Origin of the sequence: Sphingomonas sanxanigenens DSM 19645 = NX02 (assembly GCF_000512205.2) — a bacterium.
Taxonomy (GTDB): Bacteria; Pseudomonadota; Alphaproteobacteria; order Sphingomonadales; family Sphingomonadaceae; genus Sphingomonas_D; species Sphingomonas_D sanxanigenens.
Window position 1 is genome coordinate 55,720 of sequence record NZ_CP006644.1, and the last position, 56,247, is coordinate 111,966.

Here is a 56,247-nt window from a genome sequence, read left to right on the forward strand (position 1 = left end):
GGCACCCACGGGATGCTGCAGCTGACTGCGGCAAGCGTCGCCGCGCCCCAGGGGGCGGGGCGCGACGTCTCGATCGACGGCGATTATGCGGTCGCGGGCGATCGCCTGCGTTTCACGGGCCACGCGGGCGCCGCATCGGCGCGGCTCGCGGATGCCACGATCGCGCAACTGCGCGGGATCGGCGGCAGTGCGGCGGGAACCCCGGCCGGTCCGCTGGCGAGCGCGCTCGGCACGGCGCTGGCGAATGCCGCGCGCGATGCGCGGTTCGATGCGCAGCTGGCCTTGGATTCGCGAACGGGCGGCGGCACGCTCACCGTCTCCCGGATGACGCTCGACAGCGCCAGCGGCGCGCGGCTGGCCTTGGGCGAGGGCGAGGGCGAGGGCGAGGGCGAGGGCGTGCTGCTGCGCTGGCCGCAGGCCGATGCGCGCATCGACGGCACGCTCAGCATTGCCGGCGGCGGGCTGCCCGAGGGCGTGATCCGGCTGACGCAGCGGATGCCCGGCGGACCGCTGACCGGGGAGGCGCGGTTCGCGCCCTATGCCGCGGGCGGCGCGCGGCTGACATTGGCGCCGGTGCGCTTCGCGGCATTGCCCGACGGCGCCCGCTTCGACACGCGGGTGACGCTGGACGGGCCGCTGGCGGACGGGCGCGTCGAGGGGCTGAGCCTGCCCGTCAGCGGGCTGGTCGATACGCGCGGCAATTTCGTGGTCAACCGCTCCTGCGCGCCGCTCGACTGGCGCTCGGTCAGCGCGGCGGGGCTGGTGCTGCGCCCGGCGCGGCTCGGGCTGTGCCCGGTGGAAGGCGGCGCGCTGCTGGTGATGACCGGCGGCCGGTTGCGCGGCGGTGCCGCGATCGTCGCGCCGCGGCTCGCGGGGCGGCTGGGCAGCAGCCCGGTGACATTGGCGGCGAGCGGCGCGCGGGTGAAGCTGGGGGATGGCACGCTGGGGCTGTCCGACCTTGCGGTGCGCCTTGGCGAACCCGACAGCGAGACGCGGCTCGACATCGGCCGGCTCGACGGCCGAATCGATGGCGGCGCGCTCGCCGGCACGTTCGCAGCGCTTTCCGGCAAGATCGGCGCGGTGCCGCTGCTGGTCTCCGAGGGGGAGGGCAAATGGCGGCTGCGCAACGGCATATTGGGGCTGGGTGCTGCGCTCCGCGTCGACGACGAAGCCACCCCCCCGCGATTCCAGCCGCTACGCTCGCCCGATTTCGTGTTGGTGTTGGCCAATGGCGAAATCGCGGCGGGGGGCACCTTGGTCGAACCCAAGAACGGCTCGACGGTGACGAAGGTGACGATCGATCACCGCCTGTCGACCGGAACCGGCCATGCCGCGCTCGACGTGCCCGGCATCACCTTCGACAAGGCGTTGCAGCCCGAGGAATTGACCCACCTGACCTTGGGCGTCGTAGCCAATGTCCGCGGCACGGTGCGCGGGCAGGGCGAGATCGACTGGTCGCCGAAGGGCGTGACGAGCAATGGCGTCTTCCGCACCGACGATACCGCGCTCGCCGCGGCGTTCGGCCCCGTTAGCGGTCTTACTGGCGAGGTCCGCTTCACCGATCTCCTGGCGCTGGAAACCGCACCGGGGCAGGTGATGCGGATCGGCGAGGCCAATCCCGGCGTCGCCGTGAACGATGGCGAGATCCGCTACCAGTTGCTCGCCGGCCAGCGGGTGAAGGTGGAGAGCGGGCGTTGGCCGTTCGCCGGCGGCGAACTGATCCTCGATCCCGACGTGATCGACATGACCGCGGCCGAGCGGCGGCTGACCTTCCGCGTCGCCGGTCTCGACGCGGGACAATTCATCAACAAGTTCGAGTTCGACAATCTCAACGCCACCGGCAAGTTCGATGGCGTGCTGCCGATGGTGTTCGATCAGCACGGCGGCCGGATCGACGGCGGCTATCTGAAGGTGCGCGAGGAGGGCGGCACGCTTTCCTATATCGGCGACATCAGCAACATGGATCTGAACTTCTTCGCCAACATCGCTTTCGATGCGCTGAAGTCGATCCGCTACAAGAGGCTGACGATCGGCCTCAACGGCGCGATCGACGGGGAGCTTGTTAGCGATATCCGCTTCGACGGTGTCAACCAGCAGGGTATCGAGAAGGGGAAGGGCGGGCTTTTCGAGCAGATCCTCGGCCGCCAGTTCATCTTCAACATCAAGATCACCGCGCCCTTCCGCGGGCTGATGACCACGGCCAAGTCTTTCTACGATCCCTCCATCCTGGTGCGTGACGCGCTGCCGCCGGGCGCGGTGCCCGCAGACGATGCCGTTCCTGCCGTTCCCGCCGTTCCTGCCGATGCGCCGGCTGCCACGCCCGGGGCTGGCCCCGTTCAGCCAAAGGAAAGCGATCCTGTGCCATGAAGCGTTCGATATTGACGAGCAGGCGATGCGGTGCGACCCGTCCGGTGATGGCATGGAGCGATCTGGCGGCACGGGCCGCAACTCTCGGTGGCTTGGCGTTCGCGGTACCGGGATGCATCCAGGTCACCGCGCCCGACAAGCCGATCGAGATCAACCTGAATATCAGCGTCAAGCAGGAGGTCCTCGTGAAACTCCAGCAGGACGCAGAGAAATTGATCGAGGATAATCCGGAGCTGTTCCCGCAATGACCAACAGGATGATCATCACCGCCGTGGCAGGCATCGCGTTGGCGATGGCTGCGGGAATCGGCGGCATCGCCTATGCGCAGTCCGGCGCCGTCGCGGCGGCGATCTCCGCCGGCACGGTCGGCGAGCAGGCCGATGGCTATCTGGGCGTCCGCGGCTCGGTGAGCGCCGACGTGCGCGCCGAGGTCGAATCGATCAACATCAAGCGGCGCGATGCCTATACCGATCTCGCCGCCAAGCGCGGCGTCAGCGTCGCGGCGGCGGCGGCGGCGACAGGCTGCCGAACCCTTGCCACCCGCGTTGGCCCGGGCCAGGCCTATCGCCTGCTCGACGGCAGCTGGCAGGTGCGCCAGGGCAGCGCGCCGGTGCAGCTGCCGGCCAACTGCCCCGGCTGAGGGTGTCGGGCCGGCCTCGCTCCGGCCCGAAGCGCAAGGGTTGGCCCCCGCATGGTTGACTCGGGCTGGCTCGCTACCTAAACGGGCCGCGCCTTGGCGGGTTCACTCGTCGTTCATGTCTCGGGAAGCTCCAGGCCGCCTCGGCGCCGGGAGAGGAGAATATGGCGAAAGACGAACCCGGGCAGGACCCCCGCGACGGCGGCGATGCACGGCTTGAGGCGCTGGACAAGCGGCTCAGGCAGGCGAAGCACGACGAAGCGGTCAGGACGGGCGAAACGCAGAAGGGGCAGGACGAGAATTATCGTCTCGGCAACCGCGTTCTCGCCGAACTGATCGGGGGGATTGCCGGCGGCGCGCTGATCGGTTGGGTCATTGACCGTTTCGCCGGCACGTCGCCATGGGGTCTGCTGGTGGTGATGGCTCTCGGGATCATCGTCTCCTTCAGGAACATCATCAGGATTTCGAACCAGCGCTCGAAGTGATTTCGGGCGCTTTGGTCGCAGGGATTGGGGTAGCCAAGTGGCCGAACAGGGCAAAGTAGACCCGATGCACCAGTTCACGATCGAGCCGTTGTTCGGCACCGATCACTGGAACGTCGCGGGTCACAACATCGCCTTCACCAACTCGGCACTGTGGATGGTGATCACCGTCGTGGTGCTGTGGGTGTTCATGCTGGGCGGCATGAAGCGCGCGCTGGTTCCCGGCCGCTGGCAGATGGCGGTCGAGAGCATGACCGGCTTCATCGATTCGATGCTGTCGGCGAATGTCGGGCCGAGGGGGCGCAAATATGTGCCCTACATCTTCTCGCTGTTCATGTTCATCCTGTTCGCCAACCTGCTCGGCCTGCTGCCGCTGGGCCTGGTCGGCATTCATCCGTTCACGATCACGAGCCATTTCACGCTTACCGGCGTGCTTGCGATCATGAGTTTCTCGATCGTTCTGATCGTCGGCTTCTGGCGCCACGGCCTGCATTTCTTCTCGCTGTTCGTGCCGCACGGCACGCCGGTGTGGCTGTTGTGGCTGATCCCGATCATCGAGCTGATCTCGTTCCTCGTCCGTCCGTTCAGCCTTGGCCTCCGGCTCTTCGTCGCGATGATGGCCGGCCACGTTCTGCTCGAGGTGCTTTCCAGCTTCGTCATCGACAGCGCCAATGCCGGCCTGATGTTCGGCATTCCGATCGGCGGCGCCAGCTTCATCCTGATGGTCGCGATCTGCGCCCTCGAGATCCTGGTCGCTGGCATCCAAGCCTATGTCTTCGCGCTGCTCACGTCGCTCTACCTGAACGACGCCGAGAACCTGCACTGAGCCGTTTTCGATCTTTTCTTGTCAACCGAATTTACCAAGGGAGTTTTACATGATGGACGCAGAAGCCGCCAAGCTGATCGGTGCTGGTCTCGCTGCGATCGGCGCCGGCATGGCCGCCATCGGTGTGGGTAACGTGTTCGGGTCGTTCCTCGAGAGCGCGCTGCGCAATCCGGAAGCCGCCGACGGCCAGCAGGGCCGCCTCTTCATCGGTTTCGCCGCCGCCGAGCTTCTCGGTCTGCTGGCGTTCGTCGTCGCGATGATCCTGATCTTCGTCGCCTAACGACGTCTTTTACCCCGCCGCCCGGTCCTGATGGTTCGGGCGGCAGGACAGGAATCAAGGCACGATGCCCCAGATAGCCCAGCTCGCCGCCACCTATTCGTCGCAGATCTTCTGGGTGCTGCTGACGTTCGGCTTCGTCTTCTTCGTCATCGGTCTCGGCATGGTGCCCAAGATCCAGGCGACGGTTGACCAGCGCGACCGCCAGATCGCCGGAGACCTCGCCGCGGCCGACGCCGCGCGCAAGGCGGCGGACGAGCGGGACGAGGCGTATCGCGCCAAGGCCGAAGCCAATCGTGCCGAGGCGTTGAAGCTCACCCAGGCCGCCAAGGCCGATGCGGCGGCTGCGTCCGAGGCGAGGGTCGCCGAGGGTGACGCCCGGAACGAGGCGACCATCGCCGCGGCCGAGGCGCGTATCCGTGCCGCGACCGATGCGGCGCTTCTCGAGATCGAGGCGGTCGCGGCCGAAGCCGCGCAGGACATCGTCGCCCGCCTTTCCGGCGTGCCGGTGAGCGCCGACGAAGCGACCCAGGCAGTGAAGGCAGCGATGAATCATGGCTGAGACGCTCTCCCCCGGATCGGCGGAAGTGGCCGCGAATCTGTCGCACGCCGACACCGCCGAAGGGCTGCACAGCGGCACCGAGGCGCATGGCGGTGCCCATGCCGAACCCTCCGCGCTGGGGCTGAGCCCGAGCGCCTGGGTGGCGCTGTCGATGACGGTGTTCATCCTCATCCTGCTGTGGAAGCGGGTGCCGGCGCTGTTCGCACGCGGCCTCGACGGCAGGATCGCGGCGATCCGCAGCCAGCTCGACGAAGCCAAGGCGCTGCGTGCGGAGGCCGAGGCGCTGCGTGCCGAATATGATGCCAAGCTGAAGGCGGCCGAGGCCGAGGCCGCATCGATGCGCGCCCACGCCGAAGCCGAAGCCAGGCAGATCCTCGTCGACGCCGAGGCGGCGGCGCAGGATTTGACCCAGCGCCGCGCGAAGATGGCCGAAGACAAGATCGCTGCCGCCGAGCGCGCTGCGATCTCCGACGTCCGCGCCAAGGCGGCGAGTGCTGCGGCGGCTGCCGCGGCGGCGCTGATCGCAGCCAAGCATGACGCGGGCGCGGATCGCGCGCTGGTCGACCAGACAATCGCCGGGATCGGAACGCGGCTGAACTGAGGTTCGGTTCACGGTTAGAAAAAGGGCGCCGTTCCGATGGGAACGGCGCCCTTTTTCATGTGGGTGCTGTTTGGGCCTTGAAGGGGACGGGCTGAGCGGAAGCTCAGCCCATCAGCTTCGGGAAAAACCCTTCGTGCGCCGCGCGCAGGTCGGCCAGGGTCGCCGCGCCGCCGGCAACGACCACCGCGTCGCCGCCGGTCGTGCCGATGCGCGTCACCGCGATGCCCGTTGCGGCCACTGCGTCCGGATCCTTGGTCGTGACCACATAGCGCGCCTGGTCCTCGCCGAACGCCGCCGCGGCGCTATCCAGCCCGGTCAGTTGCGCGCCGATGCCGCTTGCCAGCGCCATCTCCGCCACCGCGACCAGTGCGCCGCCGTCCGAGACGTCGTGGACGGCGCTCAGCGTGCCATCGAGGATGAGGTCGCGCACGATGGTGCCATTGGCCTTCTCGGCCGCGAGGTCGACCGGCGGCGGCGGGCCGTCTTCACGGCCGTGGATCTCGCGCAGCCAGATCGACTGGCCGAGATGGCCGGTGTCGCCGCCGACGAGCAGGATCGCCTCGCCTTCGCCCTTGAACGCGATGGTGGCCGACTTCGACCAGTCCGCGAGCAGGCCGATGCCGCCGATCGCCGGCGTCGGCAGGATCGCCGAGCCGGTGCCGTCGTCGTTCTTGGTTTCGTTGTAGAGCGAGACGTTGCCGCTCACGATGGGAAAGTCGAGCGCTGCGCAGGCTTCCGCCATGCCCTCGATGCAGCCGACGAACTGGCCCATGATCTCGGGCCGCTGCGGGTTGCCGAAATTCATGCAGTCGGTGGTGGCGAGCGGCGTCGCGCCGACCGCGGTGATGTTGCGCCAGCATTCGGCGATCGCCTGCTTGCCGCCCTCGAACGGGTCCGCATAGCAATAGCGCGGCGTGCAATCGGTGCTGATCGCGAGGCCCTTGTCGGTGCCGTGGACGCGCACCACCGCGGCGTCGCCGCCGGGGCGCTGGACGGTGTCCGCGCCGACCATGTGGTCGTACTGCTCCCAGATCCAGCGGCGCGAGGCGATGTCGGGCGCGCCCATCAGCCGGACGAGGTCGGCGGCGATGCCGCTCGAGGCCGGCACGTCGGCCAGCGCCGCCGGCGCCGGCGTCTTCACATGCGGACGGTCATAGCAGGGGGCGTCGTCGGCGAGGGGGGCGAGCGGGATATCGCACACCGTCTCGCCGCCATGCACCAGCACCATGCGGCCGGTGTCGGTGACTTCGCCGATCACCGCGAAATCCAGTTCCCACTTGCGGAAGATCGCCTCCGCCTCGGGCTCGCGGCCGGGCTTGAGCACCATCAGCATGCGTTCCTGCGATTCGGAGAGCATCATCTCATAGGCGGTCATGCCGGTTTCGCGCTGCGGCACCTTGTCCATGTTCAACAGCAGGCCGACGCCGCCCTTGGACGCCATTTCCACCGAGGAAGAAGTGAGGCCGGCGGCGCCCATGTCCTGGATCGCGACGATCGCGTCCGAGGCCATCAGTTCGAGGCAGGCCTCGATCAGCAGTTTCTCGGTGAACGGATCGCCCACCTGCACGGTCGGGCGCTTCTCTTCCGAATCCTCGGAGAAATCCGCCGAGGCCATGGTCGCGCCGTGGATGCCGTCCCGCCCGGTCTTGGAGCCGACATAGACGATCGGATTGCCGACGCCCGAGGCGGCCGAATAGAAGATCTTGTCGGTATGGGCGACGCCCACCGTCATCGCGTTGACGAGGATGTTGCCGTCATAGGCGCGGTGGAAGTTCACCTCGCCGCCAACGGTCGGCACGCCCACGCAATTGCCGTAGCCGCCGATGCCGCTGACCACGCCCGCGATCAGGTGCCGCATCTTGGGATGGTCCGGCCGGCCGAATCGCAGCGCGTTCAGGTTGGCGACGGGGCGCGCGCCCATCGTGAAGACGTCGCGCAAAATGCCGCCGACGCCGGTCGCGGCACCCTGATAGGGCTCGATGTAGGAGGGGTGGTTGTGGCTCTCCATCTTGAAGATGGCGGCCTGGCCGTCGCCGATGTCGACCACGCCGGCATTTTCGCCGGGGCCGCAGATAACCTGCGGACCGGTGGTCGGCAGCTTCTTCAGGTGGATCCGCGAGCTCTTGTAGCTGCAATGCTCGGACCACATCACCGAAAAGATGCCGAGCTCGGTCAGATTGGGCACGCGCCCGAGCGCGTTCAGGACGCGCTGATATTCTTCCTCGGACAAGCCGTGTTCGGCGACGATCGCGGGCGTGATCTGGGTCATGCGCGTGCCCTTAGCCGGGTGCGCGCGGGGTTGCTAGGCCCGGAAACAGCGGCGTCGCTGCGGCGTTGTCCCTTCGGCTGAAAGAAGGAGACGGGCATGAGCATGATGGCCGCGATGTTGATGATGGCGGGCGCGGGCGCCGCCACGGCGCCGGTGACCGGTGATTTCGACCGCGATGGAACCCCCGATGTCGCGGCGATCGAGGACGCGCCGGGCGGCGGCAAGCAACTGGTGGTGAAGCCGGGCCGGGAGGGCGCGCTTCCGCTGGTCGTCGTGCTGATCGACCAGCCCGAGACCTTCCATTTCGGCAAGGCCGCGCCCGGCACCTATGCCACCGCGTGCGGGAAGGGGCTGGGGCCGGCGGGCGAGCCGTGCGCACGCAGCGCCGTCTCCGTGGAGGGCGATACGCTCAGCTACGGCACCGATGAGAGTTCCGAGGCGGTGGCGATCTGGACGGGTGCCGCGTTCGAACGCGTCTGGCTGTCCGACTGATCCGGTCGCGCGATGATCGCTGATTCGCTTGCACTGGACTGTCACAAAAGCGTAACGCGCGCCTTCCATCGACCGCCCGCGCAGAAAGCCCCGAGAGATTCGCCAGATTGCCGCCTTGCCGTACCGCGCCGATGGCGGCGCGATCGATGCGCCGGTGCGGGTTCTGCTGGTCACCTCGCGGGAGAGCAAGCGCTGGGTGATCCCCAAGGGCAACCAGGCCAGCGGCCATAGCCCGCACGCCGCCGCCGCGCTGGAAGCGGAAGAGGAAGCCGGCGTGCGCGGGGCGATCTGCCCGACCGCGCTGGGTTCCTACCGCTACCGCAAGAAGCGCCGCAACGGCGCCTCGCTGATGATCGACGTGGATGTGTTTCCGCTCGCGGTCAGCAGCGAACTCGGCATGTGGAAGGAACAGGGGCAGCGCGAGCGCCGCTGGTTCACCTTGGCCGACGCGGCGGATGCGGTCGACGAACCCGATCTCAGCGATCTCATTCGCTCGTTCAACCAGGCCGAGTTCCGCTCGGCGGCGCGGCGCACCGGCTTCTTGCAGACGGTTGCCGGCACATCGAAGGTCAGTCACATGTTCGCGTGGTTCCAGCGGCTCCTGCCGAAGACCGGCAATTTCTTCGAGCTGTTCGAGGCGCACGCCGCGACCGTGGTCGCCGCCGCCGACGCGATGGCGCGGCTGCTGCAGGACGGCAATGCCGACCATATCCGCGAGGTGGTGGAGCGCGAGGACGATGCCGACAACATCACCCGCGAGATGCTGCGCACGGTGCGCGAGACCTTCCTGACGCCCTTCGACCGCGGCGCGATCAGCAGCCTGATCGGCTCGCTCGACGACGCGATCGACGAGATGCACGCCACGGTCATGGCGATCGACCTCTATGAGGTGAAGGATTTCGATCAGGAAATGAAGGATATGGCCGCCATCATCATCGATGCGGCCCGGCTGGTGGCGGAAGCGATGCCGCTGCTGCGCGACGTCGGCCGCAACGGCGGGCGCCTGCACGAATTGACCGAGCGCCTGATCCGCATGGAAGCCCATGCCGACGAGATCCATGCGATCGGCGTGAAGCACGCCTTCAAGGCGCATGGCAGCGGCGACACGCTGCGCTTCATTGTCTCGCGTGAGGTCTACAAGCATCTCGAGCGGATCGTCGACGCGTTCGAGGCGGTGGCCAACGAGATCGACGGCATCGTCATCGATCACGCCTGATCGCCGCCATCCATGCATGAACTCGCTTTACCGCTGCTGATCGGCCTCATCGTCGTCGCATTGGCGTTCGACTTCCTCAACGGGCTGCATGACGCGGCCAATTCGATCGCGACGGTGGTCGCGACCCGCCTGCTCAAGCCGGTCCACGCGGTGCTGTTCGCGGCCGTGTTCAACTTCGCCGCCTATTTCCTGACGATCGCCTTTCCCGCCCTGCACAAGGTGGCGGAGACGATCGGGCAGGGGCTGATCGACAAGCAGCTCGTGACGCCCGCCGTGGTGTTCGGCGCGCTGATCGGCGCGATGTTCTGGAATGTCGTCACCTGGCTGAAGGGCATCCCGTCCTCCAGCAGCCACGCGCTGGTCGGCGGCATGATCGGCGCGGGTGTCGCCCATGCCGGCATCACCGGCATCCAGTGGGGCGGTCTCAACAAGACCCTGATCGCGATCGTGCTCTCGCCGACGCTCGGCATGATCCTCGCGATGCTGATCATGCTGGCGACGAGCTGGCTGTTCAGCCGTGCGACCGCCAGGGGGGCCGAACGCAGCTTCCGCGTGCTCCACCTGATCTCGTCCGCCGCCTATTCGCTGAGCCACGGCCTCAACGACGCGCAGAAGACGATGGGGATCATCACGGTGCTGCTTTATTCGACCGGCTATATGACCGGGCCGTTCGAGGTGCCGCACTGGGTGGCGATCAGCTGCTACATCGCGATCGCGCTGGGCACGATGACGGGCGGCTGGAAGATCATCGAGACGATGGGCTCGCGGATCACCAAATTGTCGCAGCATCAGGGGTTCAGTGCCTCGCTGGGAGGATCGATGGTGCTGTTCACCGCCTCCGTGCTCGGCATTCCGGTATCGACCACGCATACGATCACCGGCTCGATCATCGGTGCCGGCACCGCGCGCCGCGCGTCGGCCGTGCGGTGGGGTGTCGCCGGTAACGTCGTGACCGCATGGATCATCACCATTCCCGCCTCCGCGACCGTCGGCGCGCTGTTCTATCTGCTGACCCGGCTGTTCTGAGGCGGGGGGACTCCGAATTCTCCACGCATTCCCATCATCCCGAACGCCGTACCCACCACCCGTTCGCCCCGAGCGAAGTCGAGGGGGCCGTCGAGCGAAGCCGAGACGGCTTTGGGGACAGGTTCGGAGCGGTTCTCGGTTCTCGGCTGCGCTCGAACCACCCCTCGACTTCGCTCGGGGCGAACGGGGGTGGGAGGCCCGCTCCGGAGTGCGAAGGCCCACCGCCTTTTCCCCATAAGCGGAATTGGGGTTTGAACCGCAGACTCGCGCGGCTACAGCCCTTGCCCATGTCGTACGACGTTTCCGACCACCCGCAAGGCGGCCGCTTCGTCGGCAGCGAGCACCGCTTCGCGGTGCGCGTCTTCTTCGAGGATACCGATGTGGCGGGCGTGGTCTATCACGCCAACTATCTGCGTTTCATGGAGCGCGCCCGATCGGACATGCTGCGCCTGCTCGAGATCGACCAGCGTGGAACCATCGATGCGGGGGAAGGCGTTTATGCCGTCGCCGAGCTTTCGATCCGCTATCGCCGCCCGGCAAAGCTGGACGATGCGCTGGTGGTGGTGAGCAGAGTGACCCAAATTCGCGGGGCAAGCTGCCATATTCATCAGACAGTCAGGCGAGGCGATGAAAGCCTGTCCGAAGCGGACGTGGTCGTGGCCTTCCTGACGACGGACGGACGTCCCAAGCGCCAGCCGCGCGCATGGGTCGAGAGATTCGAGCGGCTGCTGTAAGGGAGATCTGAAGCGCGATGGAAGGCATTACCCTGAGCACGGAGGCGGCGACGCTTTCGCCGATCGCGCTGTTCCTGCAGGCAGACATCGTCGTGAAGGGTGTGATGGTCGGGCTGCTGCTCGCATCGATCTGGACCTGGACGATGATCGTCGGGTTCAGCATCAAGCTGCGCCGGGCGATGCGCGACTCCGATGAGTTCGAGCGCGACTTCTGGAAGGCGCAGGACATCGACAAATTCTACGAGGGCGCCGGTCGCGCCGACCAGCCCGCCGCCAAGGTGTTCGCCGCCGGCGTGCAGGAATGGCGCCGCTCCACCGCGCGCGGCGCGATCGACCGCGACGGCACCCGCCAGCGGCTGGCGACGGTGCTCGCCTCTGCCACCGCGGGCGAGGTCGACCGGCTGGCCGACCGGTTGAACAGTCTGGCGACGATCGGCTCGGTCGCGCCCTTCGTCGGCCTGTTCGGCACGGTGTGGGGCATCATGCGCAGCTTCACGTCGATCGCGGCGGCGCAGAACAGCAGCCTCGCGGTGGTCGCGCCCGGCATCGCCGAGGCGCTGTTCGCGACCGCGATCGGCCTGTTCGCCGCGATCCCGGCGGTCATCGCCTATAACCGCTTCAGCCATGGCGTGAACCGGCTGGAAGGAAAGCTCAACCGCTTCTCGGACGGGTTCCATGCCACGCTTTCGCGCGAACTGGAGCTCGATCGCTGATGGCGATGGGCGGGCTTCCCTCCGGTGGCCGCGGACGCCGATCGCGGCGCGCGCCGATGGCCGAGATCAACGTGACGCCGTTGGTGGACGTCATGCTGGTGTTGCTGATCATCTTCATGGTCACCGCGCCGCTGCTGGTTACCGGCGTGCCGGTGAACCTGCCGGACAGCCGCGCCGGCGCGCTCGACCAGAACCAGAAGCCGCTGCAGATCTCGCTCGACAACGAAGGCCGGATCTTCCTCGACGACGACGAGGTGTCCGAATCCGAGCTCGCCGAACGGCTGGCTGCGGCGGCGCCGAAGGAAGGCGAGGATCCCGAGAAGGCGCCCCGCGTGTTCCTGCGCGCCGATCGCGGGCTGGATTATGGCCGGGTGATGCGCGTGATGGGCGAACTCAACCGCGCGGGGCTCAACCGCGTCGCGCTGGTCAGCACCGATGAGGGGAAGCCGCGTTGATCGCAGGCGGCCTCGTTCGGCCTGCGCGTGGGGCCGTTGCCGATGGATAGGGCCGATCGTGCCGGCCTGGGCGTCGCGGTCGTCGCGCACGTCGCGCTGTTCGCGCTGCTCTCGCTTCAGATCGCGCAGACCTCTGGCACGCTCGAGAGCAAGCCGGTCGAAATCGTGATGAGCGACGAATTCGCCGACATCAGTTCGGCGCCCGACCCGTCGCGCGAGGCGCCGGCGACGAAGCGCGGCGAGGTGGAAGGGCCGGCGGAGCCGACCGCGCCGCCGCCCGCGGAGGATTTGCCGCCGGCACCGCGGCCCGAACCCGTGCCTGCTCCGGCGCCACAGCCGGCGCCCGCGCCCAAGCCGGCGCCGCAGCCCGTGAAGAAGCCGGCCAAGCCCGATCCGAAGCCGACCAAGCCGAACCCGAAGCCGCAGGCGAAGCCAGCCAGGCCGGCAACGGCGCCGCCGCGCGACCGATCCGATCGGCGCCGTCCAGACCGGCCGGTGCGGCCGACCGGGCGGCTGGACAGGATCGATGAGGGGCTCAATACGCGCGACACGCCGAGCACGTCGACGCGCCAGCAGGCGCAGGCCACGGGGCCGGCGCGCCAGACGATCAACGCCGCTATCGGCAACGAAATCCGGCCCTATTGGCGGCCGCCCTCGGGCGTGGACGTCGAGCGGCTGGTCACCAAGATCCGCTTCGAGCTCAACGAGGACGGCTCGCTGGCCGGCGAGCCGCAGATCCTCGGCCAGACCGGCAAGACCGCGAGCAACGCGCCGCAGATGCGGCTGCACGCCGAAAATGCGATACGCGCGATCAAGCGCGCGGCACCCTTCAGGCTGCCGCGCGAAAATTACGCGCAATGGAAGACCTGGACCTTCGATTTCGATGCGAGGCTGACAGAATGACCCGAGACACGCGATCCCCGACCCCGCGGCGCCTGGGCGCGCTGCTTGTGACCCTGCTGTTCGGCAGCGCCATGCCGGCCTTTGCGCAGGTCGCCGCGCCACCGCCCGCGCCGACCCAGCCGGTGGAGAACACCGGCCGCATCACCGCCGACGTCAATGGCGACGATCTCGTCATCGCGGTGCCGCCGCTGGCGACGCCGGCCGTGCAGCAGACCGCGGCGGGCGCCACCGACCGCCTCGGCCACCAGATCGCCGACGTGATCGCCACCGACCTGCGCAACAGCGGCATCTTCCGCCCGCTGGGCCCCGGCCAGGTGCGCGGCATCGCCTTCGGCGAGGTCACCCAGCCGCAATATCCCTATTGGGCGGGCACCGGCGCCGAGGCGCTGGTGCAGGGCTATGTCCGCGCGAGCGGCACCGACCGGCTGACGATCGGCTGCTATCTCTACGATGTCGCGCTGAAGACCGAGCTGACCCAGAAGGGGTTCGAGGTGGCGCCGGGCGAATGGCGCCGCGCCGCGCACAAATGCGCCGACGCGATCTATGCGCGGTTGACCGGCGAAAGCCCCTTCTTCGATTCGCGCGTCGCCTACATCGCGGAGACCGGCCCCAAGGGGAATCGCGTCAAGCGGCTGGCGATCATGGATTCGGATGGTGCCAACCACCGCTTCATCACCAACGGCCAGTCGATCGCGCTGACGCCGCGCTACTCGCCGGATTACAGCAAGATCGTCTATCTCAGCTATCTCAACAACCGTCCGCGCATCTTCATCTACGATGTCGGCAGCGGCAGCCAGAAGCTGGTGGTGGAAAACAGCAACCCCACCTTCGCGCCGCGTTTCTCGCCCGATGGCCGGACGATCCTCTATTCGATGACGGTCGGTGCCAATACCGACATCTATTCGATCCCGGCAACCGGCGGCACGCCGCGCCGGCTGACCAACGCCCCGGGCATCGACGTGGGCGGCAGCTTCTCGCCCGATGGCCGGCAGATCGTGTTCGAGAGCGATCGTTCGGGCAGCCAGCAGGTCTATGTGATGAACGCAGACGGTTCCAACCAGCGCCGGATCAGCTTCGGCGGCGGCCGCTATGCGACGCCCGAATGGAGCCCGCGCGGTGACCTGATCGCCTTCACCAAGATCGCCGGCAATTTCCGGATCGGCGTGATGACGCCGGGCGGCGGCGGCGAACGGCTGCTGACCAACAGCTGGCAGGATGAGGCGCCCACCTGGTCGCCCAACGGCCGCGTCATCCAGTTCTTCCGGACGTCGCAGGGCCGCCAGGGCACGTCGAGCATCTGGCAGGTCGACCTCACCGGCCGCAACGAGCGCAAGCTGCCGACGCCGGTTTCGGGGTCCGACCCCGCCTGGGGACCGCTGCTGCCGTAGGCAAGCGCCGCGAAATTTTGGGGTGCCCCCCGCGGAACGAATTGATCGCGTAACAACTTTATCGGAAAAGGTTCCCGACCTGCCGAGCCGTTGGGCGCGAAAGTGCAAAAGGAGAAGACCGACATGGCCCATTTGAAGACCGGTTTCGCTGTCGCTCTGGCGCTCGTCGCCTTGGCTGGTTGTTCCAAGAAGCCGCCGGAAACGCTGCCGCCGAGCCCGGGCGAGACGCCGGCGCCGCCGCCTGTCTCCGATCCCGGCCCGGGCTATACGCCCGGATCGCAAGAGGATTTCATCGCCAACACCCAGGGCGACACGATCTATTTCGACACCGACAAATATGATGTCGGCAGCGAAGACCGCGTGATCCTCGATAGCCAGGCGGCGTGGCTGCGCCAGCATGGGACGGTCCGCGTGACGATCGAGGGCCATGCCGACGAGCGCGGCACCCGCGATTACAACATCGCGCTCGGTGCCCGCCGTGCCAATGCCGCGAAGGACTATCTGGTCTCCGCCGGCATCCCGGTCTCGCGGATCAGCACGATCAGCTACGGCAAGGAACGGCCGAAGGCGCTGGGTTCTGACGAGAGCGCCTGGGCGCAGAACCGCCGCGCGGTGACGGTGACCGTCCAGTACTGATCGTCTGCGAAGATTGAGGAAAGCGGGCCGGATCCTGGGCGATCCGGCCCGCTTTTCTTTGTCCGCGACAATTCCCATCTGTCGCGGCGGGCCACCGTCCCGTTTCAAGGATGGGCGGGGTCCGTCTCGCATTCTCTAGAGCCGCCCAATCCCGAGGAATCTCCACAGCATGGCCGACATCGACGACATTCTGGCAAAGGCGCGCGAATGGCAGGGCGCGCGGATGGCGGTGGCCACCGTCGTTTCCACCTGGGGATCGGCGCCGCGGCCGCGCGGCAGCCATATGCTCGTGCATGAGGATGGCCGCTTCGCCGGCTCGGTCTCGGGCGGCTGCGTCGAGGGAGACATTCTCGCCAGCGCCGCGGAGGTGATCGGCGGGGCCCCCGCGGTGCTCAAGCGCTATGGCGTCAGCGACCCGGCGGCGTGGGAGGTGGGGCTGCCCTGCGGCGGAGAGATCGAGGTGCTCGTCCAGCCGGTCTCGGCTGGCGGCTTCGCGCCCGCGCTGTTCGAATCGATCGCCGACGCGCGGCGCGACGGCCATGCGCTGGCGGTGGCGACCGATCTCGCCAGCGGGCAGAGCGCGCTGGGCGAGTCGGCGGACGGGTTCGTCAATCGCTATCGGCCGCCGCGGCGGCTGCTGATCATCGGCGCGGTGCAGATCGCGCAATCGCTGGTCGCGCTCGCCCGCGCGCTCGAGGTGCGGCCGGTGGTGATCGATCCCCGCGGCCGCTTCCTCACCGCCGAACGCTTTCCCGACACCGATCTCGACGATCGCTGGCCGGACGACGCGGTGGCGGCGCGCCGCCCCGATGCCGGCACCGCGGTGATCACGCTGAGCCACGATCCCAAGATCGACGATCCGGCGCTGATCGCCGCGCTGGCGGCGCCGACCGGCTATGTCGCCGCGCTCGGCTCCCGCCGCAGCCATGCCGCAAGGCTCGAACGGCTGGCGGCGGCCGGCGTCGATCCCGCCGCGCTCGCCCGCATCGACGGGCCGGCGGGCATCTCGATCGGCGCGCTCGGCCCGGCCGAGATCGCGCTTTCGATCGCGGCGGGGATGGTCGCGGCGCTCAATGATCGCGGCTGACCGCGTCGCCGCGCTGCTGCTCGCCGGCGGGCTTTCGCGTCGCTACGGCGCCGACGACAAGCTGGTTGCCGACCATGCGGGGCGGCCGCTTGCCGTCCACGCACGCGATTCGCTGGCTGGTTTCGCCTGCCGGTTCGCGGTGGTGCGCGCCGGTGCCGGCGCGCTGGGGGCGCTGCTTGCGGCGGGCGGGCTGCGGCTGATCGAGAATGCCGCGCCCGAAGAGGGCATGGCCGGCTCGATCCGGCTGGGCGTTGCGGCGGCGGCCGCGCTGGATGTCGAGGCGCTCTTGATCTGCCTCGCCGATATGCCGCGCATCGACGGGGCGCTCCTTGCGCGGATGTGCGCGGACTATGATCCGGACATCGGCCTGCTGGTGTGCGCGGCGGGTGGGCGGCGGATGCCGCCGGCGCTGATCGGGCGGCGTCACTTCGCGGATCTCGGAAAGCTGACGGGAGATGTCGGCGCACGCGACCTGCTGGCAGGGGCGCCGGTGCTGGCGATCGGTGCGGCGATCGCGCTGGACGTGGACCGGCCGGTGGATGGCGCGGGCGCGCCATAAACGCCCGTCGTCCCGCTCGACGTGACGGACCGACGGACCTGGCTGTCCTACCCTTCGATCAGCGGCACATGCCCCGCCACATCCCGCGGCAGCAGACCGGTCAGGCGCGGATCCGGAAACGTCTCCATCCGCCGCTCGACCGCGACGAATCCCTGCGCGCGGTAGAAACCCAACGCCGAAGGGTGGTCGAGCGTGCAGGTCTGCAGCCAGACGCGCTCGACGCCGCGGGTCCAGGCGAGCGCCATCGCCTGCGCCATCATCCAGCGGCCATGGCCCTTGCCGGCGAGCTCGGGGACGAGCGCGAAGAAGGCGAGGATGCATTCGCCGGGCGTGCGATGGTCGAGTTCGATCAGCCCGATCTCGATGCCGCGCCGGTCGAGCACGGCATGGATCGACACCGCGGGATCGCGAATCGTCTCGATCAGGGTCGCGTCGTCCATCGCCAGCCGCGAAAACCAAAGCCAGGGCGCGCCGACCCTGCGGAACAGCGCGCGATAGGTCTCCGGTACGGCGGCGGGCCAGGGCTGGAGGCGCAGCGGGCTTGCCGGCAGCGGCCGCAGCGCCGGGCGGCGGCGCATCTCCAGCACGGTGACGACGGTCGCGACCTCGCCGGCAGCAACCGCAATCAGGGCCATGCGGCTTCCGGCGGCAGGCTCATCAGGATCGCGTCGATATTGCCGCCGGTCTTGAGGCCGAACAGCGTGCCGCGATCATGGACGAGGTTGAATTCGGCATAGCGGCCGCGCCAGACGAGCATGCGCTGCCGGTGTTCGGCGTTCCACGGCATGTCCATCCGCCGGCGGACGATGCGCGGGAAGATGTCGAGGAAGGCTTCGCCGACCGCGCGCGTCAGCGCGAAATTGGCGGCGAAGCTCTCGGCGTCGTCGCTTTCCCGATGGTCGTAGAAGATGCCGCCCACGCCGCGATGGACCTTGCGGTGGGGGATGTAGAAATACTCGTCCGCCCACTGCTTGAAATGCGGATAGAGCTGGTCGCCGTGCGGCGCGAGCGCCGCTTCGAACGCGGCGTGGAAGTCCGCCGTGTCCTCGTCATAGGGGATCGGCGGATTGAGATCGGCGCCGCCGCCGAACCAGCGCTTCTCCGTCACCAGGAAGCGGGTGTTCATGTGGACGGCGGGGACATGCGGATTGGCCATGTGGGCGACGAGGCTGATGCCGGTCGCGAAGAAGGCCGGATTCTCCGCCGCGCCATGGATCGTCCTGGCGAATTCGGGAGAAAAGGCGCCGCCGACGGTGGAAACGTTGACGCCGACCTTCTCGAAAACCTTGCCCTTCATCAGCCCGCGGGTGCCGCCGCCGCCTTCTTCGCCATCGGCATCCTCGCGATCCCAGGGGATATAGTCGAAGGCGGCTTCGCTGCCCGCCTCGCGCTCGATCGCCTCGAACGCGGCGCAGATGCGGTCGCGCAGCGCCTCGAACCAGTCGCGGGCCTGGCGTTGCTGCGGGTCGAGTTCGATCATCGGAAAGGCACCTCAAACGCTCGGAACGGCGCGCAAGGCTTATCCGCACGGGGGCGGCCAAGTCGAGATGGGCGCGCGGCTTATTCGGGCATGCCGCCGGTCTGGCGCAGCGCCTCCACCAGCGCGATGCCGGCGGACATGCCGATGTTGAGCGAGCGGAAGCCGGGCCTGAGCGGGATGCGGATCCTGAGATCGGCGGCGTCGTGGACATCCTCGGGCACGCCCGCGCCCTCGGATCCGAACAGCAATATATCGTCGGGCCGGAACGCCGTCTCGTGGATCGGCGTGCTGCCGCGCGTCGTCAGCAGCGCGAGGCGGCCGCTGCGCTGTCCGGCGAACGCCGCCCAGTCGGCATGGCGGACGAGTTCGGCATCCGCCGCATAGTCCATTCCCGCGCGCTTCAACCTCTTGTCGGAAAAGGCGAAGCCGCAGGGTTCGATCAGATCGACGGCCACGCCGAAACAGGCGGCGAGCCGCAGGATCGCGCCGACATTTCCGGCGATTTCGGGTTGGTACAGCGCAATCCGCACGGTGTTCGACTAAGCCTCTAGAATTGCGAATGATTCGCAGATTATCCCGTTGCGCAAAATGCTGTTGGCAAACGGGGCTTTCGATGGCTATCAGCGAATTCAACCGTCGGAGCAACAGGCGGGGAGGGGGTCGAAAAGCGTCGCGCAAAGCGGTCCCCGAATGTGCCACGTTCGAACCGCAAAGGCATTTCATGGCCACGCTTGACACCACCGAGCCAGAGACGGGTGAAAACGGCGGGGAGGGGATCCGGCGCCGCGATTTCATCAATATTGCTGCAGTGAGCTTTGCCGGCGTCGGCGCCGTTTCGCTGCTCTACCCGATCGTCAACCAGATGAACCCATCGGCGGACGTGCTTGCGCTCGCCTCGATCGAGGTCGACGTGTCGGCGATCCAGCCGGGCCAGGCGATCAAGACGATCTTCCGCAAGCAGCCGTTGTTCGTCAGGCATCTGACGCCCGCGGAGATTGCCGCGGCCGATGGCGTCGATGCGGCGTCGCTGCGCGATCCGCAGACGCTGGAGGAACGCACCAAGACCGGCAAGAAGCAGTGGCTGATCACGATGGGTGTCTGCACCCATCTCGGCTGCGTGCCGCTCGGCGCGGGCGAAGGCGAGGCCAAGGGCGAGTTCGGCGGCTATTTCTGCCCGTGCCATGGTTCCCACTACGATACGGCCGCGCGCATTCGCAAAGGCCCGGCACCCAAGAATCTGGAAGTGCCGGAATATGCGTTCACGTCGGATACCGTTGTTCAGGTCGGTTGAGGTAGCAGGATATGAGCTTTCCCTGGGCTGAGCATTATACGCCGAAGCATCCCTTCATGCGCTATATGGACGAGAAGCTGCCGCTGCCGCGCCTCGTCTACAACGCGGTGGGCGCGGGCTACCCGGTGCCGCGAAACCTGAATTATTTCTGGAATTTCGGCGTTCTCGCGGGTGCCGCTCTCGCCATCCAGATCCTCACCGGCATCATCCTGGCGATGCATTATGCCGCCAACGGACTGGTGGCGTTCGACAGCGTCGAACATATCATGCGCGATGTGAACCAGGGCTGGCTGCTGCGCTATGCGCACGCCAACGGCGCCTCGATGTTCTTCATCGTCGTCTATCTGCACATCTTCCGCGGGCTCTATTACGGATCCTACAAGGCGCCGCGCGAGATGGTCTGGCTGCTCGGCCTCGTCATCTTCCTGCTGATGATGGCGACCGCGTTCATGGGCTATGTGCTCCCCTGGGGGCAGATGAGCTTCTGGGGCGCCAAGGTGATCACCGGCCTGTTCTCGGCGATCCCGCTGGTCGGCACGACCATCCAGGAATGGCTGCTGGGCGGCTTCGCGCCGGACAATGCCGCGCTCAACCGCTTCTTCTCGCTGCACTATCTGCTGCCGTTCGTGATCGCCGCGGTGATCATCCTCCACATCTGGGCGCTGCACATTCCGGGTTCGAACAACCCGACCGGCGTGGACGTGAAGGGGCCGCAGGATACGGTGCCGTTCCACCCCTATTACACGGCCAAGGACGGTTTCGGCCTCGGCGTGTTCCTGCTGATCTTCGCGATCCTGCTGTTCTTCGCGCCGAACTATCTGGGCCACGCGGACAATTATATCCCGGCCAACCCGCTTTCCACGCCGGCGCACATCGTCCCCGAATGGTATTTCTGGCCGTTCTACGCGATCCTGCGCGCCTTCACCGTGGATTTCATCCTGCCGGCCAAGCTGTGGGGCGTGCTCGCGATGTTCGCGGCGATCCTGCTGCTGTTCTTCCTGCCGTGGCTCGATCGCTCGCCGGTCCGCTCGGGCAATTACCGGCCCCTGTTCAAGAAGTCGTTTGTCGTGCTCGTCGTCGACGTGCTCGTTCTCGGCTATTGCGGCGGCGCGCCGGCGGAAGAGCCCTATGTGATGATCTCACAGCTGGCCGCAGCCTATTATTTCGCGCACTTCCTGATCGTCCTGCCGATCATCTCGAAGATCGAAAAGCCGCTGCCACTGCCCAACTCGATCACCGAAGCGGTGCTCAAGGGCAAGGATGGCGCCACGCTTTCGACCAATGCCGTCGCGCAACCGGCCGAATAAGAGGAAATTCAGAAGATGGTCCGTCTGATCGGCTTTCTCGTCGGCCTCGGTTTCGTCGGCGTCGTCCTCTGGTCCTTCCTGTGGGGCGTCGTCTCCTACATCGAGGAACCCCCCGTGCCGACCGTCGAGCATGAGTTCCACCTGAGCCCCAAGCAGGTGAGCTGGAGCTTCGACGGCCCCTTGGGCAAGTTCGACCGTGCGCAGCTCCAGCGCGGCTTCCAGGTCTACAAGGAAGTCTGCTCGGCCTGCCACTCGCTGCGGCTGGTCTCGTTCCGCGACCTCGCCGACCTTGGCTATAGCGAACCCGAGATCAAGGCGATCGCCGAGCAGTGGGTCGTCGAGCAGCCCTCGATCAACCCGGAGACCGGCGAGCCGGCGACGCGCAAGTCGATCGCCTCGGACCGGTTCCCGTCGCCGTTCGCCAACGAGGTCGCGGCGCGCGCCGCCAATGCCGGTGCGCTGCCGCCCGATCTCTCGCTGATCACCAAGGCGCGGCATGACGGCAGCAACTATGTCCACTCGCTGATCACCGGCTATCGGCCGCAGCCCGCCGAACTGTTGAAGGAGTTCCCGGATGCGAAAACGCCGGACGGGCTGCACTTCAACCCCTATTTCGCCAACCTTAACCTGGCGATGGCGCCGCCGCTGACCGGTGACGGGCAAGTCACCTATGCCGACGGCACCAAATCCACCACCGACCAGATGGCGCGCGACATTGCCGCCTTCCTCACCTGGACGGCGGAACCCAAGCTGGAAAACCGCAAACGCACCGGCGTGGCGGTGGTCGGCTTCCTCATCATCCTGACCGTGCTGGCCTTCCTGTCGTACAAGAATATCTGGGCCGGCAAGAAGCATTGAGCGCTGAAATCGTCGGCCTCTCCCGGAAGGCGGGGGGCCGACCCTTTACCCCTTGATCGCGCCCGCCTACAGGAGCCGCCGAACCAGAGCGGAGGCGAGACGATGAGGTCCAACGATGACCTCAAGGCACTGATACGGACGATCCCGGACTTCCCGAAGCCCGGCATCCAGTTCCGCGACATCACCACGCTGCTCCTCGACGGCCCCGGCTTTGCCGCCGCGGTCGATCGGCTGGGCGAACTGGCCGTGCCGCTCGCGCCGCAGCTGATCGTCTCGATCGAGGCGCGCGGCTTCATCTTCGGCGCGGCGCTCGCCAAGCATCTCGGGCTGGGGCTGTTGCCGCTGCGCAAGCCCGGCAAGCTGCCCGGCGCCACCATCGGCATCGATTATGCGCTGGAATATGGCCATGACCGGCTGGAGATGCACGAAGGCGCGGTCGGCCCCGAGATGCGCGTGCTGATCGTCGACGATCTGATCGCGACCGGCGGCACCGCGCTCGCCGCGGTCAACCTGCTCCGCCACGCGCACGCGCATGTCGTGGGCGCGCTGTTCGCGATCGACCTGCCGGATCTGGGCGGCGCCGAACTGCTGCGCACCCAGGGCGTGCTGACGGAGAGCTTGTTCGCGTTCGAGGGGGAATGACCTCCATCCCCGTCGCAATGCATTGCCAACCTCGGGATTTCCCCAGTGGTGCGATGGCGCGCTTTCGTGATTCACCTTCCGATGTCCGTAACGTCGAAAGCGCGCGATAACCGCGTACCTCGTTGAATTGACGACGATCCTCCGCGTGGGCTAGACCCGACTGGGTGGGGGAATAGTTCGCATGTACATTTACGGCACGTCGATCGCCGACACGCTTAATGGTGACATATTCGGCATAGCCGATGACTATATTTACGGTCAGGCAGGAGATGACATTCTCGCGGGTCTCGGCGGTGCCGATCGCCTCTTTGGAGACGAAGGGCATGACGTGCTCGAGGGCGGCGATGGCAACGATACGCTGGAAGGCGGGGCGGGCGATGATCTTCTCCGCGCCGGGCGTGGCAATGATACGCTGATCGGTGGTCCCGGCGAAAATCATCTGTTCGGCGACGCCGGCAACGACCTGATGATCGTCACCGGAAACGATACTGTCGACGGCGGAATCGGGCATGATGCGATCGATCTCTATTTCTATTGGAGCGCCAGCAGCGTCTCGATCGATCTCACGGCGTTGTGGCAGGGTGGCATCGGCTATGTGAACGGTGCGGGCATCGTTAATGTCGAGCAACTCGCTTTCCTCTCCGGATCGTCGTTCGATGATAACATCAAGGTCGGCGATGTATCGACCGCCACGATGTTCGATGTCATCCGCGGCACCGGTCTACATCTCTATTTGGGCAACGACATTGCCGTTGGCGGCGGCCACGCGGACCTGATTTATGGCGACAATGGCGATGACCGGATCTCCGGCGGCGCTGGCGATGATGTTCTGGATGGCGGCAACGGCCGCGATATCCTCAATGGCGGCGACGGCAACGATTATCTCAGCTTTGGCAGCGGAGACATCCTCGACGGCGGTGCCGGCCAGGACACGATCGATATCGATCTGCAGTTCGGGGAAGGCTCAACTACGGTCGATCTGACCGCGCTCTGGAACGGTGGCGTCGGCATCATCGGCACTGGCTCGGTGACCGGTGTCGAACTGATCGATCGTTGGATCATGACCGGATATGACGATGTCGTCCGTACCGGTGATCTGCCGTCCGGCGGCACCTCTGTCTTGCTCAACGGCGGACATGATGCGGCTACGGGCGGCATTCAGGGTGACCGCTTCGACGGAGGCTCTGGTAACGACATGCTGGACGGCGCCGGCGGCAACGATCAACTGGTCGGTGGCACCGGGCGGGACGTGCTAAATGGCGGCGCCGGCGACGATTGGCTCTTCACCGATGGACTCGACACGCTCGACGGTGGTGCGGGCAATGATGCGCTGGCGATCCTGGGCGCCAACTCGGGCGCCATGACGATCGATCTGTCGAAACTCGTGTCTCGCGGGCTGGTCACGATCAACGGAAATACCGCGACCGGCATCGAATCGATCCTCTACCTGGTTGGCAGCAACCAGGGGGATGTTGTCGTCACAGGAGATTTTGCGACGAATGGCATCGCTTATTTCGTGTCGGCCGGTCTCGATCTGCGCGGGGGAAACGACAAGGCGACCGGTGGCGCCGGCGATGACCTGTTCTTCGGGGGCGATGGCGATGACATGTTGTCGGGCGGCGCCGGCACGGACCGTCTCAATGCCGGTGCCGGCAATGACTGGCTCGATGGCGGTGCCGGAGACGATACGCTGTTCGGCGGCACCGGTAGAGACACCGTCAGCTACGAGTCGGTGCGGTCGCGCGTTGCAGTGGACCTTGCGATCACGACCGCGCAGGACACTCTGGGCGGCGGGCGTGATACGCTTCAGGACGTCGAGAGTCTGGTTGGCACCGCCTATGACGATGCGCTGATGGGTGACGCCGCCGACAACAACCTGTTCGGCGGCGCTGGCAATGATCAGCTTTCCGGCGGCGCGGGCGCTGACCGGCTCGACGGTGGGCTGGGCATCGACAGCGTCAGCTATACCGCGGCAACAGCCGGCATCACGGTCGATCTCAGAACCGGCTATAGTTCAGGTGACACCGGGGGAGACATTCTCGTCGGCATCGAGAATTTGGTGGGTACGCGCTACGATGACTGGATCGCGGGCGCCACGGCGGCGAACATCCTCGCCGGCGGCGGCGGTATCGACACGATCAGCTATGCGTCGGCGGCGGCGCGCGTGAAGGTCGATCTGGCGATCGCTGTCGCGCAGAACACGATCGGCGCAGGGATCGATACGCTTTCGGGCTTCGAGAATATCGTCGGCAGCGCCTTTCACGATACGCTGGCCGGTACCGTCGGCGTCAACCGGATGGAGGGTGGCGTCGGCAACGACCTGCTGACCGGTTTCGACGGCAATGATACGCTGATCGGCGGCGACGGTGACGACACGCTTGTGGGTGGCGCACGCAATGACCGGCTGGAGGGCGGTGCAGGCATCGACATCGTCAGCTATGCCGACGCCATTTCGGCCGTAACGGTCGATCTGTTCTTCGTGGCGCCGCAGGCCACGGGCGGGGGCGGCACCGACACGCTGATCGGGATCGAGGGCGTGATCGGCAGCGCGTTCGACGATGTGCTGGCTGATAGCTTCGGCAATGATCGCCTCTATGGCGGCGCGGGCAATGATCGGATCATCGGCGGCTATGGCAGTGACCTGATCGATGGAGGCTACGGCATCGACACGCTCGACTATTCGGAGTTGGGCGGACCGCTGAGTGTCACGCTGCTGCTGGTTTCCGCCCAAAACACCGGTGACGCCGGCATAGATACCATCCGCGGCATCGAGAATCTGATCGGCGGCTATCGCGATGACGTCCTGTCGGGAGACGGTTACGGCAATGTGCTGAACGGCGGCTATGGCGACGATGTGCTAACCGGCAATCTCGGCAATGATGTGCTGATCGGCGGGGTGGGAATCGACACTGCCAGCTATGCGGCAGCCGCAGGTGCGGTGCGCGTCAGCCTGTTGCTCACGGGTGCGCAGTCAACGCTCGCGGCGGGAACCGATACGCTTTCGGGCATCGAGAACCTCACCGGATCCGCACATGACGACCAGTTGACCGGCGATGCCGCCGACAATGTGCTGATCGGCAATGCCGGCAATGATCTGCTCGCGGGCGGGTTGGGAAATGACCTGCTGTCCGGCGGGGCGGGGATCGATACAGCCAGCTATGCGGCGGTGGGCGCGGGGGTGACGATCAGCCTGCTGGTGACCGCCGCGCAGGATACGATCGGCGCCGGGGTCGATACCCTGTCCAGCATCGAGAATCTCGTCGGTTCGACGATGGACGATGTGCTGACCGGCAATGCGCAGAACAACGCGATCAGCGGCGGCGTCGGCAATGACCTGATCGACGGTGGCACCGGTGCGGACACGCTGGATGGCGGCAATGGCAATGACGTGCTGAGGGGCGGCGCCGGCAACGACATCCTGACCGGCGGCGCGGGGCGCGACACGCTCACCGGCGGGGCTGGCAACGACCGGTTCGTCTATCTTTCGACGATCCAGAGCCCCGCGAGCGCCAATGCCGACCGCATCACCGATTTCGTGGCAGGGGACGTCCTCGATCTCTCGGCAATCGACGCCGACGGTGCAGGGGCGGGCGATGGCGCGTTCGCGATCGTGTCCGCCTTCACCGGTACGGTCGGCGAACTGGTGCTGGCGTTCGATGCGGCGACGGCCACCACCAGCTTGCGCGGCGATACCGACGGCAACGGGATCGCGGATTTCTCCGTCCTGTTCACCGGCGACGTTCGCGGGCTGACGACGGACTGGCTGCTCTGAGCCAGTCCTGAACGTCGTCACGCGGCGTTAGGCGACCAAAGCTTACTCTCGCGAAACCTTCGGGACATGCGCGGCCGGTAGTCGGTGCGCACCGCCCGCGTGCATCGGGGCCCGGTATAAGCCGGCACGGGCCGCGCGCATTCCGGTCCGGATCCGTTCATTGGGAGCGTTTCGCCCTGCGATCGCGTTTGCTTTCCGGATCGCTCGAGCGAACGACAAGGGAGAGCATGTGACCGCCGCCAGCACGACACCCGTAGCCGAAGCACCCGTCGATACCCCGGGCACGCCGATGATCGGCGGCGCCATGCTGCCCTATTGGTCGCTGGCGGTGCCCCTGCTCGGGCTGGCGGCGCTGGCTGGCGGATTGGCCTATTATGGCTGGGCCGGCATCGCCGGCGCGGCGCTGGTCATGATGGGTTGCGTGCTTGCCGCGGTCCACCATGCCGAGGTGGTGGCGCACAAGGTGGGCGAACCGTTCGGCACCTTGGTGCTGGCGATCGCGGTGACGGTGATCGAGGTCTCGCTGATCGTCTCGATGATGCTGTCGGACGCCGGTGACGCCTCGGTGCTGGCGCGCGACACGGTGTTCGCCGCGATCATGATCATCCTCAACGGCATCGTCGGCATCTGCCTGCTGATGGGCGGCGTGCGCCATCATGAGCAGCAATTCGTACTGCGCGGGGTGAGCGCGGCGCTCTGCGTGCTGGCGGCGATGGCGGTGCTCTCCCTCGTGCTGCCCAACTTCACCTCGAGCGCGCCGGGGCCGTTCTTCTCCCCCGCGCAACTCGCCTTCACCGCGGTGATCTCGCTGGTGCTCTACGGCACCTTCGTGCTGGTGCAGACCGTGCGCCACCGCGACTATTTCCTGCCCGCCGACGACAATGACCCGCATGGTGAAGCGCACGCCGAGCCGCCCACCGCCACGCAGACCTGGATTGCGGTGGCGGCGCTGGTCGTCGCGCTGGTCGGGGTGGTGCTGCTCGCCAAGAAATTGTCGCCGACGCTTGAGGCCGCGGTGATCGGGGCGGGGCTGCCGCTCGCCGTCGTCGGCGTGATGATTGCCGCGCTGGTGCTCGCGCCCGAAAGCCTCGCGGCGGTCAAGGCGGCGCGGCGCAATCGCTTGCAGACCAGCCTCAACCTCGCACTGGGGTCGGCGCTGGCGACGATCGGGCTGACCATCCCGACGGTGGCGATCGTCTCGCTGGTGATGGGCTGGAGCCTGTCGCTGGGGATCGACGCCAAGGCGATGACCCTGCTCGCGCTGTCGCTGATCGTGGCGACATTGTCGCTGGGGACGGGGCGCACGACGGTGCTGCAGGGCATCGTCCATCTGGTGATCTTCTTCGCCTATCTGTTCACCACGGTGGTGCCGTAGGGCGCGACGAACCCCGCCTCTGCGAAGGCGGGTTGGGCGAGACGCGCGTGGCACGCATCCTGCGACGCCGCGACGATCGCGAGGTGTCGAGCGTCGACCTGCCAAGGTCCGCCGACGCTCGCCGCTTGACTTATGCGCGAATCAGAAATATCTGATACGCATATTAGATGTAAGGTTCGCTCGAATGAACGAAGATGCCTTTCTCCAGGCCTACGATCCCGCCGCCTATGAGCGCCCGTCGGTCACGGTCGATCTCGTCCTGCTTGGCCTGCGCGAAGGCCGCCCTGCGGCATTGCTCCTTCAGCGCGCCGACCATCCCCATGCCGGCCGCTGGGCTCTGCCGGGCGGGTTCGTCGGCATCGCGGAATCCCTCGACGATGCGGCCGTGCGGGTGCTGCGCGAGAAGGCGGGGCTGCCCGCTGCGCATCTCGAACAGCTCTACAGCTTTGGCGCGGTCGATCGCGATCCGCGGATGCGGATCGTCACCATCGCCTATCTCGCGCTGCTCGACGGGCGCGCCTTCGCCGATGCGCTGGCGGGTAACAGCGATCTGTTGCCGGTGACGATCGACGTGCCGTGGGCGGGTGATGCGGGCGGGCCGATCGTCGCGCGATCGCCGGCGGGGACGCCGCTCGATCTCGCCTTCGATCATGGCGAGATCCTGTCGGCGGCGATGCTGCGGCTGCGCGGCAAGCTGGACTATTCGAACGTCGGCTTCGCGCTGCTGCCCGATCGCTTCACATTGCGCCAGCTTCAGGACGTCCACGAGGCGATCCTCGGCACCACGCTCAACAAGCCGGCCTTCCGCCGACGCATGCTCGACAAGGGCTGGATCGCCGCCACCGGCGCGCGTGAGGAGGGCACCGCCTTTCGCCCGGCCGAACTCTACCGTTTTCAACGGCCGCTCTGATCCAAGGAGGATATCATGGCCAGCATTCGCAATTTCGGCTTCGCCGCCCGCCTGCGCAGCGAGGCGAACAATCATGTGATCCACTATCGCAAGGGCCGGGTGCGGCGCAGCGGTCGCGGGCTCGTCTTCTGGTTCCAGCCGGACAATGCGAGCATCGCCGAACTGCCGATGGACGATCGCGAGATGACGTTGTTCGTGAAGGGCCGCAGCAAGGATTTCCAGGACATTGCCGTGCAGGGCACGATCGGCTGGCACGTCGTCGATCCCGAACGGCTGGCGACACGCGTCGATTTCACCATCGGACTGTTCACCGGCGAGGCGCAGGGGGAGCCGATCGAGAAGATCGAGGCGCGCATCGCCGGCATCGCCAACCAGGCGCTGCTCCAGCAGATCGCGGCGGCGCCGGTGCGGGCGCTGCTCGATGCCGGGCCGGAGCCGCTGCGCATCGCGCTGGCGGCGGTGCTCGCTGCCGACCCGACATTGGCCGAGATCGGCGTCGCTGCGGTGGCGGTGCGGCTGACCGGGCTCACCCCCAGTGCCGAACTCGGCCGCGCGCTGCAGACGCCGACCTTCGAGGCGTTGCAGCAGAAGGCCGACGAGGCGATGTTCGAGCGGCGCGCGCTGGCCGTCGAGAAGGAAAGGGCGATCGCCGAGAATGAGCTCGCGACCAAGACCGAACTGGCGCGACGCGAGAAATTGCTGATCGCGGAGGAGGCGGAAAACGCGCGCAACCGCGCTGCCGGCGTCGCCGAGGCGCAGCAGTTGGAGACCGCGGCGGAGGCGGAGCGCATCCGCGCCGTCGAAGGTGCGAGGGTCGAGGCCGAACGCCAGCACATCGCCATCTATCGCGATCTGCCGCCTGCGACCCTGCTCGGCCTCGCCGCGCAGCAGCTCGCCGGCAAGCTGGAGACGATCGGGCATGTCAACATCACGCCCGATCTGCTCGCGGCGGTGCTCGGCGAGTTCCGCAAGGCGCCGGTGCCGATCGCGGCGGACTGACCAACACAAGGGAGGGGCGCCATGGCCGCGCTTGCGCCGCGCGCGGTGTTCGTCACCCGCGAGACCGACTATGAATTGCTCGTCGCCCGCCATGCCACGCGCGAGCAGGCGCGATTCTTCCTCGAAAGCCGCGGTCAGCGTCTGGAGCAGGTGGAACAGCGCCACCATCAGTTCCACGCCGTGCTCGCCGCCGCGCGCGCTTCGGTGCCGGCGGAATGGCGGCAGGCGATCGTCCGCCGTGCCGATCTCGATCGCTTCCTGTTCGCGGCGGACGATGTGATCGTCGCGGTGGGGCAGGACGGGCTGGTCGCCAATGTCGCCAAATATCTCGGCGGACAACCGGTGATCGGCGTGAATCCGGCGCCCGATCTCTATGACGGCGTCCTCGCCCGCATCGCGGTCGATCGGCTGGCGCGCCTGCTGCCGGCAAGCGCCGCCGGCGCGGCGGGCATCGAGCGGCGGACGATGGTGGAGGCGGCGCTCGACGGCGGCGAGACGCTGACCGCGCTCAACGAGATCTTCGTCGGCCACCGCAGCCACCAGTCGGCACGCTATCGCATCGCTGCGGGCGATGAGACCGAGGACCAGAGCAGCAGCGGGCTGATCGTCGCCTCGGGCACTGGCGCCACCGGCTGGGCGCGCTCGATCGCCGAGGCGACGCAGTGCGCGATGCAGCTGGGCTGCGAGGAGCGGGCGGTCGGCTATTGGGTGCGTGAGCCCTTTCCGAGCATCGCAAGTTCGACGCGGATCCGCGCCGGCAAGCTCGCCGACCAGCCCTTGGTCGTCACGTCACGGATGAACGATGGCGGCGTCATCTTCGCCGACGGCATCGAGCAGGATTATATCGCGTTCGACTGGGGCCGGCAGGTGCGGTTGGCGCCGTCACCGCGGGCGCTGCACCTGGTGGTGGGGTGATCGGCCGAGCTGCGCCGGCAAGCGCGAGGCAGCCCCGGTCGGCGCGTCGCTCAGGGTGCGACTTTCCGTCCACTGCGCCACACCTCACGCAGCGTCCGCGTCGCGCGGATATCCCTGGTCGGGTCGGCATCCAGCACGAGAAAATCGGCGACCGCGCCGGGCGCGAGCGTGCCGCGGTCCTGCAGGCGCAGCATCTGCGCATTGCCCCAGGTGGCGGCGGTCAGCGCCTCGCCCGGCGAGAGGCCGGTCGCCACCGAGAGCTCCAGTTCGCGATGCTCGGCGAAGCCGGGGATGCGCAGCGCGGTGCCGCCCGAATCGGTGCCGAGCCCGATCCGGGCGCCCGCGGCGTGCAGCGTGCGGAGATTGGCGATGTTCATCGCCACCGCCTTGCGCGCGCCATCGGCGCCGGCGAGCGTCTCCCTGCGCCAGGCCGCGTCGCGCAGCCGGGCTTCCAGCGCCGGGTTCAGCGCCTGTCGGAAGAAGGGATCGTCGAGCCATTCGGGATGCTCGGCGTAGAGATAGTTGGCCTCGTCGATGTTGATCGTCGCCATGTACCAGGCGCCGCGTTCGCGCAGCAGCGCGATGAAGGCGTCGTCGACCGGCTGGTCGCGCACGCCATGGCCGATGATGTCGGCGCCGGCAGCGAGCACCGCCTTCGCATCGGCGAGGTCGCGGATATGTGCGGCGACCGGCAGGCCGCGGGCATGCGCCTCGGCGATCACCGCGGCGTAGATGTCCGGCGGCATCCTGGGCGCACCGGTACCGAGGGCATCGAGCCAGATCTTGATGACGTCGACACCGGCATCCGCCATCGTCCGCACCGCGGCGCGGGCTTCCTCCGGATTGGCCGGCCGCGCCACCTGGTCGGGCATGGTGTTCATCCGCGCCTCCGGCGGCGCGCCGCCGATCACGCCGATGCCGGGGCCCGCGCCATACAGGTCGGCACCGCCATGATCGGGGCCATTGAAGTCGCGGCGGAGCTGGTGGAACAGCGGCCGGTTCATCCCCAGTGCATTGACCGCGACCACGCCATAGCGCTGAAACTGCGCCAGATCGCGCGCCACCGTCTCGCGGCTGTAATGGCGCCCGCCATGCTCGATGCCGGAAACCGTGCCGACACGCGAGTGGCCGGCGATCAGCCCGGGCATCACGAAACGGCCGCGACGATCGACGATCGCCGCGCCGTCGGGGATGGCGACCTTGTCCCTCGGCCCTACCGCGACGACACGGCCGTCGCGGATCACCATCCGCGCATCCTCGATCACCGCACGCCCGTCGAACAGCGTCCCGGCCTCGACCACCGTAGCGTCCTGCGCCGCGGCGGGCATCGGCAGCAGCAGGGCGGCGAGCGTCGCCACCAGCAGGGTCAGCCCGGTGCGTAGCGATCGGCCGATCATCGGATAGCTCCCTGATTCCACGCCCGGCCCATGCGCCGATGCATCATCATACTCGCAGATCGGGCCATGATTTGAAGCGCGCGGCGCGAATGGGTGTCGCTTTTGCCGTCCCGCTCGGACGCGCGAGCGCCTGGCGGATCAGGCGGGGCGGGTGGCGATCAGCGCGATCGAGATGAAGCGCAGCACCGCGTCGTCATGCTGGTTGAACACGGTGGTGCGGGTGCGGAAGCTGCCCATTTCGGGGCGGCTGCGCGACGGCGTCTTCTCGATCAGCTCGGATTCGCAGCGCAGCACATCGCCGGGATAGACCGGCTTCAGCCAGCGCATCTCGTCGACGCCGACCCCGCCCAGGCTGCTCTCGCCGCCGGCTTCCATCGCGTCGACGATCATCCGCATCGTCATCGCGCAGGTATGCCAGCCGCTCGCCGGGATGCGCCCGAAATGGGTCCTGGCCGCCGCCGCATCGTCGAGGTGGAAGGGCTGGGGATCATAGGCACCGGCGAAGGCGACCACCTCCTCGCGCGTCACCGCGTAGCGGCCGAAGCTGCGCTTCGCACCGACCACCAGATCCTCGAAATAGGCCATCGCATCCTCCCTCGGTCTCAGCGCGGAGTGGCTTACGATTACGCAAACGTCAACCTGCCACGCATCCGCTCAGCGCGTCAGCACGCCGTCGAACGTCGTCGCCGTGCCGTCGTTCGCGCCTGGCGTCACGCCGATCAGCTTCGCGAGCAGCGGATAGACATCGACATTGTCGAACCCCGGCAATGTCGCGCCGGCGCGGAATGCGGGGCCGTTGGCGATGAACAGCGCGGCCATGTCCGGCAGCGTGGGGTCATAGCCATGCTCGCCGAGCGACGTCGCCTTGGCCTGCGCGGCGGCATCCGCGACCACCCGCCAGCCGAGGTCGGCAAGGCACAGGATCGGCGGGATGCGCGTGTTGGTGCCGTAGTGGAAGCGTGCCGGGATCTCCGCCTTGCGCCAGCATTCCATGTGCGGGTGGCGGCCGATCAGCACCTTCTCCACTGCCGCCTCGCGCCCGGGCGCGGGAAACAGCCCGGCATAGACGCCGCTCTCGACGATGCGGATGTCGGCGGCGGGCAGCATCGTGTCGAGCCGCACGACGCGGTCGGCGCTGGCCGCGGCCATGCCGTGATCGGCGACGATGACGAGGTTTGCGGGCTGGTCGATGCTGCGCAGCCCCTCGACCAGCGTGGCGATGGCGCCGTCGACCTCGGCAACCACGGCGGCGGTCTCGGGCGCGGCGGGGCCGAAGCGGTGGCCGGCGGTATCGATCGCGTCGAAATAGAGCGCCAGGAAGCGCGGGCGCGCGTCGGCGGGGCGGCGCAGCCAGTCGATCAGCGCGCGGGTGCGCTGTTCTGAGGGCATCGCCTGCGCGAACGCCTGCCAGTCATGCGGGCGGGTGCCGCCCTCGAGATCGTTGGGCCATTCGCGGTCGCGCGTGCCGCCCCAGTTCACCACCGATCCGGGCCAGAACATCGTCGCGGACCGCACGCCGGCCTGCTCCGCGGTCACCCACAGCGGCGGGGCGGCGTTCCACCAGAAGGGATCCTCGGTCGCCATGGTGAAGACCTCGCCGGGCCGCGCCGGATCCTCCATCTTGTTGGCGACGATGCCGTGATGGTCGGGGCGCAGGCCGGTCACGAGCGTCCAATGATTGGGGAAGGTCTTGGAGGGGAAGGACGGGCGCATCGCCGCGCTCACCCCGCCTGCCGCCAGCGCGTCGAGCATGGGGCTGTTGCCCTTCCCCAGATAGTCGGGCCGGAACCCGTCGATCGAGATCAGGATGGTGACGGGCGCGCGCGCCTCGGTCGCCGCCGGTGGCGGCACCGCCGCTGAGCGCGGCAGTGCGCCGGTGCTGCAGGCGGAAAGGGCGAGGGCGGCAAGCAGGGGGGCGAGGTAACGGCCGATCAAGGCAAGGCTCCGGAGGAAAGGGGATGGCGAGGCGCTAGCGGAGCGCGGCGGGGGAGGTCAAAGCGGCGGCGCCGATCATGCCACCGCCGCCGGTCCCACGGCGGGGCGGAGCAACGCCCCGAACCCGGCGCAGGCGATACACAGCATGGCCGACAGCAGCGCCAGCTGCGTCAGTGCGTCAGCGCCGATCCCGCCCGCCTGCAACGCGATCCACTGGCCGGTCATCAGGCCGGACAGCCCCAGCGCGATCTTGGTCGAGGCGGTGAACAGGCTGTAGCTGAATGCAGCAGCGCCACGATCCTCGCTCGCACCGCTGCGTTCGATCAGTTCCGAAAAACGCGACCAGGCGAGGAAGATGACGCCGCCTACACCCGCGCCGAAAAGCGAGATGCCGATCGCCGCGCTCCATGCGCCCTGCCGCAGCGTGACGGTCAGCAGCAGCATCGCCGCTGCGGTGGCAAGATAGGCAAGGCTCAGCCCGCACCTTGTGCCGTGCCGCCGTGCCACCGGCGACCACAACCACACCGCCGCCAGCCGCCACAGGCTGATTAGCAACAGCACGTTGGCGATGATGGCCATGGAGAAATTGTCGAGATGGAGCAGCGCCTTGCCCATCGCCGCGATCGCCGCGAGGCCGCACATCTGCGCGAGGCAGAACATCAGCACATCGCGGTTGGGTTGCAGGCGTCGTGGCGATGCCAGCGTCTCGATCGGCACCAGCGCGCGGCCGACGCGCGCGAACAGCCAGGGGAGGGGCAGCAGCAGGATGAACGCCGCGGCGCCGATCGCGGCGAAGGCAAAGCCCGCCCCCGGGCCGTCGGTGCGGCCGGCAAAGACCAGCGGAATGGCGGCAACACCGATGATGATCGCGGCCAGCGCGCTCACGCCGCTGCGCCACCGCGTCACCGCGAGATGGCCGTGAGCCACGCTGAGCGCGGCGACGAGGCTGTTATGGGGCACATCGAACAGCGGAAAGCTGGATCGGAACAGCAGCATCGCCGCCGCGGCCGGCAGCACTGCGGCATGCGGCAGGAAGGGCAGGGCGGCGAAGGTCAGGCAGGCGGCGAGCATCGCGATCGTCGAGATCGCCGGCAGGCGACGCAGCAGTGCCGGATGGCGCTTGAGGCAGGCGCCCCAAACGGCATCGAGCAGCGCATTCCAGAACGAGGCGGCGACGAAGATCAGCCCGGCGAGCGCCGGCTCGATATCGAGGATCGCGATCAGCGTGTAGAGCGAAAGCGCGTCCTCGCCCGCCCAGAGCAGGCTCTTGCCGCCATGAGACACGGCGAAGGCATAGAGGTTGAGACGGTCGGCGCGCACGGCCCGCCCCTAATCGCGCTTGGTGACACGCCGGGGACAGCGCTGGACTGGCGCGGGCGCCGCGATATGCAGGTGCGATGACATCAGCGCCCAAAGCCGCCAAGGCTCCCGATCGCGAAACCACCGAGCGCATCGTCGATGCCGCGCGCGCCGTCATCGCCGAGCGCGGCCTGGAGGGCGCCGGGCTGCGGGTGGTGGCCGAGCGCGCCGGCGTGTCGGTCGGCACGATCAACTATCGCATCGGCGATCGCGCCGCGCTGATCGAGGCAGTGGCGGATCGCGAGACGGCGCTGCTCGAAGGCGCCCGCGAACGCTGGCGCGCGCGGGTCGGCACCGCCGATGTGCTTGCCGCCGGGCTGCTGCCCGATCTCGCCGCCGCCTGGCTGGACGAGGGGGCGGGCGAGCGGCGCGTCTCGGCGATCGTCACCGCCGAACTGGCGCTGGCCGCACGGCGTGAGCCCGAGGCGCTGCCGGGTGTCGCGCGCTTGCTGGCGGCGAGCGAGGATATCTGGCGCGATGTGCTGGCGGGATCGCCCGGCGCGGGGCGGCTCGCGGCGATCGTCGCCGATTATTGCTTCGACGAGCAACCCTTCTCGATCCTGCTCGCTGCCGAGACCGACTATCGCCTGCTTCGCGCCTCGACGATCCGCGCGCTGCTCGCTCCGCATTGGCCGCGCGTCTCGCCGGCCGCGAGCCGGTGGCACATGCAGGTCGTCGAACGGCTGGCGGTGCCGTCGGCGGCGGCGCTCGATGATGGCGCGCCGCCGCAGGGGCTGAAGGCGGTGATCGCCGACCGCATCGGCGAGCTGCTGCAGGCGCATGGTTTCGCGACGGTCTCGCACCGGCGCGTCGCGCAGGCGGTGGCGGCGCCGGTGTCGACGATCGCGCATCATTTTCCCGCACAGCGGGATCTCGTGCTCGGCGGCGTCGAGGCGATGTACCGCAGCATGCGCGCGGCGCTGCGCCGCACCGACGATGCGAGCGCCGGCGGCTTCGGCGTGATCCTGCTCACCCATGAGGCGGCGCTGACCGCGCTGCGCGATCCGGCGCTGATCCCGTTCGCGATCGATATGCGCCGCCGTCGCGCGGAAAACGTCCACATGATGGTGGCCAAGGCGCTGGGAATCGAGGCCGCAGCGGCGCGCGATATCACCCAGGCGGTGATCATGGCGCTGATCGGGCAGCACATCCGATTGGGTGCGCGGGGCGAAGGCGTTTCGCTCGTCCGTTTCGCCGCCGAACTGCGTGATACCGTACGATCGTCTGAAGGATAAATCTAAAAAGGGATAATTTCCGGTACGGTCGTCTTAAAAGCGTAATCGTCCGCTCCTAGGGCGCGCTCCAACGCATCAATGCCAGGGAGTCGTGCAATGTCCGGATTCGGGGGAAAGAAGAGCTTTTATCTGCGGTCGGCGGCGCTGATCGGCGCGCTCGCGCCGTTCGCCGCTTCGGCCGCACAGGCGCAGGAAAGTGCGGCGCCGGCCGCCGAGGCGGGGGACTCGCTGCCGGAGATCGTCGTCACCGCCGAGCGCCGCCGCGAAAGCAGCCAGCGCGTGCCGCTGGCGATCCAGTCGATCGACGGCGAGGCGCTGGCGCAGGTCGGCTACACCTCGGTCACCGACCTGCAATATGTCATGCCCGGCGTCCAATATGATCCGACGCAGGGCGCCGCGTTCCAGATCCGCGGCGTCGGCAGCACCTCGTTCGACTTTTCCAACGCCAAGTCGGTCAGCGTCGTCGTCGACGATGTCGTGATGGACGGCCAGCGCGCCAACGGCCTGACCGGCCTCGTCGATATCGCGCGCGTCGACGTGCTGATGGGGCCGCAGGGCACCTTGTTCGGCAAGAACGCCACGTCCGGCGTCATCGCGGTCTCGACCAACCAGCCCAGGCTCGGCGAGACGACCTTCCGCGGCAGCGCCAGCTATGGCGAGCATGAGGAGCGCATCCTCAATGCCACCGTCAACCTGCCGCTTGGCGACATCGCCGCGCTGCGCGTCTCGGGCTTCGAACAGGCGCAGGACGGGTTCGGCCGCAACGTCACCCTCGACCGCCTCGTCGGCTCGACGCACGAATATGGCGGCCGCGCGCGGCTGCTGCTCGAACCGTCCGATGCGCTGAGCTTCACCCTCTCGGGCGACTATGCCTATCATTGGGACAGCAGCGTGCGCACGCCGGTGTCGGGCCAGCCCGCCAACGTCACCGCCTTGCTCAACGCGCTCGGCGTGTTCCCCAACCCGAAGAATGCCGACACCGCCGACTCCTCCTTCGGTGAGATCACCACCGAGGAATGGGGCACCTCGCTCAAGATCGAGGCGAAGCTCGGCGACCACGACCTGACGTCGATCACCGCCTATCGCTACACGCGCTACGACAACTCCACCCCCGCCAGCCTGCTGCCGGCGGACCAATATTCCTACATCCCGTTCAACCTCGGCGCGCTGGATACCGACAAGGTCAGCCAGGAAATCCACATCGCGTCGCCCACCGGCCGGTTCGTCGAATATCTCGCCGGCTTCTTCTACAACGATCTGCGCGCGCGGCAGACGCAGCTGCAGTGGGCCACGCTGGGCGCGCCGCTCTATGACGCCAACGGCACGCCGCGCCCGACCCTGATCGCGCTGACCGGCGCGATCGGCGTCGATGGCAATTCATCGCTGTTCGACGCGCGCAACGAGACCATCGCCGGCTTCGGCCAGGTGAAGTTCAACGTCACGCCGCAGCTCAGCCTGACCCTGGGCGGCCGCTACACGTCCGACAGCAATTCGCAGAGCCTCGACTTCGTGACGATCGATCCGCTGCCGATCGCCGGCTATACTCCGAATTTCGTCGGATCGAGCGCGGCGCCGGCCCTGTCCTACGGCAAGGTGAAGGGCGACAATTTCTCCTACCGGATCGCCCCGCAGTTCCAGATCACGCCGGACGTACTGCTCTATGCGACCTATTCGACCGGCTACAAGCCGGCGGGCATCGCCTTCGTCGGCAACAAATATGCGCCCTATCGCGACGAGACGGTGAAGAGCTGGGAAGCCGGCATCAAGTCCGAATGGTTCAACCGCCGGCTGCGCGTGAACCTCGACATCTTCCGCTCGGACTTCAAGGATTTCCAGGCGACCATCCTCACCAAGATCCCCGATGGCGCGGGCGGGCTGCTCGATGCGACGGTGATCGGCAATGCCGGCGGCCTGCGCACGCAGGGCGTGGAGGGCAGCATCGCGGCGCAGCCGGTGCGCGGCCTCACCCTGTCGGGCGCGCTGACCTACACCGACGCGAAGTTCACCGACTATGTCTACAACGCGACGACCAACTATACCGACACGCGGCTGACCAACTCGCCCGAATGGTCCGGTACCGCCGCGGTCGATTATGAGCACCGCTTCGATTCCGGCTTCGGCGTGCGCGCCCATGCCGACTATGCCTATCGCAGCGAATATTGGACGGTGGTCGGCCAGCCCGCTTACTCGCGCGTGCCCGGCTATGGCCTCGTCAACGGCCGGCTGACCGTCTCGCTGCCCGACAGCAATGTCGAGTTCGGCGTCTATGGCCGCAACCTGTTCGACACCTATTTCTCCACCGGCTGGCAGAATTACGGGGCGCTCGGCATCCTGCACTACACCTCGCCCAACGCCCGCCGCACGCTCGGCGGCTTCGTCAACGTCAACTTCTGATCCCGGGAATCCGAACATGTCCTTCCGCATGATCGCGGGGCTGGCGTCGGCGCTTGCGCTGGTCGCCGGCACCGCCGCGGCCCGGCAGGCCGCCAGCCCGTCCCCGCCGGCAGACGATCTGCCGATCAACGCCATCCAGGTGATCGGCACCCACAACAGCTATGCGCTGCCCGCCGATCCCCGCACGATGGCGCTGCTCGCCCCGCGCCTTACCGCGCTGATGAAGGGGATGATGGCGCAGATGACGCCCGAGCAGAGCGCGGCGATGGCCGACGAGCATCCCGGCAGCCTCGCCGACATCGCCAGGTCGCTCGATTATGTGCAGCTGCCGCTGGAAGCGCAGCTCAGGATGGGCGCACGCAGCCTCGAGATCGACCTCCACCCCGATCCCAGGGGCGGCGCCTATGCCGATCCGGTGCCCTATCGCATGCTGCGCGAAAAGGGCGAGACCGACCTTGCGCCGATCTATCGCGAGGACCTGGTCAAGCCGGGGATGAAGGTGCTCCACGTCGCCGATCTCGACTTCCGCAGCCAGTGCCCCACCTTCCGCTCCTGCCTGACGCGGCTGAAGCAATGGTCGGACTCCGAACCCGGCCACAGCCCCGTCTTCATCCTGCTCGAACCCAAGATGTCCGGGCTCGAACGCGCCATCCCCGGCGCGGTGCCGGTGCCGCCGTTCGACGCCGCGGCCTTTGCCGAGGTGGACGAGACGATCGCGAGCGTGCTGGGGCGCGACAAGGTGCTCGCGCCCGACGATGTCCGCGGTGGGTTGCCGACGCTCGAAGCCGCGGTGCTGGCCAGGCGCTGGCCCACCGTTGCGCAGGCGCGCGGCAAGTTCGTGTTCCTGTTCCTCGTGCCGGGGATGAACCTCAAGGCGTTCGCGCCCTATCTCGACGGCCGCCCGTCGCTGCAGGGGCGCATGGCGTTCGTCCAGGGCAAGCCGGGCATGGCCCACGCCGCCTTCATGATGTTCGACAATGCGCTGACCCGCCAGGCGGAGATCCGCGCCGCGGTGGCGAAGGGCTATCTCGTCCGCACCCGCGCCGACATCGATACGATCGATGCGCGGCAGAACGATCCGAAGCGCAAGGATGCGGCGCTGGCGAGCGGCGCGCAGATCATCTCGACGGATTACCTCACCGCGCCGAACATCTACGGCAACGACTATCACCTGACGCCGTTCGCCGGCGGGTGGCGGTGCAATGCGGTGGTGGCGCGGTGTGAAGGGAGGAAGTGAGGGGCCTTCCGGGACTTGAGCCCGGCGCTCGGCGACATGAGCCTATAGAACGAACGGTTGCATAAACACCGTTCGTCCCGAGCGAAGTCGAGGGACGAGTCGCGCGAAGCCGGGGAGGGTGGCGTTCCTGCCACCCGTGTCTTGCATCTTGCGGTCAGCCCGATCTGGTAGTCCAGAAGGGCGACCGCCGGGGGTGGCCACCCCCGGCGGTCGGACGGACGGGACCGAGTGTCCCTTGGTTCGAGCCGTAGTCGAGATCGGTCCGTCCGTCCCTTCAAGTCTGGCCTGAACAGATGAAGGGGAGCAAGTCCCGTATGCAAGGAAAGGTCGAGGACAAGTCGCTGCCGGAGGTCCATGTCGGCGTCGATGTGAGCAAGGCCAATTTGGACATCCACATTCACCCGGTGGGCGAGCAGCTGCGGGTGAGCAACGACAGTGCCGGGCATGACCGCCTGGTCGAGGTGCTCGGCCGGTTCGCGGTGAAGCTGGTGCTGATGGAGCCGACGTCGCGCTATCATCGGGACGTCCAACGCCATCTGCATGATGCCGGACTGCCGGTGGCGCTCGTCAATCCGCTGAGGGCCAGGCTGTTCGCCGAGGCTGCCGGCAAACTCGCCAAGACCGATGCGATCGATGCCGCCATGCTGGCATTGATGGCCGATCGCTTCGGCCTCTCGGCATCCGAGCCGGTGAGCCGGCGGCAGGAGGAGCTTCAGGAACTCGTCAGCGCCCGCACCGCGGCGCTCGCCGAACAGACCGCGCTGCGCAACAGGCTCAGCGTCACGCAGGGCAGCTTCCTCAAGAGCGAACATAAAAGAAGGCTGAGCTCGATCGCCACGCATATCGATCGCATCGAGGTGAAGATCGAGGAACTGATCAAGGCTGATGCCGAGATGACGCGCAAAGCCAAAATCCTGCGATCCATCCCCGCCATCGGCCCCATCAGCACCCAGGCCTTCCTCTCATACCTCCACGAACTCGGCCGCATTACCAACAAGCAGGCCGCAGCCCTCGTCGGCCTCGCGCCCTTCGCCCGCGACAGCGGCGGCATGCGCGGCAAGCGATCCATACGCGGCGGACGCGCCGAGCTCAGATCCACCCTCTACATGGCCGCGCTCGTCGCCAGCCGCCGCAACCCCGACTTGAAGCGCTTCTACGATGGCCTTCTCGCGCGCGGAAAAGCTCCAAAGCTCGCCCTCATCGCCGTCGCACGAAAACTCGTCGCGCTTGCCAACACCCTCATCACCAAAAATCGCGTGTGGGCGCCCAAACCCGCTTGACCTGGAAGACAGATGCTCGACTTCGCTCGACACGAACGGGTTCTGTTTCGCTCGACACGAACGGGTTCTGTTTCGCTCGACACGAACGGGTTCTGTTGGCCCCGCACGGACCGAACCGGGGCGGGCCGGGCCGGGGGCGGGGCGATCCGCCCCTTCACATCACACGTTGAACCGGAACAACAGCACGTCGCCATCCTTGACGACATACTCCTTGCCTTCGGACCGCAGCTTGCCGTTGTCGCGCGCGCCGGCTTCGCCCTTGAACTGGATATAATCCTCATAGGCGATCGTCTCGGCGCGGATGAAGCCGCGTTCGAAATCGGAGTGGATCGCACCCGCGGCCTGCGGTGCCTTGGAGCCCACCGGGATCGTCCAGGCGCGGGTTTCCTTGGGGCCGCAGGTGAAGAAGGTCAGCAGGTCGAGCAGCGCATAGCCGGCGCGGATCACGCGGGCGAGGCCGGTTTCCTCGAGGCCGAGGTCTGCCAGGAACACGGCGCGATCTTCCGGATCCATCGTCGCGATCTCGGCCTCGATCGCGGCGGAGACCACCACCGCCTGCGCGCCCTCGGCCTTCGCCTTCTCGAACACGCGCGCCGACTGGGCATTGCCGTCCGCCGCGCTCTCTTCCTCGACGTTGCAGACATAGAGCACCGGCTTGGCGGTGAGGAGCTGCGCCTGCAGCAGCACGCGCGCTTCCTCCTCGTCCCTGGGCTGGGTCAGCCGGGCGGGCTTGCCCTCGCGCAGCAGTTCGAGCGCCTGGCCGAGCACGGAGGCCGCGACCTTCGCCTCCTTGTCGCCCTGCGCCGCCTTCTTGGCGAAGGCCGGCACGCGCTTTTCGAGGCTCTCGAGGTCCGACAGCATCAGCTCGGTCTCGACCGTCTCGGCGTCGGCGATCGGATCGACCTTGTTGTCGACATGCTGGATGTCGTCATTCTCGAAGCAGCGCAGCACATGGACGATCGCGTCCACCTCGCGGATGTTGCCGAGGAACTGGTTGCCCAGGCCCTCGCCCTTGCTGGCGCCGCGCACCAGCCCGGCGATGTCGACGAAGCCGAGCTGCGTCTCGATGATCTTCTGCGAACCGGCGATCTCCGCCAGCCTGGTCAGGCGCGGATCGGGCACCGCGACCTGTCCGACATTGGGCTCGATCGTGCAGAAGGGATAGTTCGCCGCCTGCGCCGCCGCGGTCTCGGTGAGCGCGTTGAAGAGGGTGGACTTGCCGACGTTCGGCAGGCCGACGATGCCGCAGCGAAAACCCATGGGAAAAGCTATCCTGTCTTGTGATGCGGCGCCCGGCACCGCGAGATTCCGCGCCAGATAGGAGCAAATCGTCGCGAAGACCAGCGCTCCACCCACTATGCGCGCATGGCGGTGGGGCGTAGGAACAAGTCGGGGGAGGGAAGGCGATGCGCCGGACAAGGTGGTAAGGCTTTTTCTCGGCTTCCTGCTGGCACCGATGCCCCTTTTGCTGCCCATCATGTGGTTCGCGATCGTCGTGTCCGATACGGGGCCGCTGCCCGTGCAAATCGCGCGGATGCTGACCATCGCCGCTTTCATCTACGGCCCGACCCTGTTGTTCGGCGTGCCCACGCATGTGCTGCTGCGGCGCTTCGGCAAGCGCCGGCTGTGGCACTATCTCGCCGCCGCGATGGCGCTGCCGGTGCTGGCGACGCTGGCCGTGTTCATCATGGAGATCATCCGGACGGAAGATTACGGCTCGTTCGGCGCGCCCGCCGCAATGATCGGCAGCCTGTTGGCGCTCGCCGCGGCGCTCACCGCGCTGCTGTTCTGGCTGATCGCGATCTGGCGGTCGCCCGAACCGGGCCAGATCGCGCGGACGAAGCTTTCGGCCGTGTTCGATTGATCCTGGCGTCCATCCGCCCACCACGTCGCATGGAATTTCGCTCCGGATGGGATCAAATTCCGGATGGCGCCCGCGCCCGATGCGCTATGCCCGAGCGGACGAAGGCCAAGCATGGGGGGAAGGCAGGCGATGCCCTGGACAAAGGCGGCAAGGGTTTTGCTGGGGTTCATGCTGGCGCCCGTTCCCGTGTTGCTGTGCGCCTGGTCCAACACGCTCTGGTTGACCAAGGCTATGGGCGGCCATGAGAACCCGGCAAATGTTCTGCTGCTGGTGTCGGTCCCGATCTATGCGGCCGTCGCGCTCCTCGGCCTGCCGATGCACCTTGCGCTGAACTGGATCGAGCGTCGCGGGCTCATCCATCATCTGTTGGCCGGCCTCATCCTGTCGTCGATCATTGCGATCGGTCCCGTCCTGGGTGGCGAGGGTGATCTCGCACTCAGGATCTCCCTCTTGGGCAGCGTGCTGTTCTTCACAGTGCTCACCGTGATCCTGTTCTGGCTGATCGCGGTCTGGCAGCCGCGCTGGCCAAGCTGGCCAAGCTGGCGGCGCGGCTCGGTGCAAGATGTGCTGGGCAGAATGAGGGCGGTGCCAGCGATCGAATCACCATCCGCTATTGCGGTGCTGATGGCGCGTCTTCGCAAGGGGCGCGGGGGACAGAAGGTGCGATGGACGCGGGTGTTGCGGGTTTCTCTGGGATTCCTGCTGGCGCCGATCCCGATGCTGTTGCTCTTCTGGTCGACGGCGCTGTTGTATCTCGGAACGTTCGGGCGGCACGAAGATCCGAACAAGGTTCTGCTGATGGTGCCGGTGTGGACCTATGGCCTCTCTGTCCTCATTGGCATTCCGATCCATGTGTTGCTGCAGCGAAAGGGCTGGCGGGGCATTGCGCATTACTTGGTCGCCGGCGTGATCCTTTCGATGATCATGGCCTGCTTTGGCCTTGGGTTGGAGTTCAGCTTGTTCGGCCTTTTCACGAGCTTCATGCTTTATGCTCATCTGATCACCGTCACCGTGCTGCTGTTCTGGCTGATCGCGGTCTGGCAGCCGGGAAAGACGATCCGGGCGCTTCGTGCAGCATTCCACCGTCGCCGGCCGTCGCATGGCTGAGGCGAATAGCGTTCGCCCGGCGCGTTCGGCGGCGCGGCAGCGCGTCTGGCATGACCTGCTTGGGCTGATCGTGGCGCCGGTGCCGGCGGCCATGCTGTGGGTGCTCGACCGGCTGTGGCGATCGGGCGATGTCGTTTCGGGGCCGGGCGACTGGTTCGACGCGATCATCGGCCTGACCGCCGGCGCCTATGGCATCGCCCTGCTGTTCGGCCTGCCCGTCCACGAATTGCTCTGCTGGCGAAGGCGCGATGCCTGGTGGCATTATGCGCTGGGCGGCGCGGCGGTGACGGTGGAGATGTTCCTGATCTTCCTGGCCGTCGCGTCCAAACCGTTCGCGGAGGAACTGGTCATGCTGCCGACCATCGCCGCGCATGTGATGCCCACCGCCTTGCTCTTCTGGCTCGTCGCGGTCCGACCCCGGCGCAAAGCGGCCGGATCGCCGCCGCCGACCTGAGCCGCCGGCCTCAGTCCTTCCTTTTGTCCTCCAGCACCGATCGCCCGCGCTCGCGCACCACCGCCTCGATCATGCCGGACATCATGCCGAGCAGCGGCGGCAGCACCAGGCTCACGCGCACCAGATGATCCTGCACGTCGAGGTCGCAGACCACGTCCTGCCCCATCGCGCTGACCACCACGTTCATCCGGTCTTCGGAGGGCCAGGACGATCGCACCTCGGCCATGCCGCCGGGGATGTGCTTCGGCAGATCGCCCACCTTGGCAGCCATGCGGCGGCGCACCTCGGCGCGGTCGAGCTTGTGGGGGATGTCGATGACGAGGGGGTTTGACATGAGGGGTCTACGCGCGCCTTGATGTGGATGTTCCGCGGCCGGGCGGGGTTGAAACCGCCTGTGCCACCGCCAACCTCGCGGAACAAGGCGCCGTCCGGCGTCGCCCTCTTTGGACGAGAGATGATGATCAACGCCAACCCGCTGCTCGCCGACGACGACCTTCCCGATTTCGCCGCGATCCGCCCCGAGCATATCGAGCCGGCGATCGAGGTGCTGGTTGCCGAGCATCGCGCCGCGGTGGAGCGGATCACGGCGTCTGACGATGGCAGCTTCGCCGGCGTCATCCTGCCCGCCGAGCGCGCCGATTTCGCGCTGACGCGCGGCTGGCAGCCCGTCACCCACCTGACCGGCGTCGCCGACAGCCCGGCGCTGCGCGAGGCGCATGCCGCCGCAGAGGCCAGGCTCGTCGCCTATCTGATGGAAGCCGGGCAGAACCGCGCGCAATATGACGCGATCCGCCGTGTTTCCGAGGCCCGCGAATTCGACCGGCTGACGCCTGCGGAGCGCCGCGCGGTGGAACTGGCGCTGCGCGGCTTCCGCCTCTCCGGCGTCGCGCTGGAAGGAGAGGCGCGCGACCGCTTCCTCGCCATCGGCATCGAACTCAGCCGGCTCGGCACCGAGTTCGGCAACGCCGTGCTCGACGCGACCGAGGCGTGGAGCGAGCATGTGACCGACGCGGCGTTGCTCGATGGCGTGCCCGAGACCGACAAGGCGATCCTTGCCGCCTATGCGGCGGAGCAGGGGCTGGAGGGCTGGCTCGTCCGCCTGCGCCAGCCCAGCCTCAAGGCGATCCTGTGGCACGCCACCAACCGCGACCTGCGTTACCGGGTCTACCGCGCCAACGTCACCCGCGCCTCCGAACTGGCCGACGATCCGTCGTTCGACAATGGCGCGCGGATCGAGGCGATCATGGCGCTGCGGCATGAGGCGGCGCAACTGCTCGGCTTCGCGGATGCGGCGGCGCGCTCGCTGGAAACCAAGATGGCGGCGAATGTCGACGAGGCGCTGGCCTTCCTCGGCGATCTCGCGCGACGGGCGCGGCCGATGGCGGAAGCCGAACTCGCCGCCGCGCGCCGCTTCGCCGCCGACCGGCTGGGCATCGATGCGCTGGAGCCGTGGGACATGAGCTTCGTCGCCGAAGCGATGCGGCGCGAGTTGCACGGCGTCGACCAGGAGGCGATCAAGGCCTATCTGCCCGCGCCGCGCGTGCTGGAAGGCACCACCGCGCTGATCGAGCGGCTCTACGGCATCCGCCTCGTCGCGCGCGCGGACGTGTCGCTGTGGAACGCGGATGCGATCTTCTACGACGTGCTCGACGGGGTCGGCACGGTGATCGCCGGCGTCTATCTCGATCTCTATGCGCGGTCGGACAAGCGCGGCGGCGCGTGGATGGACGTGTGCCGCCCGCGCTTCCGCGACGCCGACCGCTTCCACCGCCCGGTCGCCTTCCTCACCACCAATTTCGCGCCGCCCGCCGGCGGCAAGCCCGCGCTGCTGACGCACAACGACGTCGTCACCCTGCTGCACGAGTTCGGCCATGTGCTGCACCATCTGCTGACCGAGGTCGACCTGCCCTCGATCGGCGGCATTTCCGGCGTGGAATGGGATGCGGTGGAACTGCCGAGCCAGTTCATGGAGAATTTCGCGTGGGACCGCGCGGCTTTGCTGTCGCTGACCGGCCATGTCGAAACCGCCGAACCGCTGCCCGACGCGCTGTTCGACAGGATGCTCGCTGCGCGCCAGTTCCAGGCCGGGCTGCAACTGCTCCGCCAGATCGAATTCGCGACCTTCGACCTGCGCCTCCACCACGGCTTCGACCCCAAGGACGGCGCCCGCACACTGGCGACGCAGGCCGCGGTGCGCCGCGACGTCTCCGTCTTCCCGCCGCCGGAGTGGGACCGTTTCGCCAACGGCTTCACCCACATCTTCGCGGGCGGCTATGCCGCGGGCTATTATTCCTACCTCTGGGCCGAACTCCTCTCTGCCGACGCCTTCGAACTGTTCGGCGAACAGAATGCCGCGGGCGCCGGCGCCACCGCCTTCCGCCGCGAGATCCTGGCCGCCGGCGCGAGCCGCCCCGCCGCGGACAATTTCGCGGCGTTCGCAGGCCGTCCGCCGAAGATCGACGCGCTGCTGCGGATGAAGGGGTTGGCGGCGTAAGGCGGAGTTTGGTATTGTGTCCCCGAAATTTTCCTGGCCAAAAAGTTCCCCGCTTACCGCCGGCTCCACGCAGACCGCCGGTTTCGCGGCCTGCTCCGGAAGGTAGGCCACCAGAAATTGCACCACGCTCTGGACCACCTTCGCCAAACGGGAAGTCACCGCCGCCATCGGCTCCTACGCCGCCGTCTGCAGCTGCGCCGCCATCTGCTCCCTTGTCTCCGCCGCCGCCATCGCCTCCTTTGCCCCCGCCACCTCCAGTTATTAAGCCGTCTTGAGAAATTCGCGATCAGAAGAAAGAAAATAGTATGACCGACGTGGGCGATCTTGAGAAAACGGCATACAAGCTAATCAAAAATGGAGATTACGAGGCTGCCGTAAAAGTGTTGATAACGCTTTCTGAACTTGATTCATCCTATGCGCTTCTCAGTCTTGGATGGATTTATGACTCTGGAAAGATTGGTATTTCAGATTCACGACGTGCTGCTAAATATTATGAGAAGGCGGCGATGCTGGGATCGGGATCTGGTTTCTTCGAGCTTGGACGCTTGCGTTACGACGAAGGAAATCTAGTTGAGTCGCGCAGAATATTTTCTGATGGATCGAATATCGGTGATATTCGATGTCTGGCGTGGTATGGATCGATGATGGCAAAGGGAGAGGGGGGAGAAAAAAACGTGGAAGAAGCCATCAAAATTCTTGAGGTCGCTTCAGAAGGCGGACAATTAATCGCAAAGAGGGTTCTTATTGGCCTTAAAATTGATTCATCTGATTCATTGCTTATGAAGTTATTTCTTTACATGAAGATTATTCCTCTATCATTATTGGCTGTCTATGAGGCTATTCGAGACCCCTATTCGGATCGAGGGTATCGATGAAGGTGGCGTTGTAAGGTCGGCGTGGCAGGCAGCGGCGAGGGGTGATATCGATTGCGGATGTCCCGCAAATCCTTGGCTAGGCTCAGGACTCACTGATCAGAGTCAGAAGATGACAGTGGCGGCGAGCGCGACGGGGGAGAAGAAAGCGGTAGGGCAGCGGTCGTAGCGTGTCGCGACCCGCGCCAGTCCTTGAGGCGGCCGGGTAATTTCAGGGACACAATACGAAATAGACGCCGTCCTCCCCATCTGCTATCCCACCGCAATGGCCCGCCTCTCCCGCATCGTCATTCCCGGTGTCGCGCACCATGTCACCCAGCGCGGCAACCGGCGGCTTCCGATCTTCTTCTCGGACGATGACCGCGCCGCCTATCTGGCTTTGGTCGCGCAGGGCATTGCCGCCGCCGGCGTGCGCTGCCTCGCCTGGTGCCTAATGGACAATCATGTCCATCTCGTGCTGGTGCCGGAAGATGAGGACGGGTTGCGCGCGGCGCTCGGCGAGGCGCATCGCCGCTACACCAGCCGTGTGAATGCCCGCGAGGGGTGGAGCGGCTATCTGTTCCAGGGCCGCTTCGCCAGCTATCCGATGGACGACGCCCATCTCATCGCCGCGATCCGCTATGTCGAGAACAACCCCGTCGCCGCGGGGCTGGCGACGGAGGCGGGCGACTGGCGCTGGTCGAGCGCGCGGGCGCATGTCGCCGGCAGGCGCGTCGCCGACGATCCGCTGACCGATGTCGCCGCCCTCGGCCGCCACGTACGCAACTGGCGCGCCTATCTGGCGCGCGGCATCGAAGCCGCGGACGAGGCCGAAACCGCCGACGCGATCGAGGCCCGCCTCCGCACCGGCCGCCCGCTCGGCGACCCCGGCTGGATCGCCGACATGGAGACGCAGACGGGCCGCGCGCTCGCACCGCGCAAGCGCGGTCCGAAGCCGAAGGCGGAGAGTTAAGTATTGTGTCCCCGAAATGAGCGGCTACGTAGAATCCGCGATAGCGCGGCGAACGCGCGCCATCCTATCCTCGATCCGGCAAGGAGGACGGGCAGATGGCTTCACTTCGCAAGACGATCGCCGACAACAAGGATGTCGCCTTCGTCACGATCCTGACGGTGGGGCTGATCACGCTGTTCCGCGCGATGATCCTGTCGAAGTTGGCGGATTGAGGTGGGATTTTCTCCCACCCGTTCGCCCTGAGTAGTGGCTGAGCCTGGCGAAGACGCGTATCGAAGGGCATGGCTCGGCGCTGGTCCTTCGACACGGGCCTTCGCCAGGCTCAGTCCCTGCTCAGGACGAACGGTTCTGGAGGCGCGGGTCTTGAAAATACGGGCAGGACGAACGGGAAGGCGCGCACCCCTCAGAAATCCGGCCGCAGCCTTACCCGCTGCACTTCCTTCTGGATCATCCGGCTGACGATCACGCTCGCCGAGATCGTGTAGATCACGAACCCCAGATACAGTACGGTCAGCACCATCTCGGTCTCCGGCGGCAGGCCGAAATCATCGGCCGCGAGCACCGCCCAGCGGAACAGCACCCACAGCCCGACGATGAAGAAGATCGCGCGCGCCTGGCCCAGCTTCACGAGGAAGCGGTTCCAGCGCCACCACAGCCCGCCCACCGGATTGCCCTTCATCTTGGCGGAGGCGAGCAGCGACAGCGCGTCGAGATCGTTGGGCGCCTGTGACAGCGCGGCCAGCGCGAGGCGCAGCGCCTCGGCGGTGTCGCCGCGCGCGAGCTGGACGTGACCCATCAGCACCAGCCCTTCGCTGTGGTGCGGGCTGAGGCTCAGGATGCGGCGCGCGGCGTCCTCGACGGTCTCGATGCGGCCCTGCTCGAGCGCGGCATAGCCCATCTCGGCGAGTATGTCGGGCGCATTGGGCGCGAGCGTCAGCGCCTGATCGAGGCTGGTCGCGGCCTCGGCGCGGCGGCCGGCGATGCGCAGCAGCTTGGCGCGCAGCAGATGGCCATAGGCTTCCTGCGGGTCGAGTTCGATCGCATGGTCCACCGCCGCCAGCGCCGCCTTGTTGCGCTGTTCGAGCAGCAGCACATGCGCCAGTTCGAGATGCGTCGCGTTCCAGGTCGGGGCATGCTCGATCGCGCGCTCCGCTTCGTAGCGGGCGCCCGCCAGCCGGTTCCCGAGCCGCAGCGCGCGCGCCAGCAGCAGGTGCGGATAGGCCTGGTCGGGCGCCACGGTCAGCGCGTCGCGCAGCGGTTCGATCGCGGCATGGCTATTGCCCGCGCGCATCAGCAGTTCGGCGCGGTCCATCGCCATCTGATAGGGATCCATGCTCACCCCTGCCGCAGATATTGGCGCAGCGCCGCCGTCCGCTCCTGCGAGACGAAGGCGGTGGCGATGAACATCAGCCCCGCGCCGATCGCCAGCACGAACAGATAGCGCGCCGCGTTGTCGCTGATCAGCCCGTTCCGCACCGACAGGTTGAGCGCGATCAGGCTCGCGAAATAGATCAGGATCGGGATCAGCGCGAAGGCGATCTCGCGGTTGCGGTGCGGGCCGTTCAGCGCCACCGCGTTGACCGCGACGAGCAGCAGCCCCCAGGGCAGGAAATATTGCCCGACGAGGAACACCAGTAGCGGCGGCAGCGCGATCTTCTGGAGAAAGCTCGGCCGCGGCTCGTCGACCAGCCGGTAGCGCAATGCATCGCTCACAGCCCGTGCGCCTTGATGAAGGCGGCGACGTCGTCATACTGGCCGCCCGCATTCGAATATTTGGCGTAGTTGCGCGCGGTGGTCAGCCATTCGAGCGTGGTCGGCTTCACCTCGCCGAGGGCTTCTGCCAGATGGCGCTGGCCGACCGGGCTCTCCGCACCGGACGCGAGCGCTTCCTCGATCGCGAGGTCGACTGCGGTGTTGACCAGATTCTCGATGTCGGCGCCCGAAAAGCCGGTGGTCTTCGCGGCGATCGCGTCGACATCGACATCGCCCGCCAGCGGCCGGCCTTCGAGCTGCAACTTGAGGATCTCGGCGCGGGCGACGCGGTCGGGCGGCGGTACGAACTGTACGCGATCGAAGCGGCCGGGGCGGCGGAAGGCGGAATCGACGCCCCACGGCATGTTGGTGGCGGCCAGGATCAGCACGCCCTCATTGTTGTGCGCGAAGCCGTCCATCTCGGCGAGGAAGGTGGAGACCAGGCTGACATGGCTCTGGTTGGCATTGCCGCTGCGGGTGCCGGCCAGCGCCTCGAGCTCGTCGAAGAACAGCACGGTCGGGGTGTCGCGCCTGGCATCGGCGAAGATCGCGGCGAGCTTGCGCTCCGCCTCGCCGATATATTTGTCGACCACGTCGATCACCGGCACGTTGACGAAGCGCGCCTCGCACTCGCCCGCGGTCGCGCGCGCAAGCAGGGTCTTGCCGCAGCCCGGCGGGCCGAACAGCAGCACGCCGCCGCCGGCCTTGCGGCGATATTTGGCGAACAGGGAAGGCTTCCTGAACGGCGTGATGATGCGCCGGGCGATCTGCTTCTTCACATCCTCGAGCCCGCCGACATCGGCGAAGCGCACCTGATTGTCCGCCTCTGCGAACAGCGCGCGGGCGGCGGCGGCCTCCTCGCGATCACTGCGCTCGGCGCCGCGCAGGCCGCGCGCGGCATGGACGAAACCGATTACGTTGGACGCGGCTTCGGGCGCTGCGGCGGCGCGTGCCTCGTCCAGCCGGGCGTCGATCTTCGGATCCTCGAGCACCGGATCGGCGGCGACCGCGGCGCGATAGTCGGTCTCCGCCTCAGCCAGCCGGCCGGCGACGAGCAGCGCATCGATGCGGACGGGGAGGAGCAGGCGCTCATCGCCGCACAGTGCGACGGCATCGAGCGCATCGCCGAGATCGAGCGCGCTGCGGGCGAGGCGTTCGCGCAGCGGAAGATCGAGGTCGGCGTCGAGCGCCGCGGCGATCACCGCGCGCTTGTCCGCCTCGCCGGTCGCGAGGTCGAGCGCCGAACCGAGGAGGCGCGTGTCGCCGGAGGCCGTAAAGGCGGCCAGCAATGCATCGATGGCAGGGTTGGTGGACAAGATTCTGCTCCTAACCCTGCCTACATAGCGGTGGCTGCGGGGCGGGCAACGGGCAGCGCGATCTCTTCGAGCACCTCGGCTTGCCTCTCAACCGTTCGTCCTGAGTAGGGACGGAGCCTGGCGAAGGCCCGTATCGAAGGACCGGCTCGGAGCGTGACTCTTCGATGCGCGGCTTCGACTTCGCTCATCCGCTACTCAGGGCGAACGGATTTGGGGAAATCGCGGTGCCGTGACCGGGAAAGGAAGGGCTCGGAAACCTAAGCCGCCCATGCTCCCACATCCGGCTCCTGCCCGATCAGTGCGAGGCCGTGCGCGATGGAGGTCAGTTCGCCGCCCGTCGCGATGCGCGCGTCGCCGAAGCGCGTCTGGAAGATGCGCCGGATCGCCGGGATCAGCGAGGAGCCGCCGGTCAGGAACACGCGGTCGATCGCGCCCGGCGCGACGCCCGCGCGGGTCAGCGCCTCGTCCACCGTCGCTTCGATGCGCGCCAGATCCTCGGCGATCCAGCCTTCGAAATCGGCGCGGGTCACGTCCGCGGCGATGTCCAGCCCGCCGCCGGCGAAGCGGAATTCGGCCTGGGTGTCGCTGGAAAGCGCGCGCTTGGTGGCGCCCACCGCGTCGTAGAGCGCATAGCCGAGCTCATTCTCGATCACCGCGATCATCCGGCCGATCGCGTCGCCGTCGGTGGCGGTGCGCTGCAGCCGGCCCAGCGCGTCCAGCGTCTTGCGGTTGCGCATCAGCGCGAGGCGGGACCAGTCGGCGAAGTCGGCGAACCAGCCGCGCGGGATCTCCAGCAGCTTGTCGAACGATCGATAGGTGCCGCCCTTGCCGAGCAGCGGCAGCACCAGCCGGTCGACGATGCGATAGTCGAAGCGGTCCCCGGCGATGCCGATGCCCGCCGAACCCAGCGGTTCGCAGCGCCGCGCGGCGCCGGGGGCGGCGATGCGGACGACCGAGAAGTCGCTCGTGCCGCCGCCGAAATCGGCGACGAGGATGGTGGCGGGCTCGGTGAGGCGCGAGGCATAGCTGAACGCGGCGCCCAGCGGCTCGAACACATAATGGATCTCGGTGCCGAACGCTTCGAACATCAGATCGTAGCGCTGGCGGGCGAGCGCGGCATCGGGCCGTGCGCCGACATATTCCACCGGCCGCCCGACCACGATCCGCGCCGGCCGCGCATCGAGCGCGCCGCCGGCGTGGGCCACCATCCGGTCGAGGAACATGCGGCCGAGGTCCTCGAAGCGGAAGCGCTTCTCGAACACGGTGGCATGTTCGAACGCCGTGCTGGCGGCCACCGACTTGAACGACTGGATGAAGCGGCTGTCGGCGGGAAATTCGAGATATTCGGCGATCGCCCAGGGCCCGGCCTCATGCGCGAGCCCGCCGCGCGGGCCATCGTCGTGCCAGAAGCACAGTGCGGAGCGGAACACCGCGCCGGTCGCGGGCTTTCCCTCGAGTTCGACGAGCCGCGACTGGCCGTCCGCGCCGGCGATCGCGGCGACGCTGTTGGTCGTGCCGAAGTCGAGCCCCAGGGCGGGGGCGGGGGCGCTGGGCATGGTGGCGGCTTCCGGGAAAGGGGGCGGCGGCCTATGGCATCGGGGGATTGGGGTGGCAAGCACTGCCTTCTCCCTCTCCCCTCGGGGGAGAGGGCCGGGGAGAGGGGGAGTCGCGCGGGGCGTACAGGCCTTGACCAGTCCGCACCGGGATGCGGCGCGCTCGCTTTGCGAGCGCAACCCCTCATCCAACTCCGCCTAATTCGCTTCGCTCATAAGGCTCCGTACCCTTCTCCCCCAAGGGGAGAAGGGAGGGACAGTAGACCCCCAAACCGCTTCCCGCTAAAGCGCCCATCCATTCCTTCACCCCGAAAGCAGGCGCCTTGACCCTCTACCCCCGTTTCGCCGCGCATATCGATGCCATCCTCGACACGCTCGCCGCCGAGGGCGCGATCCCGGCGGGGCTGGATCGACGCAACGTCACGGTTGAACCGCCGCGCGACGTTGCGCATGGCGATCTCGCGACCAACGTCGCGATGGTGCTGGCGAAGCCCGCGGGCATGAACCCGCGCGCGCTGGCCGGGCTGGTCGCGCCGCGGCTGGAGGCACTGGACGAGGTCGTCTCGGTCGAGGTGGCGGGGCCGGGGTTCATCAACCTGCGGCTGACCGATACGGTATGGCGCGCGCAACTCGACGAGATCCTGACGGCGGGTGCGGACTATGGCCGCTCGACGATGGGCGGCGGCAGCATCGTCAACGTCGAATATGTCTCGGCGAACCCGACCGGGCCGATGCACATGGGCCATTGCCGCGGCGCGGTGGTGGGCGATGCGCTTGCGGCGTTGCTCGAATATGCCGGCCACAAGGTCGTGCGCGAATATTATGTCAACGATGCCGGCGGCCAGGTCGACGTGCTCGCCCGCTCGGCGCACCTGCGCTATCGCGAGGCGCTGGGCGAGGCGATCGGCGACATTCCAGAGGGCCTCTATCCGGGCGATTATCTGAAGCCGGTGGGGGAAGCGCTCGCCGCCGAGTTCGGCGATGCCTATGTCGGCAAGCCCGAGGGCGAATGGCTGGTGCTGTTCCGCACCCGCGCGGTCGCGGCGATGATGGCGATGATCCGCGCCGATCTCGCGCTGCTCGGCATCCATCACGACCTGTTCTCGTCCGAGGCGGAGCTGCAGGCGGCGGGCAAGCCCGAGGCCGCCGAGGCGTGGCTGCGCGAGCGCGGGCTTGTCTATGACGGCGTGCTCGAGGCCCCCAAGGGCGAGACGCCCGAGGATTGGGAGCCGGTGGAGCTGCCCTTGTTCCGCTCGACGCAGTTCGGCGACGATCAGGATCGGCCGATCAAGAAATCCAACGGGCAATGGACCTATTTCGGCGCCGACCTCGCCTATCATTTCCAGAAGGCGCAATCGGCGGACGCGCTGATCGACATCTGGGGCGCCGACCATGCCGGCACCGTCAAGCGGATCAAGGCGGCGGTCGCCGCGCTGACCGAGGGCCGGACGGTGTTCGACGTCAAGCTGGTGCAGATGGTGCGCCTGCTGCGCAACGGCGAACCGGTCAAGATGTCCAAGCGCGCCGGCAATTTCGTGACCTTGGCGGATGTGGTGGACGAGGTCGGCAAGGATGTCGTGCGCTTCACCATGCTCACCCGCAAGGCGGATGCGCAGATGGATTTCGACTTCGCCAAGGTGGTCGAGGCGTCGAAGGACAATCCGGTCTACTATGTCCAATATGCCCATGCCCGCGTTCGGCGGATGAACCGCAAGCGCGTGGACGACGGCATTGCCGACGCGGCGGTGGATCTCGACCTGCTCGATGCCGAGGAGCTGGCGCTGGTCAAGCTGGCGGCGCAATTCCCGCGCACCGTCGAAGGGGCCGCGGCGGCGCGCGAGCCGCATCGCATCGCCTTCTACCTCTATGACCTCGCGGCCGCCTTCCACTCCGCCTACAATGCCGGCAATGATCGGCCGGAACGCCGCTTCCTGAGGGCGGATGACGCGGCGATCACCGCGGCCCGGCTGGCGCTGGCCAACGGGATCGGGCAGGTTGTCCGCAACGGTCTCGCAGTGATGGGCGTCGAGGCGGTCGAGGAGATGGGATGACGGAGCGTCAGGGCGGCAGGCTGATACTGGGCGAGGAAGATCGGCTGCCCTGGCTCGAGCCGGTGGCACCGGCCGAGGAGGATCCGGTCTCGCCGGTCAGCCTGGTCGCCTTCGTGATTGCCGGGCTCGCACTGATCGCCCTGATCGTCGGCGGGATCTGGTGGTACATGAACCGCGCGGAGCCCGGTGGAGACGGCACGCTGATCGCGGCGCCCC

At 67.4% G+C, this 56,247-nt stretch carries 54 protein-coding genes and 1 pseudogene (2 of these 55 cut by a window edge); 40 read left to right on the forward strand and 15 right to left on the reverse strand.

The features are described 5' to 3' along the window. The 8 genes from NX02_RS00280 to NX02_RS00315 all read left to right on the forward strand — a co-directional run. Window positions 1-2,367 carry the 3' portion of an intermembrane phospholipid transport YdbH family protein gene (locus tag NX02_RS00280; RefSeq protein WP_025290214.1) on the forward strand. The gene continues 804 nt to the left of window position 1, outside the view, so 2,367 of the gene's 3,171 nt are visible here — the last part of the coding sequence; the start codon falls outside the window, past its left edge; its stop codon occupies window positions 2,365-2,367. A gap of 47 nt (window positions 2,368-2,414) precedes the next feature. Beyond that, window positions 2,415-2,615 (forward strand): YnbE family lipoprotein, encoded by a 201-nt coding sequence (locus tag NX02_RS00285; RefSeq protein WP_047099710.1) that lies wholly within the window; start codon window positions 2,415-2,417, stop codon window positions 2,613-2,615. Beyond that, entirely contained in the window at window positions 2,612-3,007 is a 396-nt protein-coding gene (locus tag NX02_RS00290; protein ID WP_025290216.1) for a YdbL family probable chaperone protein, read from the forward strand. Before NX02_RS00285 ends, NX02_RS00290 begins: the two co-directional genes overlap by 4 nt. A 161-nt stretch (window positions 3,008-3,168) precedes the next feature. Next, a complete protein-coding gene (locus tag NX02_RS00295) occupies window positions 3,169-3,489 on the forward strand; it encodes an AtpZ/AtpI family protein (RefSeq protein WP_025290217.1) in 321 nt (106 codons plus the stop codon). A 37-nt stretch (window positions 3,490-3,526) separates the two neighbouring features. Continuing rightward, window positions 3,527-4,312, forward strand: coding sequence for a F0F1 ATP synthase subunit A (locus NX02_RS00300; protein WP_025290218.1), 786 nt, complete (start codon window positions 3,527-3,529; stop codon window positions 4,310-4,312). 52 nt (window positions 4,313-4,364) lie between these two features. Next, complete coding sequence (locus tag NX02_RS00305; protein WP_025290219.1) at window positions 4,365-4,592, forward strand: F0F1 ATP synthase subunit C; 228 nt, start codon at window positions 4,365-4,367, stop codon at window positions 4,590-4,592. Between the two features lie 64 nt (window positions 4,593-4,656). Then, window positions 4,657-5,151 (forward strand): F0F1 ATP synthase subunit B family protein, encoded by a 495-nt coding sequence (locus tag NX02_RS00310; RefSeq protein ID WP_025290220.1) that lies wholly within the window; start codon window positions 4,657-4,659, stop codon window positions 5,149-5,151. Next, the gene (locus NX02_RS00315) at window positions 5,144-5,752 is read left to right on the forward strand and encodes a F0F1 ATP synthase subunit B family protein (RefSeq protein ID WP_025290221.1); all 609 of its coding nucleotides are present in this window, start codon (window positions 5,144-5,146) and stop codon (window positions 5,750-5,752) included. Before NX02_RS00310 ends, NX02_RS00315 begins: the two co-directional genes overlap by 8 nt. A gap of 103 nt (window positions 5,753-5,855) precedes the next feature. Here the strand turns inward: NX02_RS00315 and purL are convergent, their stop codons facing one another. Then, complete coding sequence (gene purL, locus NX02_RS00320; RefSeq protein WP_025290222.1) at window positions 5,856-8,021, reverse strand: phosphoribosylformylglycinamidine synthase subunit PurL; 2,166 nt, start codon at window positions 8,019-8,021, stop codon at window positions 5,856-5,858. Window positions 8,022-8,117: 96 nt separating this feature from the next. On the opposite strand from purL, the gene NX02_RS00325 reads away from it, so the two are divergent. The 11 genes from NX02_RS00325 to NX02_RS00375 all read left to right on the forward strand — a co-directional run bounded on the left by NX02_RS00325 (window position 8,118) and on the right by NX02_RS00375 (window position 17,230). Continuing rightward, the gene (locus NX02_RS00325; RefSeq protein WP_025290223.1) at window positions 8,118-8,513 is read left to right on the forward strand and encodes a hypothetical protein; all 396 of its coding nucleotides are present in this window, start codon (window positions 8,118-8,120) and stop codon (window positions 8,511-8,513) included. A 115-nt stretch (window positions 8,514-8,628) separates the two neighbouring features. Beyond that, on the forward strand, window positions 8,629-9,729 hold the full coding sequence (locus tag NX02_RS00330) for a DUF47 family protein (protein WP_245648723.1): 1,101 nt from the start codon (window positions 8,629-8,631) through the stop codon (window positions 9,727-9,729). Window positions 9,730-9,741: 12 nt separating this feature from the next. After that, complete coding sequence (locus NX02_RS00335) at window positions 9,742-10,755, forward strand: inorganic phosphate transporter (RefSeq protein WP_025290225.1); 1,014 nt, start codon at window positions 9,742-9,744, stop codon at window positions 10,753-10,755. Window positions 10,756-11,042: 287 nt separating this feature from the next. Continuing rightward, entirely contained in the window at window positions 11,043-11,489 is a 447-nt protein-coding gene (gene ybgC, locus NX02_RS00340) for a tol-pal system-associated acyl-CoA thioesterase (RefSeq protein WP_039996334.1), read from the forward strand. A gap of 17 nt (window positions 11,490-11,506) precedes the next feature. Then, complete coding sequence (gene tolQ, locus NX02_RS00345; RefSeq protein WP_025290226.1) at window positions 11,507-12,202, forward strand: protein TolQ; 696 nt, start codon at window positions 11,507-11,509, stop codon at window positions 12,200-12,202. Continuing rightward, on the forward strand, window positions 12,202-12,657 hold the full coding sequence (gene tolR / locus NX02_RS00350) for a protein TolR (RefSeq protein WP_025290227.1): 456 nt from the start codon (window positions 12,202-12,204) through the stop codon (window positions 12,655-12,657). Before tolQ ends, tolR begins: the two co-directional genes overlap by 1 nt. Before the next feature lie 42 nt (window positions 12,658-12,699). Next, window positions 12,700-13,560: a hypothetical protein gene (locus NX02_RS00355; protein WP_025290228.1), complete on the forward strand. Its 861-nt coding sequence runs from the start codon at window positions 12,700-12,702 to the stop codon at window positions 13,558-13,560. Beyond that, on the forward strand, window positions 13,557-14,948 hold the full coding sequence (tolB, locus tag NX02_RS00360; RefSeq protein ID WP_047099711.1) for a Tol-Pal system beta propeller repeat protein TolB: 1,392 nt from the start codon (window positions 13,557-13,559) through the stop codon (window positions 14,946-14,948). The genes NX02_RS00355 and tolB overlap by 4 nt, the downstream gene beginning before the upstream one ends. Window positions 14,949-15,071: 123 nt before the next feature. Beyond that, the gene (pal, locus tag NX02_RS00365; protein ID WP_025290230.1) at window positions 15,072-15,584 is read left to right on the forward strand and encodes a peptidoglycan-associated lipoprotein Pal; all 513 of its coding nucleotides are present in this window, start codon (window positions 15,072-15,074) and stop codon (window positions 15,582-15,584) included. Window positions 15,585-15,753: 169 nt separating this feature from the next. Beyond that, entirely contained in the window at window positions 15,754-16,671 is a 918-nt protein-coding gene (locus NX02_RS00370; RefSeq protein WP_025290231.1) for an XdhC family protein, read from the forward strand. After that, a complete protein-coding gene (locus tag NX02_RS00375; protein ID WP_025290232.1) occupies window positions 16,658-17,230 on the forward strand; it encodes a nucleotidyltransferase family protein in 573 nt (190 codons plus the stop codon). Before NX02_RS00370 ends, NX02_RS00375 begins: the two co-directional genes overlap by 14 nt. Before the next feature lie 47 nt (window positions 17,231-17,277). Here NX02_RS00375 and NX02_RS00380 read toward each other — a convergent pair whose 3' ends face one another. From NX02_RS00380 to NX02_RS00390, 3 genes are all read right to left on the reverse strand, one after another. Next, window positions 17,278-17,865 carry a GNAT family N-acetyltransferase gene (locus tag NX02_RS00380; RefSeq protein WP_025290233.1) on the reverse strand — a complete coding sequence of 196 codons (588 nt, stop codon included), beginning with the start codon at window positions 17,863-17,865 and terminating at the stop codon, window positions 17,278-17,280. Beyond that, on the reverse strand, window positions 17,856-18,710 hold the full coding sequence (gene hemF, locus NX02_RS00385; protein ID WP_025290234.1) for an oxygen-dependent coproporphyrinogen oxidase: 855 nt from the start codon (window positions 18,708-18,710) through the stop codon (window positions 17,856-17,858). Before hemF ends, NX02_RS00380 begins: the two co-directional genes overlap by 10 nt. Window positions 18,711-18,790: 80 nt before the next feature. Further along, complete coding sequence (locus NX02_RS00390; RefSeq protein WP_025290235.1) at window positions 18,791-19,240, reverse strand: tRNA (cytidine(34)-2'-O)-methyltransferase; 450 nt, start codon at window positions 19,238-19,240, stop codon at window positions 18,791-18,793. Between the two features lie 191 nt (window positions 19,241-19,431). Between NX02_RS00390 and petA the strand changes: the two genes are divergently transcribed. The 9 genes from petA to NX02_RS00435 all read left to right on the forward strand — a co-directional run bounded on the left by petA (window position 19,432) and on the right by NX02_RS00435 (window position 30,779). Continuing rightward, window positions 19,432-20,001 (forward strand): ubiquinol-cytochrome c reductase iron-sulfur subunit, encoded by a 570-nt coding sequence (gene petA, locus NX02_RS00395; RefSeq protein WP_025290236.1) that lies wholly within the window; start codon window positions 19,432-19,434, stop codon window positions 19,999-20,001. A gap of 11 nt (window positions 20,002-20,012) precedes the next feature. Next, complete coding sequence (locus tag NX02_RS00400; protein WP_025290237.1) at window positions 20,013-21,308, forward strand: cytochrome b; 1,296 nt, start codon at window positions 20,013-20,015, stop codon at window positions 21,306-21,308. 15 nt (window positions 21,309-21,323) lie between these two features. Continuing rightward, window positions 21,324-22,166: a cytochrome c1 gene (locus NX02_RS00405; protein WP_025290238.1), complete on the forward strand. Its 843-nt coding sequence runs from the start codon at window positions 21,324-21,326 to the stop codon at window positions 22,164-22,166. A 102-nt stretch (window positions 22,167-22,268) separates the two neighbouring features. Beyond that, window positions 22,269-22,808, forward strand: coding sequence for an adenine phosphoribosyltransferase (locus NX02_RS00410; RefSeq protein ID WP_025290239.1), 540 nt, complete (start codon window positions 22,269-22,271; stop codon window positions 22,806-22,808). 181 nt (window positions 22,809-22,989) lie between these two features. Then, window positions 22,990-26,580: a beta strand repeat-containing protein gene (locus NX02_RS00415; protein ID WP_025290240.1), complete on the forward strand. Its 3,591-nt coding sequence runs from the start codon at window positions 22,990-22,992 to the stop codon at window positions 26,578-26,580. A 229-nt stretch (window positions 26,581-26,809) separates the two neighbouring features. Then, the gene (locus NX02_RS00420; RefSeq protein WP_245648724.1) at window positions 26,810-27,955 is read left to right on the forward strand and encodes a calcium:cation antiporter; all 1,146 of its coding nucleotides are present in this window, start codon (window positions 26,810-26,812) and stop codon (window positions 27,953-27,955) included. Between the two features lie 184 nt (window positions 27,956-28,139). After that, on the forward strand, window positions 28,140-28,865 hold the full coding sequence (locus tag NX02_RS00425; RefSeq protein ID WP_025290242.1) for an NUDIX hydrolase: 726 nt from the start codon (window positions 28,140-28,142) through the stop codon (window positions 28,863-28,865). 15 nt (window positions 28,866-28,880) lie between these two features. Further along, complete coding sequence (locus NX02_RS00430; RefSeq protein ID WP_025290243.1) at window positions 28,881-29,864, forward strand: SPFH domain-containing protein; 984 nt, start codon at window positions 28,881-28,883, stop codon at window positions 29,862-29,864. Window positions 29,865-29,885: 21 nt separating this feature from the next. Further along, on the forward strand, window positions 29,886-30,779 hold the full coding sequence (locus tag NX02_RS00435; RefSeq protein ID WP_025290244.1) for an NAD(+)/NADH kinase: 894 nt from the start codon (window positions 29,886-29,888) through the stop codon (window positions 30,777-30,779). Window positions 30,780-30,829: 50 nt separating this feature from the next. On the opposite strand, the gene NX02_RS00440 is transcribed toward NX02_RS00435, so the two are convergent. The 4 genes from NX02_RS00440 to NX02_RS00455 form a co-directional block, all read right to left on the reverse strand. Further along, window positions 30,830-32,176 carry an amidohydrolase family protein gene (locus NX02_RS00440; protein ID WP_025290245.1) on the reverse strand — a complete coding sequence of 449 codons (1,347 nt, stop codon included), beginning with the start codon at window positions 32,174-32,176 and terminating at the stop codon, window positions 30,830-30,832. Window positions 32,177-32,314: 138 nt separating this feature from the next. Continuing rightward, window positions 32,315-32,761 carry a MaoC family dehydratase gene (locus NX02_RS00445; protein WP_025290246.1) on the reverse strand — a complete coding sequence of 149 codons (447 nt, stop codon included), beginning with the start codon at window positions 32,759-32,761 and terminating at the stop codon, window positions 32,315-32,317. 69 nt (window positions 32,762-32,830) lie between these two features. After that, entirely contained in the window at window positions 32,831-34,111 is a 1,281-nt protein-coding gene (locus NX02_RS00450) for an alkaline phosphatase family protein (protein ID WP_025290247.1), read from the reverse strand. A 75-nt stretch (window positions 34,112-34,186) separates the two neighbouring features. Continuing rightward, window positions 34,187-35,431 (reverse strand): MFS transporter, encoded by a 1,245-nt coding sequence (locus tag NX02_RS00455; protein ID WP_025290248.1) that lies wholly within the window; start codon window positions 35,429-35,431, stop codon window positions 34,187-34,189. Between the two features lie 77 nt (window positions 35,432-35,508). On the opposite strand from NX02_RS00455, the gene NX02_RS00460 reads away from it, so the two are divergent. The 4 genes from NX02_RS00460 (at window position 35,509) to NX02_RS00475 (ending at window position 41,616) form a co-directional block, all read left to right on the forward strand. Beyond that, the gene (locus NX02_RS00460) at window positions 35,509-36,705 is read left to right on the forward strand and encodes a TetR family transcriptional regulator (RefSeq protein WP_025290249.1); all 1,197 of its coding nucleotides are present in this window, start codon (window positions 35,509-35,511) and stop codon (window positions 36,703-36,705) included. Between the two features lie 96 nt (window positions 36,706-36,801). After that, window positions 36,802-39,099, forward strand: a complete 2,298-nt coding sequence (locus NX02_RS00465) for a TonB-dependent receptor (protein WP_025290250.1) — start codon at window positions 36,802-36,804, stop codon at window positions 39,097-39,099. A gap of 16 nt (window positions 39,100-39,115) precedes the next feature. Continuing rightward, window positions 39,116-40,336 carry a Ca2+-dependent phosphoinositide-specific phospholipase C gene (locus NX02_RS00470; RefSeq protein WP_025290251.1) on the forward strand — a complete coding sequence of 407 codons (1,221 nt, stop codon included), beginning with the start codon at window positions 39,116-39,118 and terminating at the stop codon, window positions 40,334-40,336. A 314-nt stretch (window positions 40,337-40,650) separates the two neighbouring features. Beyond that, window positions 40,651-41,616: an IS110 family RNA-guided transposase gene (locus NX02_RS00475; RefSeq protein WP_025290252.1), complete on the forward strand. Its 966-nt coding sequence runs from the start codon at window positions 40,651-40,653 to the stop codon at window positions 41,614-41,616. Window positions 41,617-41,775: 159 nt separating this feature from the next. On the opposite strand, the gene ychF is transcribed toward NX02_RS00475, so the two are convergent. After that, window positions 41,776-42,876, reverse strand: a complete 1,101-nt coding sequence (gene ychF, locus NX02_RS00480; protein ID WP_025290253.1) for a redox-regulated ATPase YchF — start codon at window positions 42,874-42,876, stop codon at window positions 41,776-41,778. Window positions 42,877-43,036: 160 nt separating this feature from the next. On the opposite strand from ychF, the gene NX02_RS00485 reads away from it, so the two are divergent. From NX02_RS00485 to NX02_RS00495, 3 genes are all read left to right on the forward strand, one after another. Beyond that, window positions 43,037-43,480, forward strand: coding sequence for a hypothetical protein (locus NX02_RS00485; protein WP_039996335.1), 444 nt, complete (start codon window positions 43,037-43,039; stop codon window positions 43,478-43,480). 156 nt (window positions 43,481-43,636) lie between these two features. Then, a complete protein-coding gene (locus NX02_RS00490) occupies window positions 43,637-44,587 on the forward strand; it encodes a hypothetical protein (RefSeq protein WP_025290255.1) in 951 nt (316 codons plus the stop codon). Beyond that, window positions 44,580-45,041 (forward strand): hypothetical protein, encoded by a 462-nt coding sequence (locus tag NX02_RS00495; protein ID WP_025290256.1) that lies wholly within the window; start codon window positions 44,580-44,582, stop codon window positions 45,039-45,041. Before NX02_RS00490 ends, NX02_RS00495 begins: the two co-directional genes overlap by 8 nt. Before the next feature lie 10 nt (window positions 45,042-45,051). On the opposite strand, the gene NX02_RS31965 is transcribed toward NX02_RS00495, so the two are convergent. Continuing rightward, window positions 45,052-45,375, reverse strand: a complete 324-nt coding sequence (locus NX02_RS31965; protein ID WP_025290257.1) for a polyhydroxyalkanoic acid system family protein — start codon at window positions 45,373-45,375, stop codon at window positions 45,052-45,054. Between the two features lie 123 nt (window positions 45,376-45,498). Between NX02_RS31965 and NX02_RS00505 the strand changes: the two genes are divergently transcribed. Continuing rightward, the gene (locus tag NX02_RS00505; RefSeq protein ID WP_025290258.1) at window positions 45,499-47,535 is read left to right on the forward strand and encodes a M3 family metallopeptidase; all 2,037 of its coding nucleotides are present in this window, start codon (window positions 45,499-45,501) and stop codon (window positions 47,533-47,535) included. Between the two features lie 305 nt (window positions 47,536-47,840). Further along, window positions 47,841-48,410: a tetratricopeptide repeat protein gene (locus NX02_RS31970; RefSeq protein ID WP_158013840.1), complete on the forward strand. Its 570-nt coding sequence runs from the start codon at window positions 47,841-47,843 to the stop codon at window positions 48,408-48,410. Between the two features lie 102 nt (window positions 48,411-48,512). On the opposite strand, the pseudogene NX02_RS31975 reads toward NX02_RS31970, so the two are convergent. Continuing rightward, a pseudogene (locus NX02_RS31975) lies at window positions 48,513-48,610 on the reverse strand (IS5 family transposase); the annotation flags it as partial. 62 nt (window positions 48,611-48,672) lie between these two features. Between NX02_RS31975 and NX02_RS00510 the strand changes: the two are divergent. After that, window positions 48,673-49,359, forward strand: coding sequence for a transposase (locus NX02_RS00510; protein WP_025290259.1), 687 nt, complete (start codon window positions 48,673-48,675; stop codon window positions 49,357-49,359). 403 nt (window positions 49,360-49,762) lie between these two features. Here the strand turns inward: NX02_RS00510 and NX02_RS00515 are convergent, their stop codons facing one another. The 4 genes from NX02_RS00515 to NX02_RS00530 form a co-directional block, all read right to left on the reverse strand. Next, window positions 49,763-50,692, reverse strand: a complete 930-nt coding sequence (locus tag NX02_RS00515; protein WP_025290260.1) for a tetratricopeptide repeat protein — start codon at window positions 50,690-50,692, stop codon at window positions 49,763-49,765. A 2-nt stretch (window positions 50,693-50,694) separates the two neighbouring features. Then, entirely contained in the window at window positions 50,695-51,072 is a 378-nt protein-coding gene (locus tag NX02_RS32935) for a hypothetical protein (RefSeq protein WP_025290261.1), read from the reverse strand. Continuing rightward, complete coding sequence (locus NX02_RS00525; RefSeq protein ID WP_053000551.1) at window positions 51,069-52,427, reverse strand: ATP-binding protein; 1,359 nt, start codon at window positions 52,425-52,427, stop codon at window positions 51,069-51,071. The genes NX02_RS32935 and NX02_RS00525 overlap by 4 nt, the downstream gene beginning before the upstream one ends. A gap of 257 nt (window positions 52,428-52,684) precedes the next feature. Further along, complete coding sequence (locus tag NX02_RS00530; protein WP_025290263.1) at window positions 52,685-53,983, reverse strand: Hsp70 family protein; 1,299 nt, start codon at window positions 53,981-53,983, stop codon at window positions 52,685-52,687. Window positions 53,984-54,303: 320 nt separating this feature from the next. On the opposite strand from NX02_RS00530, the gene argS reads away from it, so the two are divergent. Both argS and NX02_RS33845 read left to right on the forward strand, forming a co-directional pair. Then, window positions 54,304-56,031 (forward strand): arginine--tRNA ligase, encoded by a 1,728-nt coding sequence (gene argS / locus NX02_RS00535; protein ID WP_025290264.1) that lies wholly within the window; start codon window positions 54,304-54,306, stop codon window positions 56,029-56,031. Beyond that, window positions 56,028-56,247: the beginning of an SPOR domain-containing protein gene (locus NX02_RS33845; RefSeq protein WP_025290265.1), read on the forward strand. It continues 539 nt past the right edge of the window; only the first 220 of its 759 coding nucleotides appear in the window; the start codon lies at window positions 56,028-56,030; its stop codon lies beyond the right edge, outside the window. The genes argS and NX02_RS33845 overlap by 4 nt, the downstream gene beginning before the upstream one ends.

What these genes read in the sequence shown, in the direction of transcription:
- NX02_RS00375 (WP_025290232.1), top strand. Translation starts at nt 16,658, where the DNA reads ATGATCGCGGCTGACCGCGTCGCCGCGCTGCTGCTCGCCGGCGGGCTT.
- NX02_RS00425 (WP_025290242.1), top strand. Translation starts at nt 28,140, where the DNA reads ATGAACGAAGATGCCTTTCTCCAGGCCTACGATCCCGCCGCCTATGAG.
- NX02_RS00370 (WP_025290231.1), top strand. Translation starts at nt 15,754, where the DNA reads ATGGCCGACATCGACGACATTCTGGCAAAGGCGCGCGAATGGCAGGGC.
- NX02_RS31965 (WP_025290257.1), bottom strand. Translation starts at nt 45,375, where the DNA reads ATGTCAAACCCCCTCGTCATCGACATCCCCCACAAGCTCGACCGCGCC.
- NX02_RS00315 (WP_025290221.1), top strand. Translation starts at nt 5,144, where the DNA reads ATGGCTGAGACGCTCTCCCCCGGATCGGCGGAAGTGGCCGCGAATCTG.
- NX02_RS00530 (WP_025290263.1), bottom strand. Translation starts at nt 53,983, where the DNA reads ATGCCCAGCGCCCCCGCCCCCGCCCTGGGGCTCGACTTCGGCACGACC.
- pal (WP_025290230.1), top strand. Translation starts at nt 15,072, where the DNA reads ATGGCCCATTTGAAGACCGGTTTCGCTGTCGCTCTGGCGCTCGTCGCC.
- NX02_RS00440 (WP_025290245.1), bottom strand. Translation starts at nt 32,176, where the DNA reads ATGATCGGCCGATCGCTACGCACCGGGCTGACCCTGCTGGTGGCGACG.
- NX02_RS00310 (WP_025290220.1), top strand. Translation starts at nt 4,657, where the DNA reads ATGCCCCAGATAGCCCAGCTCGCCGCCACCTATTCGTCGCAGATCTTC.
- tolB (WP_047099711.1), top strand. Translation starts at nt 13,557, where the DNA reads ATGACCCGAGACACGCGATCCCCGACCCCGCGGCGCCTGGGCGCGCTG.
- NX02_RS00305 (WP_025290219.1), top strand. Translation starts at nt 4,365, where the DNA reads ATGGACGCAGAAGCCGCCAAGCTGATCGGTGCTGGTCTCGCTGCGATC.
- NX02_RS00295 (WP_025290217.1), top strand. Translation starts at nt 3,169, where the DNA reads ATGGCGAAAGACGAACCCGGGCAGGACCCCCGCGACGGCGGCGATGCA.
- NX02_RS00505 (WP_025290258.1), top strand. Translation starts at nt 45,499, where the DNA reads ATGATCAACGCCAACCCGCTGCTCGCCGACGACGACCTTCCCGATTTC.
- NX02_RS00325 (WP_025290223.1), top strand. Translation starts at nt 8,118, where the DNA reads ATGAGCATGATGGCCGCGATGTTGATGATGGCGGGCGCGGGCGCCGCC.
- NX02_RS00410 (WP_025290239.1), top strand. Translation starts at nt 22,269, where the DNA reads ATGAGGTCCAACGATGACCTCAAGGCACTGATACGGACGATCCCGGAC.
- NX02_RS00510 (WP_025290259.1), top strand. Translation starts at nt 48,673, where the DNA reads ATGGCCCGCCTCTCCCGCATCGTCATTCCCGGTGTCGCGCACCATGTC.
- NX02_RS00285 (WP_047099710.1), top strand. Translation starts at nt 2,415, where the DNA reads ATGGCATGGAGCGATCTGGCGGCACGGGCCGCAACTCTCGGTGGCTTG.
- hemF (WP_025290234.1), bottom strand. Translation starts at nt 18,710, where the DNA reads ATGATCGAACTCGACCCGCAGCAACGCCAGGCCCGCGACTGGTTCGAG.
- petA (WP_025290236.1), top strand. Translation starts at nt 19,432, where the DNA reads ATGGCCACGCTTGACACCACCGAGCCAGAGACGGGTGAAAACGGCGGG.
- NX02_RS00475 (WP_025290252.1), top strand. Translation starts at nt 40,651, where the DNA reads ATGCAAGGAAAGGTCGAGGACAAGTCGCTGCCGGAGGTCCATGTCGGC.
- NX02_RS00435 (WP_025290244.1), top strand. Translation starts at nt 29,886, where the DNA reads ATGGCCGCGCTTGCGCCGCGCGCGGTGTTCGTCACCCGCGAGACCGAC.
- NX02_RS00430 (WP_025290243.1), top strand. Translation starts at nt 28,881, where the DNA reads ATGGCCAGCATTCGCAATTTCGGCTTCGCCGCCCGCCTGCGCAGCGAG.
- NX02_RS00415 (WP_025290240.1), top strand. Translation starts at nt 22,990, where the DNA reads ATGTACATTTACGGCACGTCGATCGCCGACACGCTTAATGGTGACATA.
- tolQ (WP_025290226.1), top strand. Translation starts at nt 11,507, where the DNA reads ATGGAAGGCATTACCCTGAGCACGGAGGCGGCGACGCTTTCGCCGATC.
- purL (WP_025290222.1), bottom strand. Translation starts at nt 8,021, where the DNA reads ATGACCCAGATCACGCCCGCGATCGTCGCCGAACACGGCTTGTCCGAG.
- ychF (WP_025290253.1), bottom strand. Translation starts at nt 42,876, where the DNA reads ATGGGTTTTCGCTGCGGCATCGTCGGCCTGCCGAACGTCGGCAAGTCC.
- NX02_RS00335 (WP_025290225.1), top strand. Translation starts at nt 9,742, where the DNA reads ATGCATGAACTCGCTTTACCGCTGCTGATCGGCCTCATCGTCGTCGCA.
- NX02_RS00460 (WP_025290249.1), top strand. Translation starts at nt 35,509, where the DNA reads ATGACATCAGCGCCCAAAGCCGCCAAGGCTCCCGATCGCGAAACCACC.
- tolR (WP_025290227.1), top strand. Translation starts at nt 12,202, where the DNA reads ATGGCGATGGGCGGGCTTCCCTCCGGTGGCCGCGGACGCCGATCGCGG.
- NX02_RS31970 (WP_158013840.1), top strand. Translation starts at nt 47,841, where the DNA reads ATGACCGACGTGGGCGATCTTGAGAAAACGGCATACAAGCTAATCAAA.
- NX02_RS00405 (WP_025290238.1), top strand. Translation starts at nt 21,324, where the DNA reads ATGGTCCGTCTGATCGGCTTTCTCGTCGGCCTCGGTTTCGTCGGCGTC.
- NX02_RS00470 (WP_025290251.1), top strand. Translation starts at nt 39,116, where the DNA reads ATGTCCTTCCGCATGATCGCGGGGCTGGCGTCGGCGCTTGCGCTGGTC.
- NX02_RS00290 (WP_025290216.1), top strand. Translation starts at nt 2,612, where the DNA reads ATGACCAACAGGATGATCATCACCGCCGTGGCAGGCATCGCGTTGGCG.
- ybgC (WP_039996334.1), top strand. Translation starts at nt 11,043, where the DNA reads ATGTCGTACGACGTTTCCGACCACCCGCAAGGCGGCCGCTTCGTCGGC.
- NX02_RS00400 (WP_025290237.1), top strand. Translation starts at nt 20,013, where the DNA reads ATGAGCTTTCCCTGGGCTGAGCATTATACGCCGAAGCATCCCTTCATG.
- NX02_RS00445 (WP_025290246.1), bottom strand. Translation starts at nt 32,761, where the DNA reads ATGGCCTATTTCGAGGATCTGGTGGTCGGTGCGAAGCGCAGCTTCGGC.
- NX02_RS00495 (WP_025290256.1), top strand. Translation starts at nt 44,580, where the DNA reads ATGGCTGAGGCGAATAGCGTTCGCCCGGCGCGTTCGGCGGCGCGGCAG.
- NX02_RS00465 (WP_025290250.1), top strand. Translation starts at nt 36,802, where the DNA reads ATGTCCGGATTCGGGGGAAAGAAGAGCTTTTATCTGCGGTCGGCGGCG.
- NX02_RS00380 (WP_025290233.1), bottom strand. Translation starts at nt 17,865, where the DNA reads ATGGCCCTGATTGCGGTTGCTGCCGGCGAGGTCGCGACCGTCGTCACC.
- NX02_RS00355 (WP_025290228.1), top strand. Translation starts at nt 12,700, where the DNA reads ATGGATAGGGCCGATCGTGCCGGCCTGGGCGTCGCGGTCGTCGCGCAC.
- NX02_RS00515 (WP_025290260.1), bottom strand. Translation starts at nt 50,692, where the DNA reads ATGGATCCCTATCAGATGGCGATGGACCGCGCCGAACTGCTGATGCGC.